Origin of the sequence: Rhodococcus sp. IEGM 1330, from assembly GCF_033142445.1 — a bacterium.
Lineage (GTDB): Bacteria > Actinomycetota > Actinomycetes > Mycobacteriales > Mycobacteriaceae > Rhodococcoides.
This window is the reverse complement of the sequence record NZ_JAWLSB010000011.1, coordinates 1-57,671: the sequence shown is the minus strand read 5'-3', so window position 1 is coordinate 57,671 and position 57,671 is coordinate 1. Positions and strand designations below refer to the sequence as shown.

Here is a 57,671-nt window from a genome sequence, read left to right as displayed (position 1 = left end):
GCGGCCGCTACCCCGCGTGAGACCAGGCGTCGGGATTCACCGGATGTGGTGGCATCGAACCACCGAACATCGCGGCTGCATTGGTTGCACACAGCCGCGCCATCTCCGAACGCACCGACACCGTCGCGCTGCCCACGTGGGGCAGCAATACCGTGTTGGGCAGAGCCGCCAGGCCGGGCTCGAGGGCCGGCTCGCGCTCGTAGACGTCCAATCCTGCTGCGGCAACGGTCCCCTCGCGAAGCGCGGTCACCAGCGCGGCCTCGTCGATCACCGGTCCGCGCGCGGTGTTGATCACGATCGCCGACGGCTTCATCGCCCCGAGTACGGCGGCGTCGACCAGATGGTGCGTGGAGTCCGACAGCGGAACATGCAGGGAAAGGAAGTCGCTGGTCGTGACGATCTCGTCCCAGGATGCATGCTCGACGCGACCCGCGAACTCGCCGAGCTCGTGGTCGGAGACCTCGCGGTCGCCGGGCGGGCGGGGACAGAACTTGACCGTCATACCGAAACCCAGTGCCCGGCGCGCGGTGGCGCGGGCAATGCGTCCGAAGCCGGCCAGCCCCAGCACCCGGCCCGAGACATCGCTGCCGAGAAGCAGTTCGGGCTCCCATCCGGTGAACGAGCCGGAGCGGACGAACGCATCGGCCTCGACGGCTCGGCGGGCCGTGGACAGGATGAGCAGCATCGCGATGTCAGCGGTCGAATCCGTCAGCACCCCGGGCGTATTGGCGACCGTGATGCCGCGTTCGGTTGCGGCTCCGATGTCGATGTTGTCGAATCCGACGGCATAGTTGGATATCCCGACGAGTGATGCCGACGCCAGCAGGTCGGCGTCGAACCGGTCACGCAATTGGGATACGACGACCGAGTATTCCCCGGAGGAGCAGGCGTCGACCAGCTCCTCGTGATCGACCTCCCGCAGGTCCACTTCCCCCGCGGCGCGCAGAATGTCCATGCCCGGCGAGGGAATCTCGGTGGTGACGAGGATGCGGCTCATACGACCCACTCGAATACGTGGGCCTCGGACCGTGCACCCTGAACTGTTTTCGATCGCATGGGCTCGCCCAGTTCGGTCAGCAGCTCTTCGGACAGCTCCACCATGGTGGCAAGGGTTTTCGGCTCGAACCAGTCCGGCCGCGTGGCGAAGAGTATGTCCTCCGACGAGGTGTTGCCGCTGGCACCGGGGGCGAAAGGGCACCCGCCCAGTCCGCCGAGCGAACCGTCGACCATCGTTGCTCCGGCAGAGATCGCGGCCAGAGTGTTCGCGACGCCCAGGCCCCAGGTGTCATGACCGTGGAACACCACTCTGCGGTCGGGGGTTTCCGCGCGGACCCGCGAGATCAGCGACGAGACCTGCACCGGAACCGCCTGCCCGAGGGTGTCGCAGATGACGATATCTGTTGCGCCGGTTGCTCGTTCGTCGTTGGCGATCTCGATGACCCGATCCGGCGGCACCTGCCCCTCGAACGGGCAGGTGAAGGAGGTCGCGATACACAGCTCGATCTCACCGTCCACCGATCGAGTGATGTCGACGGCGTCGGGCATCGCAGCCAGGGACACCTCGGTGGTCCGACCGATGTTGGCCTGATTGTGCGAGTCCGATGCGGAGAAGCAGTACTGGAAATTGCGGGCCCCGGCGGCAGCTGCCTTCTCGACGTGACGTGGAGTGGCGACCCACACCCAACAACGCGCGAGTTCCTCGGCGGTCAACTCACCGATGACCTCGAGCGTGTTGGCCATCGGCGGGACCTTGTCGCCCCGCGCCATGGACCCGATTTCGAGCGACGGCACGCCGAGTTCGATGAGGGCTCTGATGATCTCGAGCTTGCGTTCGGTGGACAGCATCTTGCCGGTGAGCTGCAGGCCGTCGCGCATCGTGACGTCGCGCAGTTCCGCAGCGGGGGTGAATCGGTACATCTACAGGCCTATCTCTTCGTCGGTGCGGCCGAGCAGGGTAGACAGTACTTCTCGGGTGTGTTCGCCCAGATCCGGTCCGACCGAACGGATCGGCAGAGACGCGTCACCGATCACCGGGACGACGCCGACGAATCCGACGTCGGTTGGCTCGTCGCCTCCGGTGTCGACCGGGAAGTGCTGAATCATGTTGCGGGCGGCGTACTGCTCGTCGGCGACGATGTCCGCCGCGGTGTAGATCGGACCCGACGGCACCCCGGCGGCGTCGAGAATCTTCAGAGCCTGCTCGCGCGAATGCAATCCGGTCCAGGCCGAGATAGCGGCGTCCAACTCGTCGCGTCGACGCCACCGGCCGGCGTTGGACGCGAGGTCCGGATCGGCTCCCAGATCGGGACGATCGATGGTCTCCATGTATCGCTGGAAGATCGCATCGCCGTTCCCGGCGATGATGATCGAATGACCGTCGTTGCACGGGTATGCGTTCGAGGGTGCGATGCCCTCCATCCGGCCGCCCGTTCGTTCGCGTTCGACACCGTAGGCGAGGTAGTCCGGAATCAGCGATTCCATCATCGACAGAATCGATTCGTTCAGCGCCACATCGATGGAACGCTGTGCCAGCGACAGCGGGGACTGCTCGTCCGGTGCCTGCGCCGCGCGCTGGGTCTGCCGTTGGAACAGGGCCATGACGCATCCGAACGCCGCGTACAGCCCGGCGATGGAGTCCCCGATCGACACCCCTACCCGAACGGGCGGCCGATCCGGATCACCCACGAGATTGCGGAAGCCGCCGTATGCCTCTGCGACAGCGGCGAATCCGGGTCGCTGCGACATAGGGCCCGTCTGGCCGAAGGCCGAGATACGCGTGATGATCAATTCGGGATTGGCGGCCGAGAGCACCTCCGGCGAGATACCCCATTTCTCCAGCGTGCCGGGCCGAAAGTTCTCGAGCACGATGTCGCATTTCGCTGCGAGATCGACGACGTCCTTGCGCCCCTGCTCGGTGCGCAGATCGAGCACGATCGACTTCTTGTTGCGGTTGATCGTGCGGTAGAGCATCGACGTGGTGCCGGAGTAGAGCCGCCAGTTGCGAAGCTCGTCGCCGGTTCCCGGCCGCTCGACCTTGATGACCTCGGCACCGAAGTCGGCGAGCATGCGCGCCGCAGTAGGGGCGGCTATGTAGTTGCCGAGCTCGAGAACTCGAACTCCGCTGAGCGGCAGTGCCATCGTGTTCCTTTCGGTACTCACAGAATCAGGACTCACAGAATCCAGCTCATCGGCACGATCAACGCGATGGCGATGACCGATGCCACCGAGACGCCCACCGAGCATGTCTTGAGTGTGCCCCGGGTCGACTGGCCCATCAAGGACTGCAGCAGCCAGAAGGTGTTGCTGGTGACGTGTACGGCGAACAGTGATCCGGCACCCGCAGCAAGCGCGATGAACACCGGGTCGAGACCGATCAGCGGAGCGACCGGGGCGAGAATGCCGGCCGAGGTGATGGCGGAGATCGTCACCGATCCGACGGCGATGTGCAACGCGGCAGCGATCACCCACACCATCAACAGCGGCGCTGCGGTACTCGCCGTGAAGTACTGGCCGAGGATGCCGCCGAGACCCGCTTCGTTGATGACGGCCGCGAGCGATCCACCGACACCGGTGAGGATCAGGATCTGACCGCTCTCGGCGAAGCCACGGGCGAGAGCTTTCTCCACCCGAGCCTGACCGACGTGGTAGCGACCGATGAGGCACGTCCCCACCAAGCCGATGAGCAGCGCGATGACCGGGCTGGCAATGAATTCGACTACGGGAACCGATATTTCGGCGACTTCGAGAACGGCTCCGATCGCGATGAGGACGAGCGCGAGCAGCAGCGGCGAGAGCAACACCAGCAACTTCGTCTGCTTCTCGGTGCGCACCTTCTGGGCTACGCCACCTCCGGTGTCGAGGGGTTCGCCCTCGGAATCGGCAGGCTCCGGGACCACGATGATCTGCTGCTCGTCCTTCTCCTCGTTCCACCAACCGTGCCGGAAGACGAACGACATGATGGCCACCGACAGCACGACGACGGGAACGATCAGGATCAATCCGTAGATCATCATCTTGCCCAGCGGCACCCCGAGCAGTCCGGCCAGTGCGAGCGTCGCGACACCGGGGACCATGAACACGATGCCGCATTCGAGCGCGATCGCCAGCGCCGTGGCCATCCGCGCTGTGCCGTACTTGCCGATCTTGGGCGCGAGGTTGCGTGCGAGCGGAGCGGAGATCACCAACAACACGTCGAGGAAGATGGACTGCAGCAGAGTCGCGATGGTCAGAGACAGCGCGTACGGCAGCCGCTTGGGACCGAATGTTCGCAGCAGCGTCCCGACGAGTCGTTGGATCGCGCTCATCTCCTGCAGCACCGAACCCATCAGGACTCCGAACGCGATGAGCAGCCCCACCTCGGCCATGATCTCGCCGAATCCGCCGGTGATGGTGTCGACGGTGGTCCCGACTCCGAGCTTGGTCGCCAGTCCCAGGTATGCAGCCCCGAGCACCAGCGAGATCACCGGGTTGAAGTGAAAGCGAACGATGAAGACCACCACGGCCAGCACGGCGACGACGGTATTGATCACGATCCACAGGTCGGACATCGGCACTTCTTTCCGATCTAGAGTGACCGACGCCATCGCGTGCGGCTCGGTGTGATCCGTCACACCAATACCCACATTATGGGCACAGATTTACTTCGTGAGCAAGGGTGTAGACAGAGCGACACCACGACATCCGGGGGAAGGCCAGGTCAGATCGGCTGAGCACGCCTGACGGACAGCGCGGCTCGCGAGGCATCGAGTTCGACGGGCGAGCGAACCAGCAGTTCCCCTACCCGCAGGATCCCGTCCGACAGCGGTTCGACCCGCAGCCCGCCGCGACCGATCAGTGCCTTGCGTGCGCCGTCCACCACCATGCGGTCCATCCACGCGCACGGATGGGCCGGTCGGCCACCACGGAACGCGATCCAGCCGTCACCGGAATCGAGCTCGAATTCCAGACCTCGCAGTGGGTCGAGCTCGAGACCGCGCACGACGACATTGCGCCTGGCCACCGAGGGATCGGGCACCTCGACGCCGAGCACATCCCCCACGGCCTCCCATGCCTCGAGCGACAGAAAGCTCACCGCCGCCTCGGTATGCGCTTTCACGCCGAAGAATCGATCGCCGCGGATGCCCTTGTGGGCCACGATCTCGACACTGACGGGCAGTTCGGTCGGTACATCGGCCGGGCCGTCCTTGGATCTCCCGAAGTACGCGTGCGAGGGTGCCCGCAGCAGCTCCACTATCTCGGCTCGATACTCGAAAGGCATGCCCTCGAGTCTGCCCGGTACCGATCCTCGCCGGTTCTTACCCGCGGGTAAGGACGGATCAGTACACTCGCGACATGGCTGTGACGACACGCGTGACCACCTCCGACGGCATCATCGAGGGCAAGCCGGTGGGTGACCTCACCACCTGGCGCGGCATCCCCTACGCCGCCCCGCCCGTCGGCCCGCTGCGGTTCCGAGCGCCGCAACCGACCGAACCGTGGTCGGGCGTGCGCGACGCCACCGAGTGGGGCAACGCCTCCATTCAGCACAAGCGCGGCACGATGCTCGCGGTCGGCAAATACCAGCCGTCGAGCGAGGACTGCCTGACGCTCAACGTGTTGGCCCCGAGCGCACCGAGCGCGAACCCGCGACCGGTCATGGTGTTCATCCACGGTGGTGCCTACACGCTCGGCACATCGGCGACCCCGCTGTACGGCGGCGGCTCTCTGGTGCGCCGCTCGCTGAAGGACGGCGACGGCATCATCTACGTGTCGGTCAACTATCGACTCGGCGCTCTCGGCTACCTCGACATGTCCCAGTTCTCCACTCCCGAGCGGCCGTTCGACTCCAACCTGGGCTTGCGGGATCAGGTCGCGGCTCTGGAATGGGTGCAGCGCAACATCGCGAACTTCGGCGGCGATCCGAACAACGTCACCATCTTCGGCGAGTCCGCCGGCGGCAATGCCGTCACCACTCTCATGACGGTTCCCGCCGCGAAAGGCCTGTTTGCACAGGCCATTTCCGAAAGCTCCGCCCCGGGCATGACGGCCACCAAGGAGCGCGCCGATCAATGGGCGCGCGAGTACGTGGGCTACCTCGGCGGCACGGTCGAGACCGCCACCGAGACCCTGGAGAACGCCGAGGTGCTCCGGCTCGGTCGGGCGGGCACCAAGCTCGGCCTCACCACCCTGCACCGCACTCCCGGCCTGCTCCCGTTCGGCCCGGTGATCGACGGCGACTTCCTGCCGGTCAGCCCGGTCGAGGCCTACGCGAACGGCACCGCGCACCGCGTCCCGCTGATCATCGGCACCAATGCCCGTGAGGGAACACTGTTTCCGAAGTTCCTCGACGCACTGCCCACCAACCCCGAGCGCATCACCAAGCTGTTCTCCCTCACCGACCCCGACGCCGAAGCTGTCGTCACCGAGGCGTACCGCGGCTACCCCAACGAGCGCGCAGCCATCGACTTCGGCGGCGACTTCACCTTCTGGAAGCCGTCTCTCGAAGTGGCCGAAGGACATTCGCGTCACGCACCCACGTACTTCTATCGCTTCGACTTCGCCCCGCGGTCGATGAAGGTGCTCGGCCTCGACGCCACCCACGGCTTCGAACTGTTCGCCGTGTTCGGCATCAACGCGACCCTCTTCGGCAAGGCGCTCACACTGACCGGCGGACGGAAGGCATTCGCCGAGGTCACCGAACAGGTGCAGTCGAACTGGATTGCGTTCGCCACCAACGGAAAACCGTTGGACACGTGGCCGGCCTACGACGAGGATTCGCGTCGGACATTGATCTTCGACACCCGCACCCGGGTACAGAAGGACCCGCGGAGCGACCGGCGCAAGGCGTGGGAAGGCTACCGAGGCTACGACAGCCAGAGGCTCGAACCCGTCACTTGAGCAGTCGCGACATGCGACGGTCGGCGAGAATCTTGCCGGCCGTCTGGCACGTAGCGCAGTACTGAAAAGAGCGATCGACGTAGGCGACTTCACGGACCGGGTCGCCGCACACCGGGCACGGAAGTCCGGTTCTGGCGTGCACGCGCATCCCCGATCGCTTCTCCCCCTTCAGACGCGCCGCATCCTGCCCGGCCGAGCGGGCCACCGCGTCGGACAGGACCGAGCGCATCGCCGCGTAGAGCGCGCCGACGGATTCGGGATCGAGCTTGCTCGACGACGCGAAGGGCGAGAGCTTCGCGACGTGCAGTATCTCGTCCGAGTAGGCATTGCCGATGCCCGCCAACAGCGACTGATCCACCAACGAGGTCTTCAGTCTCGCGGTGGTGCCGGCGAGGATCTCGGCGAATTCGAGCTCGGTGACCGTCAGCGCGTCGGGTCCGAGCCGGGCGATACTCGCGACCTGTTGCGGGTCGCGTACCACCCACACCGCCAGCCGCTTCTTGGTGCCCGCTTCCGTGAGATCGATGGCGGGCGTCGATCCCTCGGGGGTGAAGAAGTGGATCCGCAGCGCCAGGGGCCCTTTGCCCGGCTTCGGCGGTGCGACGCTGGGGTTGTCCACCCACCGCAGCCATCCTCCGCGCGAGAGATGCGTGATCAGCCACAGGTCACCGGCTCGCAGCGCCAGATGTTTCCCGAACCGGGCGGCATCGGTGACGTCCTTGCCTTGCAGCTCGGTGATCGGCGGATCGAAGGTCTTGAGCACGCTCAGCGCAGCGATGTCGATGCGCCCGATCACGGCACCGACGGCATGCTCACGCAGAAAGCCGGCAAGGGCTTCCACCTCGGGTAATTCCGGCATGAGTCCAGTATGCAGCTACGATGACCGTCGTGATGGTTCCGACTCCGTACGAAGATCTGCTACGCCGCATCCTCGATACCGGGACGGCGAAATCCGACCGCACGGGGACCGGCACGACCAGTGTGTTCGGACATCAGCTGCGCTTCGATCTGGCAGCGGGCTTCCCGTTGATCACCACCAAGAAGGTCCACCTCAAGTCCATCGTCTACGAGTTGCTGTGGTTCTTGCGCGGAGACTCGAACGCCACGTGGCTGCAGGAGCACGGCGTGAGCATCTGGGACGAGTGGGCAGCTCCGGACGGTGAGCTGGGCCCCGTCTACGGCGTGCAGTGGCGGTCGTGGCCCACCCCGTCGGGCGAGCACATCGACCAGATCAGCCAGGTCATCGAGACCCTGAGGACCGATCCGGATTCGCGACGGATGATCGTCTCGGCCTGGAACGTCGGTGAGATCCCACGCATGGCGTTGCCGCCGTGCCACGCGTTCTTCCAGTTCTACGTGGCCGACGGCAAGCTCTCGTGCCAGCTCTACCAGCGCAGTGCAGACATGTTTCTCGGTGTGCCGTTCAACATCGCCAGCTATGCACTGCTCACGCACATGGTGGCGGCGCAGACCGGCCTCGAGGTCGGCGAGTTCGTCTGGACCGGCGGCGACTGCCACATCTACGACAACCACCGCGATCAGGTCACCGAGCAGCTCTCGCGCGAGGCATATCCGTACCCCACTCTCGAACTGGCGCAACGGGATTCGATCTTCGACTACACCTACGAGGACATCGAGATCGTGGGCTACCAGCATCACCCGGCGATCAAGGCCCCGGTAGCGGTGTGAGTGCGGCGTTCGTCGGCTCGATCTGGGCGCAGAGCACAACGGGAACCATCGGCGACGGGGGCGGTATCCCCTGGCACATTCCCGAGGACATGGCACACTTTCGCGCCGTGACGGGCGGCCACACCGTCGTCATGGGCCGCAAGACCTGGGATTCTCTTCCTCCGAAATTCCGGCCGCTGCCCAGGCGTCGGAACATCGTCGTCACGCGCAATCTCTCGTGGTCGGCCGTGGGCGCGGAGGTGGCACACAGCGTCGCCGACGCCATCGCGCTGGCCGACGCCGACCCGGTGTGGATCATGGGGGGCGGCGAAATCTATCGCAGTGCAATGGATATCGCGACCCGCCTGGAGGTCACCGAGGTCGATCTCGACGTCGAGGGCGATACGAGGGCTCCCGAGATTCCCGACGGCTGGGTCGCGACGGCAGGCGAGTGGCAGAGCAGCCGGGTCGACGGAACCCGATTCCGCTGGGTCGAGTACGGAAAGCCTACCCAACCTTCTTGAGCGCGTTCAGGATTCCCCCGTCGCGACTGCGAGCGGTGCGTCATACTGACGATCATGGACAAGAAGTCACTCACCGCCCTTGCCCGCCAACAGCTCAAGCTTGCAGTCGGCGCGTCGAGTGGCCGCAGTTCGCAGACTGTGTACGGCGGTCACCAACGCCATCTGCGGCAGACGGTGGTGGCCCTGGCCGCCGGTAACAAGCTTGCCGAACACGACCTCTCCGGCGAGTCGACCGTCCTGGTGCTCAGCGGCAAGCTCGAACTGATCTCCGGTGAGCGCTCCTGGAAGGGCTCGACCGGCGACCTTCTCGTCATCCCCGACGCCCGCCACAGCGTCGAGGCCCTCGAAGACGTGAGCTTTCTGCTGACCGTCGCTATGTGAGCGCTTTCCGCACGACCAGCACCGGGCAGTCCGCGGTGTTGACGAGCGCGAAACTCGTGGAGCCCAACAGCATTCCACCGAATCCGCCGCGCCCCCGGTTGCCCACCACGATCAACGCTCCGGTTTCGGACAATCCGCTCAGCACCCTCACCGGACGGTCCTGAGCGACGACGCGCTGTACTTCGACGTCGGGGAACCTCTCCTGCCACCCGGCGAGGCTCTCTGCCAGCAGAGCCTCCTCACCGTCTGCGATGGCCTGCCAGTCCTTGGGCGCACGGCCGAACGATTGGGTCAGATCGACATCGGACCACACGTGCACTGCGATCAGCAGTGCGTCCCGGGCCGATGCTTCGGCGAACGCCCACTCGACCGCAGCCTGGTTGACGTCCGAGCCGTCGATACCGACGACGACCGGCCCCTCGGCGACCGGGCGACCGTCGATGTCACGGCCTCGCACCACCGCGACCGGAGAGACGCTGTGCGCGGCCAACGAGAGTGTGACAGCGCCGGTTTCGCTGGCTCCGATCACCAGGAGCTCGGCCTGCGCCGAGACGCCGATGAGAACGTCCATCACACCGCCCTCGACGGCACTCGAGGTCACCTCGAAGGCGGGATCGTCGACGACCAGTGCCGCCAGCGTTTCTGCCGCCACCAATCTGGATTTGGCCGTGGCCACGAATTCGGTTGCTTCGCCGGCGAATTCGCTCAGGTCGACCACCCCTGGCATGTCGACTGCAGTCACGATGTGCAACCGCCGATTGCGTCGATGCGCACAGAGGGCCGCCCAGATCACGGCCTTGTCCGCAGCGGCGGATCCGTCGATGCCGACGATGATCGGTCGAGAGCCTGTCACGTTTCGGGCCTCCGGTCGTTGCGCGAGAACCAGGCCTCGGGCGTATGACGAATAGGAGTTCAGGCTAGTCGATGGGTCCCGCCCAAGCGCCTCTTCGATTCGAATCGAACCGAAGAGGCGCCGGTCCCACGGACCCCCCGGGGTTTGTGGCGTCAGCTGGCGCGCAATGCGTTTGCGTGCTCCTGACTTCGCGTGCGGCTGAGCTCGGTAGCAGTGTCCTGGGCGTCGAGATGATCGAGATAATCGGCCAGTTGGTCGCGGCTGCGGGCTCCGGCACCGAGATCGGTGCGCTCGAAGATGCGCCACTGCGCCAACGAGGGACGCAGAACCTCGTCGAGATGTCGGCGTAGATCGTAGATCCCGTCACGCGAGATGAGCATCGCGCTGCGCGCGAAGCCCGGCAGGTTGCTGCCCGGCAGCTGGAAGTTCATGACGACTTCGGTGATTGCCGTGACAGTGAGCGACGGTGCAACCTCGAGCGCCGCGGAGACCAGGTCGGAAAAGAAGCGGACGTGCAGGTTCTGATCGGCGACGATGCGTCCGAGCAGGCGATCGGCGACCGGATCGTGGCACTGAGCGGCGGTGTTGCGATGGCAGATGCTCGAGACCGACTCGTCGAGGGCGACCTGGGCCAGCGACCGGAGCAGGTGCGCTCCGTTCATCGGGGCGTCGAAACCCACCGTCATGCACTGCGCTCGGGCGCGACCGAGGGCGATCGGATCGACGCTGCGGGTGGCGACCAGATAGTCGGTGACAGCCACCGCGTGCCGAGTTCGTTCGTCGCTCCACTCGGTGAGCCACGACGGCCAGACCCCGACCTCGGAGGCGGCGGTGTCCCGCCGGTACAGCGGAATGTTCTGTTCGACAAGCAGAGTGGTCACCAGTGCCGCTTTGGCGGCTTCGGTCAGGGTCGAGGGACGCGAACCCCAGTACATCTCGGCCCGAACGAAGTCGGCCGGTTCCCACTGCGCGGCTTCGGCGCGATGACGAACGAGATTCGCCTCGATGGTCGGCAACAGTTCTCGCAGTACCGCGAACTGCCCGATATCTGTGCGCATGCCCGCCCCTTCGCCGCCCGCCAACCCACTCCGACCGAAACGACCGTAGATCCGCCGTCCTCCCGTCGTGGACCGCTTGACGATTGTTTAGGGCAAGTCGCAAGCGCTCGGGGCACGCGCTCGAGATAGGTCACAACGAGTTTTGCCGAAATGGTGGATAACGCGTTGATAACAACCTATGATCGACCCTGTTAGAGGCCAGGAAACAAACTTGAAGTACGAAAACGCCGCGGTTTCGTCGAGGATTGCATACATTGAGCCGTGGATGCGCATCAATACGCGCAAGTAAGTTTGCTCTCCGAAGACCTGAAGAACCCAACACGAAGGGTTGATCTGTGACCGTTCACAACTCGACTAGCCTCGGAATCATGGTCGCGGGTCAGCCTGCGTCGGCTCCTCTTCGCGACTTCCGCGCAGTGGCTCGGCTCCTCGTGGGGCACTTCGCCGCCAACACCCCCTGCGGGTCGTTGCCGGGCGAACAGCTCCATGGCGACGTCACCGAATTCACCGTCAAGTGCATCAGTATCGCCGTGCAGATGCTCGACGAACGGCGCGCTCCGGCCGAGTCCGACCTGGCCGAACTCCGCGCCAAGGCCAGCCAGTGGGCCCGCGAGGGTGTGCCACTCGAATCCGTGCTCAGCGTCTACCACGAGGGCATTCAGATCGGCTGGAATCTCGTGTCCAAGAGGGCAGGCGAGGGTGACGCCGCTCAACTGATCGAGGCCGCGCGGATGTTCGTGCTGCTGTCGGAGAAGGTGTCCATCGCCGCAAGCAAGAGCTACGTCGAGGAGCTCCAAGCGGTGGCCAGTGAGCACCACACGGCAGCACACACCCTGGTGACCTCGCTGCTCAGCGGCCACAACGCGGTGTCGATGGCCCGTCAGTCCGGCATCGAACTCGCCGACAGTTACCTCGTGCTCGCCATTTCGGTGCCGCCGCACCCCGACGAGAACGACCCCAACATCCAGAAGACCGTCGCCGCCCGCAGGAAGCTGCGCCGCGTCCAGGCCGAGCTGGCCACGATCTGCGGTCGGACGCCCCTGTCGCTGCTCAGCACCGAGGGTGGCACAGTGCTCATTCCCGGCATCCACGACGACGAGTGGGTCGAGGCCCTGGTGCATCGCATCGGGACCGCCGCCGAGGTTCCCGTCACCGTCACCGCCGAGCAGGCCGCTACTTCCGATATCCCCACCGCAGCCGATCAGGTACACGAACTGCTGGCGTTGGCGCACCAGTTGCACCGCCCATCCGGCCTGTACCGCATGGACGACCTGGTGCTCGAGTACCAGCTCACGCGTCCTGGCCCCGGCCGTCGCCACCTGACCCAGATCCTCGAGCCACTCGACTCGTCACCGGAGCTGCTCGAGACCCTCGAGATCCACATCTCGCACGATCTGAACCGTCAGCGGTCCGCACGCCAGCTCCATCTGCACACCAACACCGTCGATTACCGCCTCAAGCGGATCGCCCAGCTCACCGGGTTCGACCCCACCCGTCCCTCGGGAATCCGACACCTGCAGGCCGCACTGGTGGCCCGACGGCTCGAATCCTCGCGCGGCGCAGCGTGATCTGAGAACTCCGACCGGTTTCTCGACCCGACGGCAGGTAGCGTCGGAAGTATTCGAGGAGCAGGGGATTGTGCATGACGAAGTTGAAGCTCGAGCTGTCCGGCGTGGTCAAGGAGTACCCCACCGGCGAGCAACCGGTACGCGCGTTGGACGGTATCGATCTGACGATCGAGGGTGGCCAGTTCGTCTCGCTGGTTGCGCCGTCCGGTGCGGGTAAGTCGACACTGCTGCACATGCTCGGTGCACTCGACACGCCGACGTCCGGTTCCATCCGGTTCGACGACGTCGAGGTCACCACCCTCGACGACAACGCCCAATCCGATTTTCGACGCCACCAGGTGGGGTTCGTCTTCCAGTTCTTCAACCTGCTGCCCACCATGTCGGCGTGGGAGAACGTCGCCGTTCCCAAGCTGCTCGACGGCACCCCCATCAAGAAGGCCCGAGCGGATGCGATGCGGCTGCTGGAGATGGTCGGGCTGTCGAACCGATCCGAGCACCGTCCGGCACAGTTGTCCGGCGGTCAGATCCAGCGCATCGCGATCGCCCGGGCGTTGATGATGGACCCGGCGCTGCTGATCGCCGACGAACCGACCGGCAATCTCGACTCGAAGACCTCCCACAACGTCCTCGAGATCCTCGCCGACGTAGCGCACGCCAGCGACGGGCGTCGAGCAGTGGTGATGGCGACCCACGACCTCGAGGCGGCACGGTCGACCGATCGCATCGTCAGCATGATCGACGGTCGCGTCGAGACCGACACCCCGACCGCGAGCCTCGATCGGTGATAGGGACCGCGCTCAGCAGATTTCGAGTCATCAGCCTTCGCGATCTCCGCATGCACTGGGTGCGTTCGCTGGTCTCGGCCGGCGTCGTCGCCGTCGCGGCCGGGTTGCTCATCGCCGTCCTCGGCACGTACGGATCATTGACCGGATCTGTCGAGCGTCTCGCGGTGTCGAGCGCAGGTAACGCCGACTACGAGGTCGTCGGTGTCACCGACTCGGGCTTCGATCAGAGCGAACTCGACGCCGTTCGTGCTGTCCCCGGCGTCGAGACAGCGGTTCCACTGCTGCGCAGCACCGTTCGGTCCGACGTCGGAGACCTGACGATTCTCGGTGTCGACGCGTCCATCACGGCATTGCAATCCGACCTGGAAGGCGCAGTCGGCAACGCGGCAGGGTTGCTCACCGATCCCGCCGGTGTATTGGTCGGAGCCGCAACGGGTCTGACGCAGGGCGACACCGTCACCATCGACGATGTTCCGACGGCGGTGGTCGGCGTGGTCGACGGCCCGGGGACACAGAGGATCGGCGGGGGCATGTTCGCCATCGCGCTCATCCCGACGGCTCAGACGCTCACCGACCGTCCCGATCAGCTCGATTCGATCTTCGTCCTCGGCAGCGGCGACACTCTGCGCGCCGACCTCGACGCCGCATTGGCGGGCCGGGTGTCGGTGATGAATCCGGACTTCCGGGCCGACCGCGCGAACCAGGCCATGAGCCTGACTCGCAATGCGACACTCATGGTCTCGCTCATCGCGTTCGTCGTCGCGGCGTTCCTCGTCTTCAACGTCATGAACATGGCCATCGCCAAGCGTCGACCCACCATCTCTCTGCTCCGGGCAGTCGGTGGCCGACGCGGCGATATCGTCCGCGACCTGCTGTTCGAATCCGTTCTGGTCGGTCTCGTCGGCGGTGCCGTCGGAGTCCCGCTGGGAATCGCGATGGGCCGCATCGCGATCGAAAGTCTGCCGCCGTTCCTCTCGCAGGCGTTCGATGCGCGGATCGAATACGTGCTGCCCGGCTTCGCGATTCCGGTGGCGATCGTCGCGTGCGTGCTGGCCTGCGTGGGGGCCTCGGCCGTCGCTGCGGTTCAGGTGTACCGCATCTCGCCGATCGAGGCGCTCGCGGTCGGCGGCGGAGAGACCTCGGGTGGCCCTGGTCTGCGATTCACCGTGGCCGCGACCGTGTTCGGCGTGCTCGCCATCGCCGGATCCTTCCTGTTCGCCGTCAACGTCGACGGGCAGTTGACCCTCGGGGCCGGTGCCCTGTTCATGTTCGGCGTCGTCGCGCTGTGCGTCGGCGCTACCGGTCCGATCGTGTCGATCACCGCAGCGGTCCCCCGCCGCTGGGGTGGTGCCGGACGCCTCGCGACCGCCACCATCGAACGCGCCCCGCGGCGTATCTGGGCAACCGTGATGACGATCGTGATCGCGGTGGGAGTCAGTGTGGGAGTGTCGGGTTCGCTGACCAACATGACCGACTCCGCGGCCGCATCGTTGTCGTCGTTGGCCGATACCGACCTGTACGTGTCGATGACCTCGCCCGATGCCATACCGTCGGGCCCGATCGTTCCCGCCGAGGTGGAAGACGCCGTCGCATCGACGCCCGGTGTGTCTCGCATCGTCGGGGGGCAGTGGGCATACGCCACGATCGACGGCGAGTTGGTCTCCATCCAGGGCGTCGCCGACGGCAGCAATGCGGTGACGCTGGCCTCGCTCTCCGAGGACGTGCGTTCTCAGGTGCTCGCCGGCGACGGAGTGGTGCTCTCGAAGGCGCTCGGCACCACCTTGGGCGTCTCCGCCGGTGACTCCATCGATCTGCCGACGCCGACCGGTGTGCAGACCGTGCGGGTGTTGGATCTGGTCGACTACATCAATGCCGCCGGCGGCACGATGGCGATCTCGTTGACTTCGATGCAGCGGTGGTACGACCGGCCCGGGGCGACCTATCTGGAGATCGGCGTCGACGGAGACGTTGCCGCCGTGCAGGATTCACTGCGCGCGGCGCTGCCACCCGAGGCCTTCGTCTACACCGGCGCTGCCGCTCTCGAGGGCACCAGTGCCGCAATCCGACAATCCGGTGCACTGGCCATCGCATTGCAGTGGATCGTCGCGCTCGTCGCTGCCGTCGCGTTGCTCAACACGTTGACTCTGTCGGTACTCGAGCGTCGCCGCGAACTGGGGGTACTGCGTGCCATGGGCGGCGGCCGAGGAACCCTGGCGCGAATGGTGCTCGCCGAGGCGCTGTCGGTCGGCATCGTCGGCGGTGTCCTCGGCCTGATCATCGGCGCAGGTTTGCAATACCTGAGCACCCTGATCCTGGGAGCCAGCATCGGAATTCCGGTTGCCTACACCGCGAGCTGGTCGGTGCTGCTGTACGGACTCGTTGCACTCGGCCTGTCGCTGTTGGGTTCGGCTCCGCCTGCCGTGCACGCCTCTCGACTGAACATCGTGGATGCCATTGCGGCGGATTAGTTGCTGGGCGGCCTCCGGATCCGCAAACGCGCGCGCGTTCGTCAGGTGCGTGCGGAATAGACAGTGGCTGGATAGCAAGACTGCGCGCGCCTAGCGAATGCGCGCGCGTTTGTACGAGGATGACCGATGTGGCCACATTCAGCGTCGAAGTCGAGGAGTACGCGGTCGAGAGTCTGCGGGACTGTGAGGGTGGTCCCGAGTGGGAGGTGCAGCTACAACGCCTTCTATGCCACCGATCTGGAGGTCGAACTGCGCCGACGCGGCCGTCACCAGCTCATCATCGTGGGAGTGTTCGCCTCGGCGGGAATTCTCGCGACGACGTTCGACGCTTTCGCCCGCGATATTCAGTGCTTCGTCGGGATCGAATCGACAGCCGACTACACCGCTCACCAGCACCGCACTGCCCTGAACCTGATCACGTCACTGACCGGCGCGGTGATGAGCAGCGGCAACCTGCTTCACGATCGGCACGGTGGGCCGCTAGACTAGCGAGCGCGATGTGGACCAGCTGTGCACCGTGGCAACGAACCCATCCGCAACCGATTGTTCGATGAACCGAAAGCCGTTGCTGGACAATGGCTTAGGATCAGAAGAACGATCACCAGCCTTCGTAGCTCAGGGGATAGAGCAACCCTCTCCTAAAGGGTAGGTCGCAGGTTCGAATCCTGCCGAGGGCACCACGAACGGCCAGGCTAGGGGATCTGAACCATCAACGGGTGAGACGGTAGAGACGGTAGAGACCAGTAACCCGGCACCACCCCGGCTTGATGATTGTGAAACATAGGACACGCCGAACGGTCACACCTACCGAGCGGTCCGGTTTTGAGCGATAAGATTTCCAAGCTGACATAAGCGCGAGGAAAGCCGACGGAACTCAAATGGATGCAAGCGAAGCTCTCAAGAAGGCATGGGAAGCCGTTGAGGCGGCAGGCGTGCCTGACTCTCTCCATGAAGTTGCGTTCTCGCGTGCGCTCGATCTGATCCTCGGTCCGCCGATCACTGGTGCAAAGCCCGAAGTCCCGCATACCGTTCCCCATGCGCAACCCGTGTCGCCTGCACAAGAGAACAAACCTCCATCGTCCGCCAGTGGTGAACTTTCCGAAGACGCTTTTTACGTAAAGATGAGTGAAGGCACGGGCGTTGGCAAAGAGATCCTCGAGCGCCTTGTCCACATCGACAAGGGCGCACCACATCTGCTCATTAAGGGCCCGCAGCTACCAAAGAACGTCGCGCAAGCGCAAAAGTTGATCACACTGGTGATAATTGTTTCTTATCATTATTTCACCGGCGAGGTCGAAATTGCATTTTCACATGCACGTAAAGAATGTGAAGAATACAACGTTATGGACAATAACTACAACCGGAACGTGGACCGGATAGAGAATTTCATCTCGACTGGCACCGGCCAGAACAAGAAGGTAAAGATCAGAAGAGCATTGCTGGATTCGTTCAGCGCCGGACTGAAAGAATTCGGAAACATTAGCGAATGACCACGCCCATAGAGGCTGGTTTCTCTGCAGCGGGAGTTCCTCACGAGCTATCGAAGGAGTTGCTTGCGGCTTACTTAACCGCAAAGCGAAAGTACCATCTCCGCGACATGCGTCCTAGTGAGGTCGAAGGTGGGCGTTTTTCCGAAGCGGCACTCCGCATTCTTGAGTGGCAAACAACCCAGCAGTACACACCGATAGGCACTACTCTTACAGGCGTTCCAACCCTCGTAAACCGCCTTAGCAATTGCACCGCGGCGAGCGATTCAGTTAGATTTCACATCCCCCGTACGCTGCAGGCCGTTTACGACATTCGCAACAAGCGCGACGTGGCCCATCTCGGACCCATCGACGCCAATCTGCAAGATGCGTCGCTGGTAATCCACATACTTGAATGGGTCTTAGCCGAGTTCGTTCGGATGTATCACAACGTTGCCGACGAAGCAGCACAGCAACTAATTGCCGACATCGTAAAAAAAGAAGTACCCGTAATTCAGGTGATAGACGATTTCCCGGTCATCCTGAAGCAGGTTCCACTAATAGATCGCGTTCTCATCCTTCTTTACTGGCAGGGCGATGGGGGAACATCGAAGCGCCAGCTTTTCTCATGGCTGACTACCAACCAGCGAAGCAACCTCTCAGCCGCAACCAAAAAGCTGGTCGAAAGCATCCGGATACATATCAGCGATGATGTTTATCATCTTACCGACCTCGGTATCAGCGACGTTCAAAACCGTGAACTGGTGGCACCAATCTCCTTAGACTGACCGCGTTGCCGAAACAGCTCGATTACGTTCGACACCTCCTGCCGCGCCACGGTTGACGATGTGGCCAATACACCCGGGCGGTGAGCGAAGCTTGCTTGCCGACCTCGTTCTCGGCGATCTAGTCGGCGTAGACGGTCAAGGTGATTAAGTAAGACGCGTGCCCGAGCCACCCTTTGAGACGGCCATGTAGTGCTCCCCCTCGCCCAGCTCATCACCGCGAACGCATGCTGGAGGTCGTGCCAGCGGCTGTGCGGCAGCCTGAGCGCGGCCAGGGCGGGTTGTAGGCAGCCCCGGTACACATTGGCGCACGTAAGCGGTGCGTCCACCGGTTTAGCGCGGCCGAGTCGTGTACGTCGATGCCTGCGGCCACCGCGCTGGCGCGGGTGTGTCGCCCTGGAAACAGCGGCGCATCTGGGTCGTAGTCCGCGGACAGCTGGTCGGCGAGCGGGTGCACCTCCCTCAGATAAATCCGCAAGTCGTCAGCCAGCCACACGTCCACCGGCACGGCGCGGCGCGACTTCCTAGATTTGGATGTGCCGGTCTCCCAGCTCCCGCGGACAGGGCGACGAGTGCGAGCCACTCGCACGCTACCGTTTTGCCCGTTCATCGCCGGTAGTGCAAGGCCGCCCACGTTCAGACCTTGAAGCTCGCCCGCCCGCAATCCCGTGAACGCCGCAAACGTCACCGCCAGGGCGTTAATCGGCCGACGGAGTTCGGTGCGGATATGTTCGGCCACCGCGCCGTGATTGAGGCGCAAACGTCCGTTTTCGCCATACGCCCCACCTGGCCAATTGCACATCCCTTGACTGAAGTTGACCCCTTGCGGACTCTCCAAAACGCCTGTAAAATCGAACATGCATTCGAGTACTGGGGAGGAACTCGTGGTCACAGCTGTACAAGATTCACCACTCACGTCCGACGAAGTGTTGCGTTTCGTCGCGCGTCTTCAGGCGTCCGATGTCCATGTCGACGCAGGAGCCGGCATCGATTTGATCTCCGCTCTCGAGACCGTCAAGTGCGCCAGCGTGGCAACCCAAGCCGTGGTGACCGACGCCGTCGCAACGGCCATCAGCAACGAACGCAAAGAGCGCGGCAAACCGAAAGCACAGTGGCGCAATGGTATTGCGTCACAAATCGGCCTGGCCCGGCGCGAATCACCGAACCGAGGCGGCACCCACCTCGGTCTCGCTCGCGCGCTCGTGCACGAAATGCCGCACACCCTCGCGCGCCTGAAAGCCGGGGAACTCAACGAGTGGCGCGCCATGATCCTCGCTCGCGAAACCGCATGCCTCACCGTCGACGACCGCCGCACCATCGACGAACGACTGTGCGCAGACCCCGCCACTCTGGCCGGTGCAGGCGACCGCACCATCGAAGGCCGCGCCCGCGCACTCGCCAACGAACTCGACGCCGCCTCCCAGGTGAAACGACGCGCCAAGGCCTACGCCGCCCGCCGCACCAGCACCCGTCCCGCACCCGAATCGATGGGCTTTTTCACGGCTTTGACGTCGATGGAGAAGACCGTCTGCATGTGGGCCACGCTGCGACGAGATGCCGACACCATCATCAATGCAGGCGGCGACACACGCACCCGCGACCAGATCATGGCCGACCTAGTATTCGAGCGCGTCACCGGCGCATCAGCTGCTCAAGGCACGCCGGTGACCATCGACATCGTCATCTCGGACTCGAGCCTCCTCGCCGGTGGTTCCACGTCCGCATATCTGCACGGCTACGGCGACATTCCGTCCGACGTCGCACGGCAACTCATCCGAGACACACTCGACAGTGAGACGCACGTCGCATTGCGCCGCCTCTACGCGCACCCGAAGTCCGGCGCATTGACGGCGGTGGAGTCCACATCGCGCGCCTTTCCCACTGCGTTGGGACGACTCATCGATCTTCGAGATCGCACCTGCCGCACTCCGTGGTGCGACGCACCGATCCGTCACCACGATCACATCAGGCCCAACTCCGCAGGTGGCAGAACCACTGCCGAGAATGGCGCAGGCCTCTGTGCCGCATGCAATTACGCGAAAGAAGGCGACGGCTGGACGGCCGAAGCGAGACGTGACAAACACAACGCACGACACCGCTACACACTCATCTCACCCACCGGGCACACCTACGACTCGAGTGCGCCGCCGATGCCGGTGGTGGAGCTGTACAACTCGACGATCGAGAACGTGATGATCACCGGTCTCTTCGACGACGATGCCGCATGACAGGTCGCCGCGGGAAGAGACCGAGCATCAACTCGGTTACACTCGACAACGACGCGCGTAGCTGCACGTCAGACGTCGTGGAATGCTTTTACTTCCGCCCGGCTCCGGCCGCGCAGTCCATGTGCACCCTGCACAGGCTTCTCTTACGGCGATCGAAACTGCCCACCGGCAGTCTCGCCACCTTGCATCTCGGCCCGAAGGCCCGCAGGTGCAACACCCTGCCCGAAAGGCACTTTTCATCACTATGACGACCCCACAGACTTTTGCTGCACTCGGCGTACCCCAGGCCATCGCGGATGTACTCGCGAGCCAGGGCAAGACCGAGGCATTCCCCATCCAGGCCGACACCCTTCCCGACACACTGCAGGGACGCGACGTGCTCGGACGCGGAAAGACCGGCAGCGGCAAGACACTCGCGTTCTCCATCCCGATGGTCGCTCGTCTCGCCGGCCAGCTCGCCGGTAACCGCAAGCCCGGCCGCCCTCGCGGCCTGATCCTCGCGCCGACGCGTGAGCTCGCCACCCAGATCGCCGTCGCAATCGAACCCCTCGCGTCCGCATACTCGCTGAAGGTCACCACGATCTTCGGTGGCGTCTCGCAGGTTCGCCAGGTGTCCGCGCTCAAGGGCGGAGTCGACATCGTCGTCGCCTGCCCCGGTCGCCTCGAAGACCTGATGAAGCAGCGTCACCTCACCCTCGACGGCGTTCAGATCACCGTCCTCGACGAGGCAGACCACATGGCCGACCTCGGGTTCCTGCCCGTCGTCACCCGCATCCTCGCCGCCACCCCGGACAAGGGCCAGCGGATGCTGTTCTCCGCGACCCTGGACAACGGCGTCGACAAACTGGTCAAGCGCTTCCTGCACAACCAGATCACACACTCTGTCGACGAGGCCACGTCACACGTCGAGGCCATGACGCACAGCGTGTTCGAGGTCGACGGCGTCGAAGCCAAGAAGAAGCTCGTCCACCAGCTCGCCTCCGGCACCGGACGCCGCATCCTGTTCATGCGCACCAAGCACCAGGCCCGCAAGCTCGCCAAGCAGCTCACCGACGCCGGAATCCCGTCCGTCGACCTGCACGGCAACCTCTCGCAGGCCGCACGTGACCGCAACCTCGCCGCGTTCTCTTCCGGCCAGGCTCGCGTTCTCGTCGCCACCGATGTCGCAGCCCGAGGCGTCCACGTCGACGACGTCCAGCTCGTCGTCCACGTCGACCCCCCGGCCGAGCACAAGGCGTACCTGCACCGTTCCGGCCGCACCGCACGCGCGGGAAGCGCCGGAGACGTCGTGACCGTCGTCCTGCCCGAGCAGCGCAAGGACACCGCAGTTCTGCTGCGCAAGGCCGACATCAAGGTCACCCCCATCCGCGTCACCGCCGACTCGCCCGCAGTGGCGAACCTCGTCGGCGAGCAGGCCCGCTACGTCCAGCCCGCGCCGAAGGCCGAGCCGGCACCGGCTCGCACCGCGAATCCTCGCAACAGCAACAACGCGCGACGCGGCGGCCCGGCTCGCTCCGGCGGTCAGCCCCGCAGTGGCGGTCAGCCGCGCAGCGGTGGTGGCGGCCACAGCCGTCGCGCAGCAGGACCTGCCACGAGCCAGCGCAGCCGCTGATCTCGGGCTGGCACACTGGAGCGGTGACCGTCAGCTCTTCGCCCACGCCCAAGTCAGGGCCCCTCGGTCCGCAGGAAATGGCGACCGCTGCCGTCATGAGCAGCTTCACCGTCGCGTTGACGGTGATCGGTGTGCTGGTACCGATGGCGGCGATCCTTCAGGTCGTCGCCGCGATTCCCATGTCGGTGGTCGCACTCCGGCATCGGACTCGCGCACTGGTCACCTCCGCGGTCGCCGGCACCCTCGTGGGATTCGTCGCGGCCGGAACCCAGACGGCCATCACCGTCGCCAGCGCCGCCCTACTGGGCGGCCTGGTCGGGCGGGCGAAGCGCAAGAAGCAAGGACTGTTCGGCGTTCTCGTCACCTCGATGGTCGTCGGGCCGGTGCTCGGAGCCCTGACAGTGCTGATGCTGCTCGTTCTCGTTCCGTTGCGCGAGCTGTTTCTCGAAACTCTCCGCAACACCTTCGAGGGAATTTCTCGACTGCTCGAGCGCACATCGGCACTGCAGGGCGTTGCCGACGTGATCCGCACCAGCTCCACGACCGTGCTCGACAACTGGTGGTGGTGGGTAGGCGGATCGATCGCCTTCGGCATCGTCACCGGAACGCTGTTCGCCTGGCTCATCCTCACCGCGATCCTCGACCGCCTCTCCACCATCCCCACCCCCGAACCTCTGGTCTCGAGCGCCGACGACGAAATCGGGCCGCTGCCGGTCACGCTCACCGCGGTCGGATTCCGCTACCCGGGAAGCACGGCATCCGCGTTGGCCGGCGTCGACCTCCGCATCGACACCGGTGAATTCGTGGCGATCGTCGGCCACAACGGTTCCGGCAAATCGACGCTGACGCGGATCCTCGCCGGCCTCGAACCGTCGGAGGGAACCGTGGACAGGCCCGGCTCGACCGGTCTCGGACGGTACGGCGGCACCGCGGTGGTGCTGCAGCGCCCCGAAAGTCAGATACTCGGCACCCGCGTCGCCGACGACGTGGTGTGGGGACTGCCTCCCGGCGATTCACGCCCCGACGTGGAGGCCCTGCTCGACGAGGTCGGTCTCGGCGGCATGGGTGAGCGCGACACTGCCTCCCTGTCCGGCGGCGAAATGCAGCGACTCGCCGTCGCCGCAGCACTTGCTCGCCGTCCGGCACTTCTGATCGCCGACGAGGCAACCGCGATGATCGACGCCTCCGGGCGCGAACATCTGGTCTCGCTCCTCGCCGAACTACCCCGCAGGCACGCGATGTCGGTCGTGCTCGTCACCCACCATGTCTCGGAGACCGTCGCCGCAGATCGCGTCGTACATCTGCACGAGGGCTATCAGGTGCAGCACAACTCGACGTGGATGCACGCTCGAACGGATAATCCCGCTGCGCTGCACGATAATTCGAGTGAACGCCTCCTCGAACTGAGCGGTGTCGAGCACACGTACAACCGCCGCACACCGTGGGCGCAGGCAGCACTGAACGGCGTCGACATCACAGTCAAACGCGGTGAGGGTGTGCTGGTTCTCGGTGGAAACGGTTCGGGCAAATCCACTCTTGCCTGGATCATGGCCGGCCTCACCGGCCCGACCAGTGGCACCGCCCAGCTCGGAGGCAAGGCGATGACCTCACGTGTCGGCGATGTCGGGCTTGCCTTTCAGCACTCACGCCTGCAGTTGCAGCGGCGCACGGTCTCCGAGGACATCGCTGCCGCTGCCGGCCCCGAAACAGGTTCTGCCACAGTATCGGCCGCGATGGATGCCGTCGGCCTGGACAGGTCGCTTGCCGCTCGCGACATCGATTCGCTCAGTGGTGGTCAGATGCGACGCGTGGTGCTGGCCGGGCTGATTGCGCGTCGGCCTCGCATGCTGGTTCTCGACGAACCCCTGGCCGGGCTCGACCCTCCCGGACGCGACGACATCATCGGCGTTCTCGCCGGACTGCGCGATCGCGGCGTCGCCATCGTCGTCATCTCGCACGACGTGGACGGCATGGACACCGTCTGCAGCCGCACCATCACGATGGCCGACGGCCACATCGTCTCCGATTCGATCCTGGGGAGCGTGCACTCGTGACCACCGTCGTACTGCGTCAGGTCCCGCGATTCTCACCGATCCACCGCCTGTGGGCCGGCACCAAACTCGTCGCCGTGCTGCTGCTGAGCATCACTCTCGTCGTGGCACCGAACTGGCCCGCCCTCGGAATCGTGTTCGCGCTGTTGGTCAGCGCCGCGATAATCGCGCACGTCCCGATCACCGCAGTGCCGCGTCCACCGTGGTGGATCTGGGCATTGTTCGGCGTCGGTGCCCTGATCAACCTGCCGATCGGCGGCGCGGCAGTGCTGGTGTACCTGCGCGCGACGCTCTTCATCTTCGTCCTGCTCGGCGCATCGATGATGATCGGCTGGACCACGTCGATGAGCGACATCGCCCCTGCGGTCTCCAAACTGGGCACGCCGCTGAAGAAGCTGAAGTTGCCGGTCGACGAGTGGGCGATCGCCGTGGCCCTGAGCCTGCGGTCGCTTCCGCTGCTGATCGAAGAGATGCGCACCCTCAACGCGGCCCGACGCCTGCGCCCCAAGCCCGTCGTCAACAGCGCGTCGGACAATTCTCTGGTCGACATCGTCACGACGGTGATGTCGGTTGCCATCAGACGGGCCGACGAAATGGGTGGGGCCATCACCGCCCGCGGAGGCACCGGAATGATCACCGCCACCGAAGCGCGCTTCAAGGCCTCCGATGCGGTGACGCTGACCGTGGTGACGCTCGCGTGCGCCGCAGCGATCGCGATCAGCTTCCTGTGGAGCTGATCTACTCGCCCGCGAGACGTTCGGTGCGCGAGTTCAAGGCCTTGACGAACACGTCCTGGATGTCTCGCGGATCCTCGGCGACATAACTCGTTCCGCCGGTCACAGCCGAGATCTGTTGCAGTGCAACCGGATCTGCATCACCGGTGACGCCGACGGTGATGATGACGATGGGGCGCACCGGATCCTGTTCCTTCTGCAGCGACGCCAGCAGCTGGTCGAGGGAGACACTGCCCTCGTCTTCGTTGGCTCCGTCGGTCAGGATGATGACGCTGTTCACGTAATCAGGGTCGTACCCCTCTTTGACCCGACGGAACGCAGCCAACGTGGTGTCGTAGAGCCCTGTTCCGCCTCCGACGAGAGCGGGAAGGCCTCGGATCGAATCGAGAATGGCATCTCTCTGCGATTTACCGTCGAACGTCCCGTCGGCCTTACCCATCGGCACGAGCTCGCGGTAGTCCTGTTGTCCTCCGCCGAGACCGATCGAGAACGCCCACAGCCCCATCTGTGTCTGATCGCTGAAGAGGGAGTTCGCACCCACCGACGCGTCGACGGTCAGCGCGATACGCGTGGAGTCACCCGATTTCGCGGCCATCGAACCCGACACGTCCTCGACGACGAGGGTCCGCAGCGGTAGCGCGAGCACGGCCCAATCCCGCAGCGTCGTCTCGATGGACAACGGGTTCTTGATCTCGAGCGACGCGACGGACCCGACGCCTCGGCCGTCGGGAAGTGGTGTGCCACTCGACGTTCGGAAGCCGGCTGCGACCAGGGTGTCGGCGGCCGACGCGGTGGCGAGAACCGAACCCAATGCCGCTCCGGCCTGCTTGACGCGGTCGTACTCGGGCCCGGCAGGCGCGGTCACCGCCAGCGGGTAGTTGAGGAAATAGCTGCCGGTGGGCGGAACCGACTCGGTGAGCTCCACGCCCGGGTTGTCCGCCTCGTACGCAAACAACGCCTGTTCGGTGGCCACACTGATGCCACCGTCTGCGGCTACCTGCGCCACCAGATCCGGGGTGTCGTGTGGGCTGTCGGCGATCCGTCCGAAGTCCTGCGCCATCGGGACCAGTGCCGCCGATACGGCCTTGGCGTCGGAGATCGCCACCTCGGATTCGGCCAGCGCACCGAGTATCGCGGCATTCGACGCACTGCTGGTCAACGGATCACCGATTCGTTGACCAGGAAGTTGCAACGCGCTGAGCCACGTATCGGTCACCGGCACTGCATCGGACTTCGATACCAGTACCGGCAGCGTGTTCGCGACGGACGTCTTGGCCAGCTCGGGCAGCGCACCGGTCGAGCGAAGCGTCTTGAGCAGCCACAGCGTCGAATCCGGTATCCACAGGTCCGGGCGATTCTCGGTTCCCGCGATCTCGGTGGCGGTGTCGGCGGGACGTTCGGGGCGAACCTCGAAGTTCACGCAACCGAGGTCGAACTCGCCTGCCTGCGCCAGAATCTGCTGCACTGGTTCGGCGATGGAGTTGTCCACCGCGAGCGACACCGTGTCGAGGGAATCGCAGGAATCCACACCGGACGCGCGCACCGCCTGCACTCCGAACCAGCCACCGACCACGACGACGACGGCTACCAGTGCGAACACCGACCAGATACTGGCCGAACCGAACCGCCGCGCACTACCGCTGTGACGTCCCGACATCGATTCAACCCCCTGCTCGGCCCCCCTGTTGCACTCACAGGACGAGTGCAACCGCACGCACACTCGTCAAGTGACGCGACGCACAGCATAGTAGCCTTCTCAGCGACCGGAGCGGCTTCTCAGCGCATTGACGAAGACATTCGGGATTTCGGCCGGATTTCGCGCAACGAAGCTCGTACCGCCCGTCGCGGCCGATATCTGTTGCAGCACACCGGCATCTGCATCATCGGTGATGCCGATGGTCACGATCACGACCGGCTTGGACGGGTCCTGCTCCGCTCGCAGGGTGGACAGCAGCTCGTCGAGCGAGATGCTGGCGGGGTCCTCGTTGGTGCCGTCGGTGAGGATGATGACGCTGTTCACGGCGTCGGGGTCGTAGCCCTTCTGCACGGTGCGGAACGCGGCCAACGTGGTGTCGTACAACCCGGTACCGCCCCCGACCAGGGACGGAAGGCTGCGGATTTGCTGCAGCAGAACCTCGCGCTGAGTGGTGTCGCCGACCTGTTCGTCCATTTGTCGGATCGAAGCCAGCTCGCGGTAGTCCTGATCGCCGCCGCCGAGTCCGATCGAGAACGCCCACAACCCCATCGACGCGTTGTCGGGGAACAGCCGACTTCCGGTCTCACTGGCCTGCACCGTCATGGCGATGCGTGAATTCGCACCGGCGCTGTAGTTCATCGATCCGGAGACATCCTCCATCACGAGAGTCCGCGAGGGCAGCGCCAACACCTGATACTGCTTCAGCGTCGACTCGGCGGCCTGCTGATCGGCAATCGTCAGGGGCGTGACATCCCCGACCCCGCGTTCGGCGTCCAGTGGTTCGGTGTTCGCGGAACGGAACCCAGCATCGGACAGAGACTGCTGCCCCTGTTCGGATTCGATGGCGGTAGCCAGTGCCGTCCCGACGGACTTCGCCGTCTCGTGTCGATCGCCTGCAGGTTCGGTCACCGCCAGCGGAAAGTTCAGAAAGATGGTGCCAGTCGGCGGCACCGTCGCACCCAGTTCGACGTTCTTCTCTTGCTGGTAGGCCAGGAAGGCCTGCTCGGAGACCACTGCGACACCGCCGTCGGCGACCAGATCGTCGAGCCGCACTGTCGGATCGGCCTCACCGCGAGTGGCGGCCTGAGCCTGAGCAATGGGGACGAGCGCCGCACCGACCGAGTCGAGGGCAGTCTCGTCCGATCCTGCCTCGGCCACGGCGCCCAGAATGGCCGCGTCGGACGTGGTGTTGGCCAACGGGTTACCGATGCGCAGACCTTCGAGCTTCAATGCGGTGAGCCAGGTGTCGAAGAACGGCACCTCGTCCTCGCGGGCCGCGAGCACTGCCGGGGTGCCGGCCACCGATTGACTCGCCAGGTCGATCAACGCTGCGGTAGATCGCACGGTCTTGCCGATCCACAGCGACGAATCCGGAACCCAGAGCGAGGGAACATCATCGCCTTTGGCCACCGCGGCCGAGACCTGACCCGACTCGGTGGCGGTGACCTCGACACCGGCACAACCCAAGTCCTCGGCGGAGGTGTTGTCGACGATCTGCTGCAGCACCGGCGCGATCGCCGGATCCGCAGCCAGCGAGTAGGACTGCGTATCGCTGCATGCGGAACCGAAGGCCTTCAGCGCGAAAAACGCTCCGCCGCCGACGACCAGCAACAGAACAACGGCTACGACGCCGTATGTGGCCATACCCCTACTGCTCGAGGTGGACGACGGGGCACTGTGTCTACCGGGCATGGCGCGCTCCTACTTCATCGGTCGTTCCACAGGCTCCACTCCTGCTTCATTGGTCGTTCCACAGGCTCCACTCCTGCTTCATCGGTCGTTCCACAGGCTCCACTCCTGCCCTGTCAGGCGTAGATCTTGACGAACGTCTTCAGCGAGTTCTCGATGTCGCCCTTGAGCGCGCGGGCGACGCCGGAGCCGATCGGACCGAACAGCGGCGCGCCGCCGAGGTTGATGTCGATGGTGATCTCGGAACCGTCGCCCTTCGATTTCACGGACATGTTCAGGCCGATCTTGACGCCGCCCTTACCGTTGCCCTTGAGCTCGAGCTTCTTGGGCGGATCGTAGGACTCGATCTTCCAGGACACCCGGTTGCGCATGCCCTTCACGCTGGCGATGGAGTCGAGGGTGGTGCCGACGGCAAGCTGCTCGGGCAGCTCACCGCGCCACGCTTCGTGGATGGAGAGCCACTGCTCGTATCCCGACAGATCGGACGCGTGAGTCCACGTCTGTTCGGGGGTCAGCGGGACGTCGAGGGAAACCTTCAGCTTGGCCACAGCAGGGATGGTAACCGCTGAACGAAAAATGTCCGTGTGAGGCCTTACTCACACGGACATTTTCGGTGGAACCTGCGTACGACTAGTGAGCGCTGGCCTTCTCCGCACCGATACCGGTGAGGGAGCGAACCTCCATCTCGGCCTGCTTGTCGGTGCTCTCGGTGTCCTTCGAGATCAGTGTTCCGACGATGCCGAGGATGAACGCCAACGGGATCGACACGATGCCGGGGTTGGAGAGCGGGAACCAGGCGAAGTCCGAGCCGGGGACCATCGACGTCGGCGATCCGGAGACGGCCGGGGAGAAGACGATCAGCACGATCGTCGAGATCAGGCCGCCGTACATGCTGAACAGTGCGCCGGTGGTGGTGAAGCGACGCCAGAACAGCGAGTACAGGATGGTCGGCAGGTTCGCGGCTGCGGCGACGGCGAAGGCGAGTGCAACCAGGAAGGCGATGTTCTGACCGTTGGCGAGAATGCCGAGCCCGATGGCCAGCACACCGATGACGACGGCCGTGATGCGCGAGACCTGCACCTGCTTCTTGTCGTCGACCTTGCCCTTCTTGATGACGCTCGCATAGATGTCGTGAGCGAACGACGCCGAGGCGGTGATCGTCAATCCGGCGACCACGGCCAGGATGGTCGCGAAGGCGACCGCCGAGATGACACCGAGCAGAATGACGCCGCCGAGCTCGAACGCCAACAGCGGGGCCGCGGAGTTCTGACCGCCGGCCGAGGCCAGGATGCGGTCCGGTCCGACGATCGCTGCGGCACCGTAGCCGAGCACCAGGGTGAACAGGTAGAACGCACCGATGAGCGCGATGGCCCACACGACGCTGCGACGAGCTTCCTTGGCGGTGGGCACCGTGTAGAAGCGCATCAGCACGTGCGGCAGACCGGCCGTGCCGAGGACGAGTGCGAGACCGAGTGAGAGGAAGTTGATCTTCGAGGTCGCACTGCCGCCGTACTGAGCGCCGGGCTCGATGACGTCACGCGCCGCCACGGCCTCGTTGGCCGATCCGGCCACCATGGCCTGTGCACTGCCGAGCAGCTCGGAGAAGTTCAGGCCGAACTTGGCGAGAACCAGAACGGTCATGAACGCCGCACCTGCGATGAGCAGAACAGCCTTGATGATCTGCACCCAGGTGGTGCCCTTCATACCGCCGATGAGCACGTACGCGATCATCAGCACACCGACGATGGCGATGACGATGGACTGCCCGGTGCGGTCGGAGATGTCGAGCAGCAGCGCGACGAGTCCGCCTGCGCCTGCCATCTGGGCGAGCAGGTAGAACAGTGACACCGTCAGCGTGGACAGTGCGGCCGCGGTCCGAACCGGGCCCTGCTTGAGCCGGAAGCTCAGTACGTCCGCCATCGTGAATTTTCCGGTGTTCCTGAGCAATTCGGCGACGAGGAGCAGCGCGACGAGCCAGGCGACGAGGAAGCCGATGGAGTACAGGAAGCCGTCGTAGCCGTAGACGGCGATGGCACCGGCGATGCCGAGAAAGCTTGCCGCCGAAAGGTAGTCACCGGCGATGGCAACGCCGTTCTGCGGCCCGGAGAATCCGCCACCCGCGGTGAAGAACTCCGCGGAGGTCGCGTTCTTCTTCGATGCGCGAATGACGACGGCCATCGTGATGATGACGAACGCGCCGAAGATCGCGATGTTGACGAGTGGCTCGCCGACGGTGGTGCTTGCTGCTTGCGCGAGATTCATCGGAGTGGAGCCTGCGAAATGACTGATCATGAGCGCTTCGCTCCCTGGGAGGCTTCCATCTCGGCGCGCAGGGCTGCGGCGCGAGGATCGAGTTCACGGTTGGCGAACTTCACGTAGATGCCGGTGATGGCGAACGTGGTGACGAACTGGCCGAGGCCGAGCAGCAGACCGACGTTGATGTTGCCCCACACCTTGGTGGACATGAAGTCCACGGCGTAGGTGCTCAGCAGCACGTAGATGACGTACCAGACCAGGAAGAACCCGGCCATCGGGAACACGAAGCTACGCAGGCGACGTCGGAGTTCCTGGAACTCGGGACTGGCCTGCATGTCGACGAACGCCTGCGCGTCCGGTGGCGAATTGGTTTCCGGTGCGGTCACCTTGGACTCCTGAAGTAGATGTGAGCTGTAGCTGACTCGGAACAGTAATGAGAGTCAGGTCACAAATCAGGAGGTGGTGTCGATCACACGATGGGCTGCGGGAGTGTGCGACGAGCGGTCGAGAATGGCAGTTGAGCGGCGGCGGCAGGAGTGGAGCCTGCGGAATGACCAACGAGTGGAGTGGAGCCTGCGGAATGACCAACGAGTGGAGTGGAGCCTGCGGAATGACCAACGAGTGGAGTGAAGCCTGCGGAATGACCCAGTGATCTCAGAGCTCGCGCTCTCGGTCTTTCCCCATGTCGAGGCCCTCGGGGAGGTGCAGTCGCGCAAAGATGCGAGAGATGTCCGACGGCACGGTGCGCCGAGTGGCGAGGCTGACCGCGATCATCGACGCGAATGCCACGGGAACGCTGACGGCGGCGGGGTAGCCGAGTATCGCTGCCGGCCATCCGCCGAGCACGCCGTCGGAGATGGGGGTGACCACGGAGATCGACGCGGCGACGAGTGAGAGGCCGCCGCCGAGGAGCAGTCCGGTTGCCGCTCCGGCTGCGGTGAGCCCGCGCCACCAGATGCCCAGCACCAGCAGGGGGCACAGGGTGGATGCGGCGACGGCGAAGACGAGCCCGACGGTGCGCGAGAGGTCGAGTGAGACAACGCCGATCGACAGCGCCAGCGGCACGGCCCCGGCGAGGATCGCAGCGACGCGGAAGTCACGGACCTTGCCCGAGAGGACGTCGGTACTGAGCACACCGGCGATGCTGACCAGCAGGCCCGACGAGGTGGACAGGAAGGCGGCGATTGCTCCGGCGGCCACCAGTGCGGCTAGCAGTTGGCCCGGTATTCCGGACAGCACCGAGCCGGGCAGCAGCAGTACCGCTGCGTCGGATGCTCCGGTGATCAGCAGTTGCGGCACGTACAGCCGGGCGAAGACGCCGAGCACCGTCGGGAACAGGTAGAACATGCCGAGCAACGCCAGGACGGTGAGCGAGGTCAGTCGCGCCGCTCGGCCGTCCGGGTTGGTGTAGAACCGCACCAGGACGTGCGGCAGTCCGAGGGTTCCGAGGAACGTGGCCAGGATCAGCGAGTACACCTGATACAGCGGATGGGCCCCGCCCAGTCCCCCGCCGGGCATCGCCCACGCCCGGTCGGTGGTCGGCGCTCCCGCGACGACGGGAACGGGCGACCCGGCGTCCAGTGTCAGCAACGTACCCGAGCCGAGTCGGTGTTCGCCTGCGTCCAGCAGGACTCGCCCGTCGACGCTCTCGTCGTCGAGGGTTCCCGTCACGGCGACGACGATCGGCGAATCCACCTGTACGAGAACATCGGTGGTGATGTCGACGACGGTCTGTTCGGTCACGGTCGGTGGGGCCGGGCTGCCGACACTGCGCTCGTCGGCGAAGAAATACACGGCGAGGACCAACGCGGGGATGGCAATCGCAGTCAGTTTGAGCCAGTACTGGAATGCCTGCACGAAGGTGATGGAGCGCATGCCACCGCCGACGACGTTCGCAATGACGATCAGCCCGACCGCCAGGGCGCCGACCCAGCCGGGCACTCCGAGCAGAATGTTCAGGGTCAGGCCTGCGCCCTGGAATTGCGGCACCAGATACAGCGCGCAGATGACCACAACCACCAGCATCGCCACGGTTCGCAACCATGGTGCGCCGAGCCGGAATTCGACGAAATCGGGCACCGTGTACGCGCCGCTCCGGCGCAGCGGTGCGGCGACGAACAGCAGCAGACCCAGGTAGCCCGCGGTGAAGCCGACGGGATACCACAGCGCGTCGGCTCCGTATTTCGCGATCAGCCCGGCGACACCGAGAAACGATGCAGCAGAGAGATATTCACCGCTGATAGCGGCGGCATTCCAGCGTGGACCGACGGAGCGCGATGCCACCAGAAAGTCCGAGGTGGTGCGCGCCAACCGAACTCCGTAGATGCCGATACCGACGGTGGCCACGGCTGCGAAGAGCAGCGCGATCACCGTCGCGATCGGAATGGATCCGTTCACGTGCGCCTAGTCCTCGACCAGGCCGACGAACTCGGCCTCGTTGCGCTCGGCTCGGCGCACGTACGCCCAGCCGACACCGAACAGCAACGGATAGATCGCCACCCCCAGCACCAGCCACGGGAACCCGATACCGAACAGTGTCACGTCGGTGAAACGTGCAAGCAGCATGCCCAGCAACGGAATTGCGAAAAGTACAGACAGCGTCATCATCGCGAGCCGCACCGAGAGCAGCAGCTGAGCCCGGACGAGGCTGCGCACCAGGGCGTCACCGACCTCGGTTTGCTCCTGCACTTCGACGCGGGTCCGCACCATCCGTGCGCCGCGACGTTGCGAGAGCACCACCCGCTGCCGGTGCGGCTGGCTCACTGCGGATTCCTCGTCACCGAGACGACCACGATTGCAGCGGACCCCGGACCAGTCTGTCCTTGAGTTCTCTGGCGTGCCGTCGGCTCACCGGCAGTTCGCAGGCCGCGAGGTTTCCGCTGGCCCGCAGACACACCACCAGACCCGAACCGACGCTACGGATCCCCGTGACCAACCGCAGCGAGACCAGGTAGGAGCGGTGCACGCGGAGGAATCCGGCATCGGCCCAGCGACTTTCGAGGGCCGAGATCGGTATGCGCACGAGATGAGAGCCGGTACCGGTATGCAATCTCGCGTAGTCGCCGTCGGCCTCCACCCACGCGACCGACGACCGGTGCACCAAGGTGGTGGTTCCGCCGAGTTCGACGGGGATGACCTCGTCGGCCGAGGTGTCCGCGGACTGCGCGGGTCGACGCCGCGCGAGCAGCACCCGGCGCAGTGCCTCGGTGAGCCGATCCTCTCGCAACGGCTTGAGCAGGTAGTCGACGGCACCGAGATCGAAGGCGGCCAGTGCCCGGTCGTCGTGGGCGGTGACGAACACGACGGCGGGTGGCCGCGCGAATGCCGACAGGATGCCTGCCAGTTCGAGACCGTCGAGCCCGGGCATGTTGATGTCGAGGAATACTGCGTCCACCACTGGCTGCGCGGAGGTCTGTTGAAGCTGCCGTAGTGCGGTGGTGGCGTCCTGCGCTGTGAACACCTCGGCGACGGTGTCCTGCTGGCGCAGCAGAAAGGCGAGTTCGTCCAGTGCCGGGCGCTCGTCGTCGACGGCGAGGACGATCAATCCACGGCCGGGGGCGGCGTTGGCAGCCTGCGTCATGCCCGCACACCCGGCCTGAATTTGGGCACCCGCATGCTCACTTTGGTGCCTGCGCCCGGTGCGGTGTCCACTACGAGACCGTAGTCGTTTCCGAAGGCTGCCCGCAGCCGATCGTCCACGTTCGCCAATCCGACATGGGCTGCGTCCTCGGTGTGCAGACTTCCCGAGCGCAACACATCGGGATCCATCCCCACCCCGTCGTCCTCGATACTGATCACTGCATCGGTTCCCTCGTCGGCGGCGATGATCGTCACGCGGCCGCCGTCGGCCTTACCGGACAGGCCGTGCCGGACGGCGTTCTCCACTAGCGGTTGCAGCGCGAGAAACGGCAGCGCGACGCCCAACACCTCGGGCGCGACCTGCAACGTGACCTGCAGGGAATCACCGAAGCGGGCGCGTTCGAGCGTCAGGTACCGATCGATGTTGCGTAGCTCGTCCGCGAGCACCGTGAACTCACCCGCGTTGCGGAACGAGTATCGGGTGAAGTCGGCGAACTCGAGCACCAGCTCCCGCGCCCGATCCGGGTCGGTGCGCACGAACGAGGCGATCGTGCCGAGTGCGTTGTAGATGAAGTGCGGGCTGATCTGTGCGCGCAGGGCCCGCACCTCGGCGCGGTCCAACCGCGCCCGGGAGGCATCGAGTTCGGCGAGCTCGATCTGACCGCAGGCGTAGCGCGCGACCTCCGCGATGGCCCCGAGCATGCCCGGACCGGGCTCGGCGACGACAGCGGCCCCCAACACCCCGACCACCGGAGACTCGTCGACGACCAACGGCTGCACCACCAACGCTCTGACCTCGTGGATCGAACCGAGCGGCAGACGCACCAGGACGCGCCGCTGCCCGTCCACCGCCCGCCTCGCCGCCTCGACGAAGGCAGGCGTCAGCTCGTCCCACGGGCCGTCCCAGGCCAGCAGCGAACCGTCGGGATCGCAGATGCCCAGTGCGTCCGCACCCGTCAGTACCCGCAGATGCGGCGCGGCCGCGGCGGCCGAACGAGTGTCGAGACCGTCGCGCAACGGCTTGGCCGCCAGCGAGGCGGTATGCAGGGTGGCGTGGACCGCCCGCTCGGCAGGTGTGGTCAGATCCCGTCGACCGCGCAGACTGATCACGGCGATCACCGAGACGATCACGGCCACGATCACCGCCATCGTTGCCAGTGCCGCGGTCATCGCGCGCACGTGGTCGAGGTGGGCACGTTCAGGAAGCGTTCGACGAGCCAGTCGACTCCGATGCCGTTGGCGGCCAGTTCGGCATGACCCTGCTCCGGTTCGGAGCGAAGCTCGACGTCGTCGCCCAGTGCGCAGGCCTCGGCTACCGCGTCGCGGGTCCACCGGGGATCGATGAGGTCGTCACGTTCGCCGACCAGAACCATCAGCGGTACTCCGGTGCGGGAAGTCGGTACCGCCACCGATGCGAGCCACTGCATCATCCGATCCGACGCCTCCTCGGTGTCCGGGAGAGCATCGGCCGGATCGAGGACGGCTCCGGCGTCGGCCTTGGAGAAGCCGAGCAGGTCACTGCAGGCGGTCAATGCGGTCACGTTGTCGGCGAACGTGCCGCGTATGTAGTCCGAGCGTTCGGCACTCGGATCCACGGCGTGCAGACCCTCGTAGAGATACGGCACCAGCAGTTGACGCGGCACTGTCTGCTCGGTCTCGGGCGCGAAGTATCGCGTCAGATCGGCCACGGGCGACAGCGCCGCGGCACCGACCAGTTGCAAACCGTCGCCGTAGTCGCCACTGAGCTCGGCTGCCGCCCAGACCGCTTGTCCGCCTTGGGAGGTGCCCACTGCGCCCCACCTGGTGCCGACGTCGGGAACCACGTTGCGGGCCGCGCGCACCGCGTCGATTACGTCGTACGCTGCGGCGTCCCGGTCGAGGTAGGCGGGATCTCCCGGCGTCCCGAGGCCCTGGTAGTCCGTCACCACGACCACTGTGCCGCGTTCCAGGAACGGCGTCACCAGGCCGATGGTGCCCAACAGGTTCGGGTACAGCGAGGGCGCACACTCGTCGGTGACGCCGGTGGTTCCGTGCCCGACGGAGACGATCGGCCAGCCTCCCGGCGGCGCAGACCCCTTGGGCACGAACACCGTTCCCGAGGTTTCCGTGCCGCTCCCGGTGACCCCGTCGGTGGTGCGGTAGACGATTTTGGTGGCGGTCCCGCCGAGGTAGGCGACACCGATGTCGACCTGTCCGAGCAGCATCGACGACACGATCTCACCCCGTTCGAGGCCTTCGGGTGCCGCGACTCCAGAGGGGGCGGGGCCGACGGGTTCGGCGGTGGGAGTGCTGCACGCGGCAAGGGCGAACACCAGTGCCGCGGCGGCCACCGGTCCGGTCGACCTCACTGTCTCTGCGCTCCTACGGTGTACGTCGTGCGATGCGAGCCTCCGCCGCAATTTCTTCCACGTCCAAGCCATTCAACACTGCTCGCAGCGCTTCGTCTTCCAACTCCCCCGAGTCGCGGGCCGCGATGAGCGCCGCCCGCTGCGCGACCAGCACGTTGTGCCGCAGCGAATCGAACAGCGCCCCTGCAGCCGCGATCCGCTTCTCGCGATCCTCGGTCTCGTCGGCGTCCAACCGAGCGCGCACCGAGCGTCGGACGCGCTCGATCACCTCCTCGACGCGCTCGCTGTCCACTCCGGCAATCCCGTCCTTCGCCGCGCGCTGGAGGTAGTCCTCGGCCGCTGTGCGGGCAATGGCCTGCGAGAGCAGCCGCTGATTGTCGTTGCGCTGCTGCTCGAGTGGATCTGCGACGTCGAGGCGACGGATCAACAGCGGAAGCGTCAGACCCTGCAGCAGCAACGTACCGACGGCGACGACGAAGGCCACGGCCTGAATCACGGCGCGCCCGGGGAATTCGTCACCGAGCACCGTGGTCAGCGGCACACCGGCCGCTGCAGCGAGCGTGACCACCCCACGCATGCCCGCCCACGAGAGCACCAAGTTCTGCTGCCACGTCAGACCGGCTTCGCCTCGCGACGATCGCCGGAACAGCCTGCGAAGCACTATGTTTCGACCGGAATTGACGAAGATCCACGCTGGGCGGACGGCCATGACCACCACGAGCACCAGCAGCGCATAGGCGAACACGTGGTGGACCGGCAACCCCTCACGCTGGACTTCTTCGATGACGAACTTCAGCTGTAAACCCATGTAGGCGAACACGAATGCTTCGAGCAGAAGATCCAGCGTCGGCCACACCTGCCGTTCCTGAACCCGGGTGGAGACCGACACGTCGGCGGTGACGCGGCCCAACACGAAACCTGCGGTGACGACGGCAAGCACACCGGAGGCATGCAACTCCTCGGCCGCCAGATACGCCGTGAACGGCAGCACCAGACCGAGCACCGTCTCCAGCGCCGAGTCCGCGATGCGATTGCGGACGAACCGCACGATGCGAGCCAGGACCAGCCCCACGAGAACGCCGCCCGCGATCTCGTACAGGAAGAACAGCACCGGTGAACCCAGTTCGATCCGACTTCCCGTCACCGACGCCACGGCCAGGGTGAACAGAGTCAACGCGGCCGCGTCGTTCACCAGAGACTCGCCGGTGAGGATGGCCATCATCCGAGCAGGCAGGCCGAGCTTGCGGCCGACAGAGACCGCGGACACGGCGTCGGGCGGGGCAACGACGGCACCGAGGACCAGCGCCGCACCCAGGGTCAGTTCCGGGATCAAGAGATTCGCGAACCAGCCGACCACGAACGTCGTCACGATCACCATGACCAATCCGAGCCGGAGTATCTGGCCGAGGTTGCGCCGGAACGTCACGAACGAGAAATCCAACGCGGCGGAGTACAGCAGCGGCGGAAGCACCACGCCGAGGATCAGCTCGGGCGAGAGACTGACGTGCGGCACTCCGGGAACGAACGAGGCAATGGATCCGACGGTGACCAGCACGAGCGGGACCTGCAGATCGATGCGCCTGGCGAAACCGGCGACCGCGATCGCGAAGATGACTACGAGAAGAAGAATCGGTCCGTCCACCCCGACGATTGTGCCGTCAGCCGCACCCGGGGGTACGACCGACGGCCACGATCACCGATGCGGGAGACCGAAAGGTCCTACTTGTCCGGAATCGCCTTCTTGACTGCGTCCTGAACCTTGTCGACCTTGTCTGCGTACTTGCCGCCGGTCTTGTTGTCGATGAAGTCCCCCGCCTTCTCCACAACGTCGTCGATCTTGTCCGAGTTCTCGGCCGCAAGGTCCTTGCCCTTGTCGACGATGCCCTTCAAATTGTCTGCGAAGCCCATGAAACTCTCCTGCCGGTCGGGTGCAACGGAACACCCGAAAGCCTACGTTTTGTTCTGCCGATTGCGTAGAGCAGTGCCGATCCTGTTCGACACCTCGACGAGCGCGATGCCGATACCGCCGATGATCAATGCACTGGTGGTGGCTCCGACATTGGACGGGTCGAGCTTGAAGAAGGTGCGGCAGAACGGGATTGCGAACAGCAGCAGGTAGCCACCGACCGACCCACCGAGCAGCAGGATCTTCCACCAGTTGTAGGGCCGCGCGACGACGGCCAACACCCACAGCGCGATCATGATCAGGGTGATCAGCGCGGTGGTACTGGCCTGCGTCACCTGGGTCTCGGTGGCGTTCGGGCCGGCGTAGACCAGCAGGTAAGAGACGAACGTACACGAGCCGACGATCAAACCGGACGGGACGGCCAGCCGCATCACCCGCGAGACGAATCCACTGCGCGCCCGCTCGTTGTTGGGCGCGAGCGAGAGGACGAACGCGGGGATTCCGATGGTGAACCACGCCGCGATCGTCACGTGCCGTGGCAGGAACGGATACGGAATGGGCTCGAAGTGGAAGATCTGAGAGAGCACCCCCGAGAGCCCGATGAGGAACGCCAGCAGTACCGAGTACACCGTCTTGGTGAGGAACAGATTGGAGACGCGTTCGATGTTGCCGATGACGCGCCGCCCCTCCCCCACTACGTAGGGCAACGTGGCGAACTTGTTGTCCAACAACACGATCTGCGCGACGGCACGCGTTGCCGCACTCCCCGAACCCATCGAGACCCCGATATCGGCGTCCTTGAGAGCGAGCACATCGTTGACACCGTCACCGGTCATCGCAACGGTGTGACCACGAGATTGCAACGCGCCCACCATCGCCCGCTTCTGATCCGGCCGGACGCGCCCGAACGTGGAGGAGTTCGCCACGGCGTCGGCCAGTTCCTCGGAATCCTCGGGTAGCTCGCGCGCATCTATCGGGGCATCGCCACCCGGCAGGCCGAGTGAACCCGCGACCGCCCCGACCGAGACGGCATTGTCGCCGGAGATGACCTTGACCTCGACGTGCTGGCTTGCGAAGTACTCCAGCGTGTCTCGGGCATCCTCGCGCACCTTCTGCTCGAGAATCACCAGTGCACGCGGTGTCACCACGCCGGGTGCCTCGTCGTCGTCGACCGATCGGTCCGAGCTGGCGAGCAACAACACCCGGAGGCCACGCGAGCCCGTCTCTTCGGCGCGACGAGCGATGTCGGAGGAGGCGTCGAGCAGCACATCCGGGGCACCGAGCAGCCAGTGCCCGTGCTCACCGTAGGACAGTCCGCTCCACTTCTTGGCCGAGGAGAACGGTGCAACCGCCGTCTGCGTCCACCCGGGCGCGTCCGGATACGCCTCACCGACGGCCTGCACACTCGCGTTCGGCCGCGGATCGTCGTGGGCCAGGGACGCGAGAGCCTGTGTGGCGGAATCGGAATCGTGCTCGTCGATCAGCACCAACTCGGACAGCCGCATGCCGTTCTCGGTGAGGGTGCCGGTCTTGTCCGCACACACCACGTCGACGCGGGCGAGGCCTTCGATCGCAGGCAGCTCCTGCACCAGACACTGCCGTTGACCGAGCCGGACCACGCCCACCGCGAACGCGATCGACGTCATCAGCACCAGACCTTCGGGGACCATCGGGACGAGCGCAGCGACCATGCCGTTGAGCGCAGGACCCAAAGCCTGCCCGCTGGAGAACAATTGGTTGTAGATGATCAGCGCACCGGCGGGAATCATCAGGTACGTGATGAATTTCAGGATCTTGTCGATACCGCTGCGCAGTTCGGACTTGACCAGCGTGAACTTGCTGGCCTCCTCGGCGAGCTTGGCTGCATAGGCGTCGCGCCCCACCTTCGTCGCGCGATATGCACCGCTGCCCGAGACGACGAAACTTCCCGAAAGCACCTGCGCTGCCTGAAGTTTGTGCACCGTGTCGGCCTCACCGGTGAGCAACGACTCGTCGATCTCGAGGCTTGCGGTCTCGATCACCTCACCGTCGACGACGATCTGATCCCCTGGTCCTAGTTCGACGACGTCACCGAGCACGACCTCGTCGGGCGGGATCTGCTTCGAGGTGCCGTCGCGTCGCACCTGGGGCTTGTTCTGTCCGACGATGGCCAGCCGATCCAATGTGCGCTTCGCGCGGATCTCCTGGACGATGCCGATGCCACTGTTCGCGACGATCAGCAGCCCGAACATGCCGTCGATCACCGAGCCGGTCGAGAGCACGATGATCAACAGCACACCGAGAATCGCGTTGATTCGAGTGAACACGTTGCCGCGGACGATGTCGCGAACAGACCGAGAAGCGCGGGCCGGAACGTCGTTCGATTTTCCCTCGGCCCTGAGCGTGGCCACTTCCGCCTCGGTCAGCCCGGTGTCACGCTGCGCATCGGCGTCGATAGACATGCGTGCAGCCTATTGGGTCGTTCCTGCAGGCTCCACTCCTGCCTAAACCCGGTTCGATCAGCCCAGCCGGGCCCACCAACGATCGTCGTGCAGCGTTCGTGTGCCGTCTATTCGTTGCCCCGGCATCGGCACCGCCACCTGAACTCCGACGTCCTTGGCGGCGGCGTGCAGTCGCACTATCGGCTCCGACCAGGGGTGGAAGGCGAGGTTGAACGTGGCCCAGTGAATCGGGACGAAGATGCCCGACACCGTCAGATCGATGTGCGCCGTGACTGCTTCCTCGGGGTTCATGTGGATGTCCGGCCACCGAACGTCGTAGGCCCCGACGGGCAGCAGGGTCAGGTCGAAGGGGCCGTAGTTGCTGCCGATCTCGGCGAACTTCGGTGTGTAGCCGGTGTCGCCGCCGAAGAAGACGCGTCGAACCGGACCGGCGAACGCCCAGGATGCCCACTGCGTCGAGTCCCGGGTCAGGCCGCGGCCGGAGAAGTGCCGAGCCTCGGTGCACGTGACGGTGAGACCACCGAGGGCCGTCTGCTCGTCCCAGTCCAGCTCGATGATGCGATCTTCGGGCACCCGCCACTTACGCAGGTGAGCGCCGATGCCGAGCGGCACGACGAACGGGGCCGACTGCGTGCTCGCCAGCTTCTGCACCGTCGCCTTGTCCAGGTGGTCGTAATGGTCGTGGGAGATGACGATGGCGTCGACCTGCGGCAGATCGGTCAGACCGACCGGTGTCGGATGCAGGCGCGCCGGCCCCACCACCGAGGACGGCGAGACCCGATTGCTCCACACCGGATCGGCGAGGACGCGATAGCCGTCGACCTCCACGAGCACACTCGAGTGTCCGTACCAGGTGACCGCGAGCTCGCCCGCGTCCACGGGAGCGATCGGCGGTGCCATCGGAATCGGGCGTTGCGGCCGGCCCTTCGTGCGTTCGGTGAAGAGCGAGACGAGGATGTTCTTCTGCCCCTTCTCACCGCGGCCCGGTACGAAACTCGAACTCGGGTCGGAGTTGTGGAATCGGCGATCACGATAGCGCGGCGACCCGGCCGCGTAGGGACTGATGTGTACGCGTCTGGCACCGATCGCCGACGGCAGCCCCCACGTCGCGCGCGCCAACCATGCACCGCTCAACGCTGCGGCGGCTCCCAGTACGAACTTCGTCTTCGTCACGGGCCCCAGAGTAGGCGGCGCCGACGTCTTCGCAGCTCACCCGTAGCCTTGCCGTAGAATATTCGCGTCGGTTTTGCTGCTAGAAGGGGAGACATTGAGTACCGAACAGCTCGAATTCCAGGCGGAGACGCGTCAGCTCCTGGATCTGATGGTGCATTCCATCTACTCCAACAAGGACAGCTTTCTCCGTGAACTGATCTCCAACTCCTCGGACGCGCTGGACAAGCTGCGCCTGGAGTCGTACCGCAACAAGGACCTGGACGTCGACGTCTCGGATCTGCACATCGAGATCGACATCGACGCCGCAGCCCGCACGCTGACCATCCGCGACAACGGCATCGGCATGTCGCGCGCCGAGGTCATCGACCTGATCGGCACGCTGGCCAAGTCCGGCACCGCGGAGGTTCGCAAGAAGCTCAAGGAAGCCAAGGATGCTGCGGCCTCCGAGGAGCTGATCGGCCAGTTCGGCATCGGCTTCTACTCCACGTTCATGGTGGCCGAGAAGGTCACGCTGCTCACCCGTAAGGCCGGGGAGAGCACGGCCACCCGCTGGGAGTCCACCGGCGAAGGAACCTACGAGATCACCGACGTCGACGACGCCCCACAGGGCTCGTCGGTGACGCTGGCGCTCAAGCCCGCCGACGAGGAGGACCACCTCCACGACTACGCGTCCGAACGCAAGATCAAGGAACTGGTCAAGAAGTACTCCGACTTCATCGCCTGGCCCATTCGCATCGACGTCGAGAAGCGCGTCAAGAGTGAAGAGGAAGGCGACGAGGACACCGTCACGATCGAGACGGAGACGATCAACTCGCAGAAGGCGCTGTGGACTCGCTCCAAGGACGATGTGTCCGAGGAGGAATACAAGGAGTTCTACAAGCACGTCAGCCACGCCTGGGACGAGCCGCTCGAGGTCATCCCGTTCAAGGCCGAGGGCACGTTCGAATACCAAGCGCTGCTGTTCATTCCGTCGCAGGCACCGTTCGACCTGTTCATGCGCGAGAGCAAGGCGGGCGTGCACCTGTACGTCAAGCGCGTGTTCATCATGGACGACTCGCAGGAACTGCTGCCCGAGTACCTGCGGTTCGTCAAGGGTGTCGTCGACGCAGCGGACCTCTCGCTCAACGTCTCTCGCGAAATCCTGCAGCAGGACCGACAGATCCGTGCGATCCGTCGACGCCTCACCAAGAAGGTGCTCTCCACGGTCAAGGAACTGCAGAGCGAGCAGCCCGACAAGTACAAGACGCTGTGGTCGCAGTTCGGCACGGTCCTCAAGGAGGGCCTGATCTCCGACGGCGACAACCGCGAAACCCTGTTGGGCATCGCGTCGTTCGCGTCCACCAATTCCGAGGAGGGCGTGACCACCCTCGCCGAGTACGTGGACCGGATGAAAGACGGCCAGCAGCAGATCTACTACATGACGGGCGAATCCCGCCAGCAGATCGAGAGCTCGCCGCACATGGAGGCATTCAAGGCTCGCGGGCTCGAGGTGCTGCTGCTCACCGATTCGGTCGACGAGGTGTGGGTCGGCAACGTGACCGACTTCGACGGAAAGTCGTTCCAGTCCATCGCCAAGGGCGAGGTGGACCTCGACACCGAAGAGGAGAAGAAGGAGTCCGAGGCCAAGCGCGAAGAGCAGGACAAGGAGTTCGCCGACCTGCTCACGTGGCTGACCGAGACACTCGGCGAGGACGTCAAGGAGGTGCGCCTGTCGACGCGCCTGACGACGTCACCGGCCTGCGTGGTGGGCGACGAGTTCAGCTTCTCCCCGCAGCTCGAGAAGATGTACAAGGCCTCGGGACAATTCGTGCCGACCTCCAAGCGGATCCTCGAACTCAACCCCACCCATGATCTGGTGACGGGATTGAAGAAGGCCCGCGAGGATCGCAGCGACGACCCGCACCTCGCCGAGACTGCTGAATTGCTCTATGCGACGGCACTTCTCGCCGAGGGAACCGAGCTCAAGGACCCGGCGAAGTTCTCCAAGCTCCTCGCCGATCGGTTGACGCGCACCATCTGAGCGGCTTCGCCGCATGTGAGTGGAACTTCGTAGTGGGCTACGAAGTTCCACTCACATCCGCACTCACTGCGGAGGCAGGATGTGCTCACCCGTCTTGTCGGTACTCAGCGACAGTGAACTGATGTACTGCTTCTCACCGTTGGGCCCGGGCACGTTCGACGCGATCATGTCGGGTCGCTCGAATTCCATGCCGCTGACGTGGCACAGCAGGGTGACGTCGGTCGGATTCCCGTGCTCGTCGAACATCGGAATATCGATGCCGTCATCGGTGCGTCGCAGGTAGTACTTGCCCTTGGTCGCCACCGCCAGGATGGGCGGAAGAACGAGTGCGAGAACGAGAGCCACGATCGGCGAGTACGGCTTGATCGCAGATCCGAATGCGCCGAAGAACACCAGGATCGACAGGATCGCCGACGCCGCCATCGACCCGAAGCCGACGGGATTGATGTTGTAGAGCATGCCGCGTCGGAACTCGGGCACCTTGGGCGAGAGCTTGAGGATGTACTTGTTGAAGACGATGTCCGAGGCCACCACAGCGATCCACGCGATGCCGCAGTTGGCGTAGAAGCCGAGGATGCTGTTGAGGAAGCTGAACATGTTGGCTTCCATCAGGACCAGCGCGATCGCGAGATTGAACAGCACGAACACCATGCGACCCGGGTAGGTCTTGGTGATGCGGGTGTAGGAGTTGGTCCATGCCAGCGACCCGGAGTACGCGTTGGTGACATTGATCTTGATCTGGCTGATGACGACCAGGATCACCGCGAGCGTCATGGCGAGCCAGCCGGGCATGAAGTTCTCGTAGATCTCGAGGAACTGGTGCACCGGCTCGTTGGCAATCGTGGATCCGTCGACGACGTTGGCGATGAGGTACACGGCGAGGAACAGGCCGACGACCTGCTTGAGGGCACCGAAGATGACCCAGCCCGGTCCGGCGAGAATGACTGCGGTCCACCAGCGCCGCTTGTTCTCCGGCGTCTTGGGCGGCATGAACCGGAGGTAGTCGATCTGTTCGGCGATCTGGGCGATGAGCGAGAGACAGACGCCTGCAGCCAACATCACCGAGCCGAGGTTGACGCCCTTACCTGCTTCGCCATCGGCTCCGCCGTAGGCCATGAACTGCCCGACCGAGTCGGGATTGCTGACCACCAGATAGACGAAGGGCAGCACCATCAGCACCAGCCACAGCGGGGTGGTCCAGACCTGAAGCTTGGCAAGGGCTTTCATTCCGTAGATGACCAGCGGAATCACCATGATCGTGGACACCGCGTACCCGATGGGCAACGGGATGCCCAAGCCGAGTTCGAGTCCCTGCGCCATGATCGAACCCTCGAGCGCGAAGAAGATGAACGTGAACGTCGCGAAGATGACGTTGGTGACCACCGACCCGTAGTACCCGAAGCCGCTTCCGCGCGTGATCAAGTCGAGATCGATGTTGTAGCGAGCAGCGTAGTAGGCGAGCGGAAGTCCGGTCAGGAAGATCACCACGGCGAACACCAGGATGCCCCAGAGTGCGTTGCCTGTTCCGTAGGAGATTCCTATGTTGGCACCGATGGCGAAGTCCGCGAGATACGCGATACCGCCGAGCGCGGACGTCGCGACAACACCGGTTCCCCATTTACGGTAGCTACGCGGCGCGAAGCGCAGCGTGTAATCCTCGAGCGTCTCTTTGAGCGCGGTGTCTGTCGGCGCTGGCTGTACGGCGGTCATGGGTCAACAACCTAGAACCGCCACGTTGCAACGATGTCTTGGAAAGATGTAGCTGGTGTTACTTCACTCCGACGATTCGGACATCCGGCGCGGAATCGAGCGGGGAGCGCCGCCACACGCGTCGGTCACCAGCGCGATGACGCTCGCCAGCACCGGAGCCCGCATCACCCAACCCACCAGGGCCCAGCCCAGACCCAGGTGCTCGAGCGCGCACCCGACGGCGCGGGTGCCGTCGGCGACAACGCGACCGTCGGCGCTCTCGTATCGAATGCGGCGCAGCTCGTCGGGATGATTCTCTGCGGCCGCCACGACCAGTTCGGTCGACGTCCTTCGCTCGAACCACGGCCCGACGGCACTGCACGGATCGCAGGTGACCGATGCGTACAGCGTGCCCGACGCTCGATCCGCGGTCGGGTGCCATCGCGGGAACCAGTCGTGCACGGTGGATCGATAGTCGATCCACGGCTGTCCGAATCGTGACTGCAGGTGGCCCTTTTCGTTCCACGCCGCGATTCCGCTGCTGAAGGCGACGCCCGTCAGCGCGGCCAGGAGCAGAACGAGTTCGCCGGTCAGCAGAGCCGCCAGTGCCAGGATCAGTACGGCGCACAGCTGCATCGGATTGGCCAGGTACGCATAGGGACCCGAGACGACGAGCCTGCCGGGCGGGTCCCACGGAAACGGGGTACCGCCGCCGATGGCGGCGAAATCCCACACAGCTCGTAATGCGACGATGCCGACCAACACGATCAGCTGCATCGTCACCGAATCCAACGGGCCCCCGCTACCGTTCGACACTTCGGCCCACGACCTTCCGGTCGCCTCGAACGCGACGGAGGGGATCACAAAGAGCAGCAACGACGCGAACAGCACCATCTGCAGTACCACTCGCACGCGCAGCGCTCGCCGAGACACCGTCAGCATGCCCAGAGCCGTTGCAGGAACAAGACATACGAGAACCGCGAGCAGTTCGCCCCACCACCACGACGGCGTCAGGACCACCAGAGGCTCGAGACTACCCATCACCAGAACGTCGGCCGCGACCAGAACCGCGACGATCGGCAGCGGATTCACCCAGCGAGACAACAGGATCGGTACGGCTCCCCACAGCAGCGCCCACCCGAGGATCACGTCGACCGGGACGTCGGACCACGCCAGGCCCTCGGTTCCGAAACTCCACCAGTCGAGCCGAACCGCAAGCGCATTGATCGGCAGCAGGCTCACCGCACTCCACAGCAACCCCAGCACCGCGGCACCGCGCACCCGAACATCCGCCCCTTCGGTCCACAGCTCAGCGATCCAGAGCACGGCGACCGAGACCAGCGGCACCATCAGCACCGCCGAGCGCAGCACGGCGATGTCGAGACCGGTCTGCATCGTTGCGTTCACGCCTGCAGGTCGAGTGAATCCAGTAGATAGCCGGCGGCCCGCTCGGCCACCACGCTCTCGATGGGACCGAAGTACCAGGCGGGTGCGAGCTCGCGATCGAAGTTCAGCGTCCACGTCACCGCGGTACGGCCGTCACCCTGCTCGGCCCAGTCGATGTCGACCGTCTTCCAGGTCAGCCACGACGCCAGCGGGGTCGTATCGGAGACCACGCGCAGCCGAACCGACGTCGCGTCCTGCTCGACCACCTCGAGCGTCAGCTCCGACGACTGCTCGCCCCAGTGATGCGTCGACAGCAACGCAGGGCGGTGGTGCGCGCCCGCGAATTCGATGACGCGCCTGTCCCCGACACGCGAGCCCTCGACCTCGTCGTGCATCGGTTCGGGAAATCCCCAGGACAGGATGCCCGACGGCTCGACGTCGTGAAACCGCAACGGCGAGCCGACGGCCCGAGCCACGTCCGCGGACGAGGCGTCGAACACGCGGGTGGAGGACACCGTCGAATCCGACGGAAGGGTGGTTGCGGGCAGCACGCCCTCGGAGGCCATGACCAACAGCAGTACCGGGAGAACCGCCACCTGCAGCGTGCCACCACCGGCCTGCCTACGCACGTACGCGACAACGGCCGCGACGAGAATGGCCACCGAGTAGAACAGGGGTGCCGCGAAGATGACGCAGATGAAGCCTTCACCGAGCACGATCATCGACAGCAACAGGCACACCGTCACCACCTTGACCGTCGTACCGATCACATTCCCCCACGGAGCGGAGAGCACGACGACGATGGCGAGTACGGCGGGAATTCCGACGTAGAACGCGGCGGTCTGGTCCTGGCCGGTTTCCTGCAGAATTTTCCGAACGATCACGGCCGCGGCGAAGGCGACCACGATGGCGGCCAACACCCACTGCTGACGGTTGGGCCGATGAGGTTGCAGCGGAACGAAATCTGGATCGGATCCCCCGGTGCCGGTCATCCTGACAGTTCAGCACACTCCCGACGCCCGAGTGCAGGGAACGTCAGGCGACTGCGCGCGCCGCCAGCAGCGAGAAGTTCGACAGCTCGGCGCGAAGCATGTTCATCGCGCGATGCTGGGCCACTCGCACGGCCCCGGCCGTCATTCCGAGCGCTTCGCCGGTTTGCGGTGCCGTCATGCCCCACACGACTCGCATCAGGATGATCTTGCGGTATTTCGTCGGCAGGGTGTCCATCAATGCCTGGGTGTGGCTGCGCAATTCGTCGCCGAGCGCGAGCTGCTCCGGCCCGGCATCGGTGGATTCTTCCTCGGGCATCTCGTCTATCGAGAACGACTGTCGCAGAACAGATTTACGACCGGCGTCGGCAAGCTTGTGAGCAGCGATCCCGTACACGAAAGCCATGAAGGGCTTGCCCATGTCGCGGTATTTGGGAACGGCGGTGACCAGTGCGAGGCAGACCTCCTGCACCACATCGTCCGCGGCGACGTCGAGATTTCCGATCCGGGCGGCGCAGTAGCGGCGAACCGGTGGCTGGATCAGCACCAGCACCTGTTCGAGGGCGAGTCGATCTCCCGCTACGGCGCGGGGAACAACATCCTCGAGCCTGTCCATGCCGAAACTCATGGCTGATCTCCTCACTGGCAACGCGCGTCCTCTCCTGAACGCTCACCAGTACTTCGGTGCCGGTTCCCACCCGGCTTGGTCCGAGCGGGTACCACACCGCCAGAAAATTGTGATTCAGGTAACACGGTGTGTCGAGGAAGCGAAGTACCGGACAACACCGTCGTCGCAGCACGTGACACTCACACCCGCGGAGCGCCGCCCATGAATACCAACGAGATCACCAGCGAGCAGACCCATCAGGTCGGTCGCCGCAGCACCGTAGCTGCCGGCGACGGCACCGCGCTGGCGGTTCGGGAGTTCGGGCATCCGAATGCGCCGCTGACCGCGGTGTTCGTGCACGGACACTGCCTGCGGATGCAGTCGTGGACCGACCTTCGTAGACAGGTGGAGCACACCTGGGGAGACGACGTGCGGATAGTGATGTACGACCACCGCGGGCACGGGGAGTCGAGTGCGGCCGCGCCGGAGAGCTGCACCATCGAACGACTCGGCGAGGACCTGGCCGACGTCATCCGCGCGGTGGTCCCGTCGGGACCGTTCGTCGTCGTCGGCCATTCGATGGGGGGAATGACGGCGCTGTCCTACGCCCGTCAGAACCCGGAGGCCATCGGCACGCGCCTGATCGGAGTCGGTCTGATCGCGACGTCGGCGGGTGGGATCACCGACGACGGGCTCGGCAGTTGCCTCGCGCATCCCGCGGTGTCGGTATTCCAGGCCGCTGTTCGACGGGCCCCTCGACTGATGTCGGGTGCCAAGAGACTCAGTCGCGGCGTGTGTACACCCATCGTCAGGACTGCGGGATGCGGATCCCGAAGAGTCAGCCCTAGGGTGGTGACGCTGGCGACGGCGATGCTGGGTGAGACGTCCATCGTGACGATGGCCGGCTTCCTCGGGGCGTTTCGAGGACTCGACGAGGTGGCAGGCCTGGCCGCGCTCGCCTCGATTCCCACCCTCGTACTCTGCGGCTCCGACGACATGATGACTCCGATGCGACACTCGGAAACCCTGCCGCACATCTGCCCGAAGCTCGCCTGGTACGAGTCGCTCAGGCCGGGCACATGGTGATTCTGGAACGAGCCCACGAGGTGGCCGAGGCCATCGTCGAACTCGTGACGGCAGCCCGGCGGGCTCACGTGGGGGATCTCGCCCTGGCACGCTAGACCTTTCGACGACTGTGGCCCGCACCGGATATCCGATGCGGGCCACAGCTCTACTGTCGAGAATTACTTCTTGACGGCGGGGGGAGCGTTGAGGAGCTGGACGAACGGTGCAGCGTTGCTGGCGATGGCGGACAGGCCACCCACAGCGGTGCCGGCGAGCGACGCGGTCGAGCCGAGAAGCAACGCGCCACCGATGCAGCCTGCAATGGTTCCCGGTCCGAACAGCACAACCGTCGGAGCCGAAACTACGCCCATCGCAAGTGCTCCGAGGACGCAGCCGCCCACGAGACCGGTTGCAGCGCCGAGGAATCCGCCGACCGAAGCAGACAGTGCGAGGTTGTCCTTGACGCCCGCGACAGCGGCGGGCAGATCGACCTGCTGCAGGCCGGGAAGGGAGGTCGAGACCGGGGTTGCCGCGGCAGGCGAGACATCGGCGGTCAGGGTGGCGTGGTTACCGTCGATCACGGCGGCGACGGGGTGCGAGAATCCGTCGGCGGCAATGGCCAGCGGAACCGAATCGACCAGTGCGCCATTGGCGTCACGGACCACGAGGTGGTTGTCTTCGTTGCTCAGGGTGCCGGCCGTCGTGTCGACGAGGACCTGGTTGCCGGCCTGAGTGACGTTCCACCCGACGGCAGCGGCGGGAGCCGGTGCCGGATCCGCATAGGCGGTGCCCATGGCGGTCGTCATCGCTGCAATGACCAATGCGGACGTTGCCGCGAATCGAGTCAGCTTCATGTTCCTCAGTCTTTCGTCGTGTCCATCACTCGATGCCGAGCAGCGAAAAACTATGGCAGCGACAAGCGGGTGAAGCGAACCGAAGATGAACGAACAGGGTCGATCCGAACAACGATCGATCGCATCAACCCGAAAGGGACAGAACGACTTTCAACGACCGATCGGTTTCCAAAGGGCGCGTACGGGTTGTCCCTACTTACCGAAAAGACCAGGCTTGTTGCTGCCTCCGTGGCCCACTCCGAAGTCGTAGGCGGACTCGGCATGCTCGTGCTCGTCGAGGCCGTCGGCTTCGTGCTGCGCATCGGCGCGCACTCCCATGACCGCCTTGATCGCGAACGCGATGCCGGTGGTGACCACGCCGCAGTAGGCGAACACCGCCACCACCGCGATCGCCTGCACCCACAGCTGATGCAGCCCACCTCCGTAGAACAGACCGTCCACGCCTGCCGGCATCTGCGAACTGGCCACGAGCCCGATCATCAGCGTGCCGACGATGCCGCCGACGAGGTGCACACCCACGACGTCGAGCGAATCGTCGTATCCGAAGCGGTATTTGAGGCCGATGGCCAGGGCGCACAACGCACCCGACACGATGCCGATCGCCGCGGCACCTATCGGGGTGACCGCCGCACACGAGGGAGTGATGGCCACCAGCCCGGCCACGACGCCCGAGGCCGCGCCGAACGACGTCGCATGACCGTCCCGCCACTTCTCGACGACGAGCCACGCGGCCATGGACATGGCACCGGCACCCATCGTATTCACCAGGGCCACGGCGGCGACGCCGTCCGCGGCCAACGACGATCCCGCGTTGAAACCGAACCAGCCGAACCACAGCAATCCGGCACCGAGCATCACGGCCGGAAGGTTGTGTGGGCGCATGGGATCCCGCGGCCAACCTCGACGCTTACCGACCACCAGCGCGAGCACGAGGCCGGCAACTCCGGCATTGATCTCCACCGCGGTGCCGCCGGCGAAGTCGACCGCGCCCAGCCGGTTGGTGATCCACCCACCGAATTCACTCGTGAGCCCGTCGAGCGAGAAAACCCAGTGCGCCACCGGGAAATAGACCAGTGTGGACCACAACGCCGCGAACAGTACCCAGGGCACGAAGCGCATTCGGTCTGCGACCGCGCCGGAGATCAACGCCACCGTCACCATGGCGAACCCGGCTTGGAATGCTGCGAACACCAGCGCCGGAACGGTTCCCACCAACGGAATCGACACCGCTCCCCCGGCCGAGGTGTACACCCCGCCCAGCAGACCCTCGAAACCGGCGTACTGCAGCGGGTTTCCGATCCACCCGCCGATCACGTTGTCGCCGAACACCATAGAGAATCCGAACGCCAACCACAGCAGCCACACCACTGCGATCGCCGACAAACTCATCATCATCATGTTCAGCACACTCTTCGAGCGCACCATCCCGCCGTAGAAGAATGCCAGGCCGGGCGTCATCAGCAACACCAGCGCAGTGCTGGTCAGCAACCACGCCGTATCGCCCGCATCGGGCGCGCCGTCGATCACCTGCCCACGAACTTCGGCGTGCGCTTCTCGGTACGTGCCCGGCGCGCTTCCTTCATGTCCTCGCTGCTCCACGCGGCCTCGAACGCTGCGGCCTGTTCCGGCGTCGGAACATCGTGTGCTCCATCATCGTTGAAGACGAGCTTGAGGTGACGCAACGCCAAGGGTGCGAGTTCGGTGATGGACTGTGCCCACTGCGTCGCGACGCCCCGGTCGCCGAGTCTGTTGGCCAGCCCGCACATGTGGGCCTGCTCGGCATGCACCCGTTCCCCGCCGATCAGAATCGTGCGCGCCACTCCCCCGCCCGCGAGCGCGGCCAACCGCTTGATGGTCCAGTTGCTCACCGCGATACCGAGGCGGGTCGACGGAATCTCGAAGAAGCTGCCCGGCGCAACGACCCGCAGATCGCAGGCGATGGCCAACTGCGTCCCCGCACCCACGGCCGGGCCGTTGATCGCAGCCACGACCGGAATCGAGACACGTTCGATTGCCGTCAGCATCTCCTCGAGGATCTGCCCGAAATGCTCGGGAAACGCATCACCGGTCAGATCCGCGCCCGCGCAGAAGCTGGTTCCCTGGCCTGTGATGACCACGACCCGAGCGCCGTCACGCTCGACTTGTTCGACTGCGCGATGCACCGCGAGGCACAACTCGGAGTTCAACGCGTTCCGTCGATCCGGGCGCTGCAGTTCGATGGTGACGACGTCGCCGTCACGAGAGAGTCCGATCACGAGAGCAGAGGTTACCCACCAGTACAGAAATTGACAGTGCGGGGCCTGATCTACTGGTCTCCATGATCGACACTCGGGTCGCCGTCATCGGTGCAGGCCAAGCCGGACTCTCGGCCGGCTATCACCTGCATCGCGCGGGCCTGACCGCCGGTGAGGGGTTCGTGATGGTGGACCGATCGCCCGGCCCGGGTGGCGCGTGGCAGTTCCGCTGGCCCTCGCTGACGCTGAGCACCGTCAACGGCGTACACGACCTGCCCGGAATGGCGTTCACCGACACCCTCGGTGACGAGCCTGCCGAGACCATCGCGGCCGCAGACGCCGTCCCCCGCTACTACCGCGCCTACGAGGACCGCTTCGAACTGCATGTTCGACGCCCCGTCACGGTGACCGTCGTGTGCGATCGAGAACCCCGATTCCGGGTCGAAGCCGGCGAGACCGTCGTCATGGCGGAGGGGCTGATCAATGCGACCGGGACGTGGGAGAAGCCGTTCGTTCCGCACTACGACGGAGCCGAGACGTTTGCAGGCAGGCAACTGCACACCAAGGACTACCGGACGGCCGACGAGTTCGCAGGCAAGCACGTCGTCGTGGTGGGCGGCGGCATCTCGGCCGTCCAACTGCTCGACGAAATCTCGCAGGTCACGACCACGACCTGGGTGACGCGTCGACCACCGGTGTTTCGGGACAGCGAATTCGATCACGATGCCGGACGCAAGGCCGTCGCGATGGTCGAAGAACGTGTGCGGGCCGGCCTGCCACCCGGCTCGGTCGTCTCGGTGACGGGGCTGCTGCTGACGCCGTCGTTGGCTGCCGCCCAGAAACGCGGCGCGCTCGAACGGAAGCCGATGTTCTCGTCCATCACGGAAAATTCCGTGGTCTGGGAGGACGGGTCGAGTCAGCACGCCGATGTGATTCTGTGGGCCACCGGTTTTCGGAGCGCCCTCGACCACCTCGCGCCGCTGCGCCTGCGCGGGCACGGCGGCGGAATCGTCATGGACGGCCGACTCACCACCCGCGTGGCCGCGAACCACTGCGTCCATCTGCTCGGCTACGGGCCGTCCGCCAGCACGATCGGGGCGAACCGAGCCGGACGAGCCGCGGTTGCCGAACTGCTCGAGACTCTGAATTAACCGAGCTGCTCGGCCACGAACTTCGCCAGCGCGCCCAGTCGCGCCCGGCTCGGCATCGAGGTCGGAACACCCAACGCATCCAACGGCGCCGACGTCACCGGCCCGACGCAGATCGCGGCCACAGGGCCTCGAAGTGCGTCGAGGAAAGCGTCGAGCAAGCCGTTGTCCTTCGCGGTCGAGAGCAAGGACGCCACCGCGGGGGCGCTGGTGAACGTCACCGCGTCGACCCGACGGTCGATGATCTGCCCCAACAAATCGATGAGCGGAGCCTGATCCACCGGGCGGATCCACCGGTACACCGGAACCGGTCGAACCTGTGCGCCGAGTTCGCTCAGTGCATCGCTGAGATGGATCGTCGGCTCCCACTCGGTGATCACCCCGTGCAGCTGAACCGCGATGTCCACGCCGTCAACACCCTCGGCATCGAGATGATCGGAGACTTCCTGCGAGGCCTCGGTGGCCGGGGACCACTCGTCCCGTAGCCCGGCACCACGAATGGCACCGCGCGCCTTGGGCCCTCGGGCGATGATCCGCGAACGACCAAGCGCAGCAACGAGATCCTCGCGGATGCCCCAGTCGGCGGCTGCGTCGAGCCAGCCCCGAAAACCGATGCCGGTACTGATCACCACGATCTGCGGAGGGCGCTCGACGATGCCCTCGGTGGTCGACTTCAGCTCGGAGTCGTCGATCAGGGGCAGAACGTGAATCGCCGCGGCGTGAACTATGTTCGCGCCGCGGCGTTCGAGCATGGTGGCCAATTCGTCTGCACGTCGCTCGGCGGTGAGGGCAACGGTCTTGCCGTCGAGCGAATCGGACATGGGTACAGACTAGGCCCCCCATGTGCGTGGAACTTCGTAGTGGGCTACGAAGTTCCGCTCACATCAGCTGCTGAACTTGTCCGGGTCCGGGCCGGTGCGGCCGTCTGCGGAGTCCAGCGCATTGATCTGCTGAATTTCGTCGTTGCTGAGCTCGAAGCCGAACACGTCGAAGTTGCTGGCGATGCGCTTCGGGGTCACCGACTTGGGGATCACCACGTTGCCGAGCTGGATGTGCCAGCGCAGGATGACCTGGGCCGGAGTGACACCGTGAGCGTCGCCGATGGTCGCGAAGACCGGCTCGTCGAGGATGGTGCCCGAGCCGAGCGGGCTCCAGGCCTCGGTGGCGATGCCCTTCGAGGTGTGGAACGCGCGCAGTTCCTCCTGGATCAGCCGCGGATGCAGCTCGATCTGGTTGACCGACGGCACCTCGCCGACGGCGTCGATCAGCTTCTCCAGGGTGGGAATGGTGAAGTTGGAGACGCCGATGGATCCGATACGGCCGTCCGCCTTGAGCTTCTGGAACGCCTTGAAGGTGTCGATGTACTTGTCGCGGTCGAGCTGCTGCCAGTGAATGAGGTACAGGTCGAGGTACTCGAGTCCGAGGCGATCCATGCTGGCGTCGAACGCCTTCAACGTGGAGTCGTAGCCCTGGTCGTCGTTCCACAGCTTGGTGGTCACGAACAGCTCGTCACGGGCGATGCCGGAGTCTGCGATGGCCCGGCCGGTGCCGGTTTCGTTCTCGTACACCTTGGCGGTGTCGATGCTGCGGTAGCCGACCTTCAATGCCTCGGTCACTGCGGCCTGGGCACCGTCGTCGGGCACCTGCCACACACCGAACCCCAGCTGGGGAATGGACGTGCCGTCGTTGAGCACGATGGTCGGGACAGTACTGGTCTCGGCTGAATACGTCATACGAATGGCAACGGACGGTGGGGGGAATCTGTTCCCGTCCCCGGGGATACTGGTCCGGTGACCGCAACGCTTCGTATCGATGATCTCGCCGCTTTTCACGGCGATCGAACCCTGTTCTCCGGCCTGGATCTGACGGTGGCCGAGGGTGATGTGATCGGGCTCGTCGGGGCCAACGGTGCAGGCAAATCGACTCTGTTGACGCTGCTCGCGGGTGTGGGGACGGCCGATCACGAGGGTGAGATCTACACCAGCCCGCCCGACGCGACCGTCGGCTATCTGGCGCAGGAGCCCGAGCGAATCGCCGGGGAGACCGTGCTGGATTTTCTGGGTCGACGTACCGGGGTCACGTCGGCTGAGGCAGCGATGAACGCGGCTGCCGAGGCGTTGGGTTCGAGCGACGAAGACCTCTACACCCCGGCGCTGGAGAAGTGGCTGGCGCTCGGCGGCGCGGATCTGGCGGAGCGAACGGCGAAAGTGCTCGCGGATCTGGGCCTGGGCGTCGACGGCAGCGCATTCATGACGGATCTCTCGGGTGGGCAGGCGGCCCGAGCGGGGCTCGCCGCGATTCTGCTCGCTCGCTACGACATCCTGCTGCTCGACGAGCCGACCAACGACCTCGATCTGGCGGGCCTCGAGCAACTGGAGCAGTTCGTCGTGGCGACGCGTTCGGCGATCGTCGTCGTCAGTCACGATCGTGAGTTTCTGGCGCGAACGGTGACGGGCGTCGTCGAGCTCGATCGGGCGCAACGTCGCATCGATGTGTACGACGGCAACTACCAGTCGTATCTGGCGGAGCGAGAGATCGCGCGCCAACATGCTCGGGAGAAATACGACGAGTTCGCAGACACCAAGTCCGCGTTGGAGTCTCGGGCGCAGATGCAGCGGAACTGGATGGAGTCGGGGGTACGCAATGCGCGACGCAAGGCCACCGACAACGACAAGATCGCCCGCAAGACACGCGCCGAATCGACCGAGAAGCAGGCCGCGAAAGCCCGTCAGACGCAACGCCGTATCGAGCGGCTCGAGGTGGTGGAAGAACCGCGCAAGGAGTGGGAACTGCGGATGGAGATTGCCGCGGCTCCCCGTAGCGGGACCGTCGTCTCGGTGTTGGGTGGCGCTCTCGTGCGGCGATCCGGGTTCACGTTCGGACCGGTGACGACGCAGATCGACTGGGGCGATCGAATTCTGATCACCGGGCCCAACGGCTCCGGCAAGACGACGTTGCTGTCGGTTCTGCTGGGCAGGCTCAGCCCGGACGAAGGCACAGCCTCGCTTGGTTCCGGAGTCGCCGTCGGCGAAATCGACCAGGCACGAGCACATTTCGTCGGTGAGGGCACAGTGTCCGATGCCCTGAGTGCCGCGGTTCCCGAGTGGCCCGACGCCGAAGTCCGCACGCTGCTGGCCAAGTTCGGCCTACGCGGCGACGACGCACTGCGGCCGGCGTCCTCACTCTCGCCCGGTGAACGAACCCGCGCAGCACTCGCGTTGCTACAGGCCCGCGGAGTCAATCTGCTGGTGCTGGACGAGCCGACCAACCACCTCGACCTGCCTGCCATCGAACAACTCGAACGCGCAATGGAGAACTTCGAGGGAACGCTGTTGCTGGTGACGCACGACCGCAGAATGCTCGATACGGTCCGCAGCACGAGGCACTGGACGATGACCGCCGGGCAGCTGTCGGAACTGTAGTCACGGTGATCGGAATCGGGTGCAGCTGACCGCGGTGACCCTCTTTGCCAGGCTGCTTGTGAGTCGAGATCAAGTAGCGGAGGAGAGTCGTGATGACAGTCGATGTGGGGTT

49 protein-coding genes, 1 tRNA gene and 1 pseudogene (1 of these 51 running past the window's edge) are annotated in these 57,671 nt (G+C 65.0%); 20 read left to right on the top strand and 31 right to left on the bottom strand.

The annotated features are described in order from the left end of the window. Nucleotides 1-20, top strand: the final stretch of a protein-coding gene (locus R4P57_RS22350) for an IclR family transcriptional regulator (RefSeq protein WP_317805051.1). 757 nt of this gene lie to the left of the window's left edge; only the last 20 of its 777 coding nucleotides appear in the window; its start codon lies off the left edge, out of view; the stop codon is at nucleotides 18-20. On the opposite strand, the gene R4P57_RS22345 is transcribed toward R4P57_RS22350, so the two are convergent. The 5 genes from R4P57_RS22345 to R4P57_RS22325 all read right to left on the bottom strand — a co-directional run bounded on the left by R4P57_RS22345 (nucleotide 8) and on the right by R4P57_RS22325 (nucleotide 5,257). Continuing rightward, nucleotides 8-997: a D-glycerate dehydrogenase gene (locus R4P57_RS22345; RefSeq protein ID WP_317805049.1), complete on the bottom strand. Its 990-nt coding sequence runs from the start codon at nucleotides 995-997 to the stop codon at nucleotides 8-10. The genes R4P57_RS22350 and R4P57_RS22345 overlap by 13 nt on opposite strands. Next, complete coding sequence (locus R4P57_RS22340; protein ID WP_317805047.1) at nucleotides 994-1,917, bottom strand: hydroxymethylglutaryl-CoA lyase; 924 nt, start codon at nucleotides 1,915-1,917, stop codon at nucleotides 994-996. The genes R4P57_RS22345 and R4P57_RS22340 overlap by 4 nt, the downstream gene beginning before the upstream one ends. Further along, nucleotides 1,918-3,138: a CoA transferase gene (locus R4P57_RS22335; RefSeq protein ID WP_317805045.1), complete on the bottom strand. Its 1,221-nt coding sequence runs from the start codon at nucleotides 3,136-3,138 to the stop codon at nucleotides 1,918-1,920. A 32-nt stretch (nucleotides 3,139-3,170) separates the two neighbouring features. Further along, a complete protein-coding gene (locus tag R4P57_RS22330) occupies nucleotides 3,171-4,547 on the bottom strand; it encodes a GntP family permease (RefSeq protein ID WP_317805044.1) in 1,377 nt (458 codons plus the stop codon). Between the two features lie 149 nt (nucleotides 4,548-4,696). Further along, complete coding sequence (locus R4P57_RS22325) at nucleotides 4,697-5,257, bottom strand: molybdenum cofactor biosysynthesis protein (RefSeq protein ID WP_317805043.1); 561 nt, start codon at nucleotides 5,255-5,257, stop codon at nucleotides 4,697-4,699. Nucleotides 5,258-5,331: 74 nt separating this feature from the next. On the opposite strand from R4P57_RS22325, the gene R4P57_RS22320 reads away from it, so the two are divergent. Next, nucleotides 5,332-6,876 (top strand): carboxylesterase/lipase family protein, encoded by a 1,545-nt coding sequence (locus R4P57_RS22320; protein WP_317805042.1) that lies wholly within the window; start codon nucleotides 5,332-5,334, stop codon nucleotides 6,874-6,876. Here R4P57_RS22320 and R4P57_RS22315 read toward each other — a convergent pair. Further along, nucleotides 6,869-7,735 (bottom strand): Fpg/Nei family DNA glycosylase, encoded by an 867-nt coding sequence (locus R4P57_RS22315; protein ID WP_317805041.1) that lies wholly within the window; start codon nucleotides 7,733-7,735, stop codon nucleotides 6,869-6,871. The two genes, R4P57_RS22320 and R4P57_RS22315, sit on opposite strands and share 8 nt — an antisense overlap. A gap of 29 nt (nucleotides 7,736-7,764) precedes the next feature. Between R4P57_RS22315 and R4P57_RS22310 the strand changes: the two genes are divergently transcribed. From R4P57_RS22310 to R4P57_RS22300, 3 genes are read left to right on the top strand one after another with little or no spacing between them, the layout of a single operon-like run. Next, the gene (locus R4P57_RS22310; protein WP_317805181.1) at nucleotides 7,765-8,565 is read left to right on the top strand and encodes a thymidylate synthase; all 801 of its coding nucleotides are present in this window, start codon (nucleotides 7,765-7,767) and stop codon (nucleotides 8,563-8,565) included. Further along, nucleotides 8,562-9,068: a dihydrofolate reductase gene (locus tag R4P57_RS22305; protein WP_317805040.1), complete on the top strand. Its 507-nt coding sequence runs from the start codon at nucleotides 8,562-8,564 to the stop codon at nucleotides 9,066-9,068. The genes R4P57_RS22310 and R4P57_RS22305 overlap by 4 nt, the downstream gene beginning before the upstream one ends. A gap of 54 nt (nucleotides 9,069-9,122) precedes the next feature. Next, complete coding sequence (locus tag R4P57_RS22300; protein ID WP_068050089.1) at nucleotides 9,123-9,449, top strand: cupin domain-containing protein; 327 nt, start codon at nucleotides 9,123-9,125, stop codon at nucleotides 9,447-9,449. Here the strand turns inward: R4P57_RS22300 and R4P57_RS22295 are convergent. Then, nucleotides 9,442-10,302, bottom strand: coding sequence for a universal stress protein (locus R4P57_RS22295; RefSeq protein WP_317805039.1), 861 nt, complete (start codon nucleotides 10,300-10,302; stop codon nucleotides 9,442-9,444). The two genes, R4P57_RS22300 and R4P57_RS22295, sit on opposite strands and share 8 nt — an antisense overlap. 152 nt (nucleotides 10,303-10,454) lie before the next feature. Further along, on the bottom strand, nucleotides 10,455-11,360 hold the full coding sequence (locus tag R4P57_RS22290) for an acyl-ACP desaturase (RefSeq protein WP_317805038.1): 906 nt from the start codon (nucleotides 11,358-11,360) through the stop codon (nucleotides 10,455-10,457). 368 nt (nucleotides 11,361-11,728) lie between these two features. Between R4P57_RS22290 and R4P57_RS22285 the strand changes: the two genes are divergently transcribed. The 11 genes from R4P57_RS22285 to R4P57_RS22235 all read left to right on the top strand — a co-directional run bounded on the left by R4P57_RS22285 (nucleotide 11,729) and on the right by R4P57_RS22235 (nucleotide 25,060). Beyond that, nucleotides 11,729-12,928, top strand: a complete 1,200-nt coding sequence (locus tag R4P57_RS22285; RefSeq protein ID WP_317805037.1) for a helix-turn-helix domain-containing protein — start codon at nucleotides 11,729-11,731, stop codon at nucleotides 12,926-12,928. A gap of 74 nt (nucleotides 12,929-13,002) precedes the next feature. Further along, a complete protein-coding gene (locus R4P57_RS22280; protein WP_411742416.1) occupies nucleotides 13,003-13,713 on the top strand; it encodes an ABC transporter ATP-binding protein in 711 nt (236 codons plus the stop codon). After that, on the top strand, nucleotides 13,710-16,181 hold the full coding sequence (locus tag R4P57_RS22275) for an ABC transporter permease (protein WP_317805036.1): 2,472 nt from the start codon (nucleotides 13,710-13,712) through the stop codon (nucleotides 16,179-16,181). The genes R4P57_RS22280 and R4P57_RS22275 overlap by 4 nt, the downstream gene beginning before the upstream one ends. 183 nt (nucleotides 16,182-16,364) lie before the next feature. Further along, nucleotides 16,365-16,670 (top strand): isochorismatase family protein, encoded by a 306-nt coding sequence (locus R4P57_RS22270; protein ID WP_317805035.1) that lies wholly within the window; start codon nucleotides 16,365-16,367, stop codon nucleotides 16,668-16,670. 115 nt (nucleotides 16,671-16,785) lie between these two features. Continuing rightward, nucleotides 16,786-16,861 (top strand) — tRNA-Arg (locus tag R4P57_RS22265). Between the two features lie 198 nt (nucleotides 16,862-17,059). Continuing rightward, entirely contained in the window at nucleotides 17,060-17,671 is a 612-nt protein-coding gene (locus R4P57_RS22260) for a hypothetical protein (protein WP_317805034.1), read from the top strand. After that, the gene (locus tag R4P57_RS22255; protein ID WP_317805033.1) at nucleotides 17,668-18,435 is read left to right on the top strand and encodes a hypothetical protein; all 768 of its coding nucleotides are present in this window, start codon (nucleotides 17,668-17,670) and stop codon (nucleotides 18,433-18,435) included. Before R4P57_RS22260 ends, R4P57_RS22255 begins: the two co-directional genes overlap by 4 nt. 881 nt (nucleotides 18,436-19,316) lie before the next feature. Next, nucleotides 19,317-20,660: an HNH endonuclease signature motif containing protein gene (locus tag R4P57_RS22250; protein ID WP_317805032.1), complete on the top strand. Its 1,344-nt coding sequence runs from the start codon at nucleotides 19,317-19,319 to the stop codon at nucleotides 20,658-20,660. 244 nt (nucleotides 20,661-20,904) lie between these two features. Then, nucleotides 20,905-22,272 carry a DEAD/DEAH box helicase gene (locus R4P57_RS22245; RefSeq protein ID WP_317805031.1) on the top strand — a complete coding sequence of 456 codons (1,368 nt, stop codon included), beginning with the start codon at nucleotides 20,905-20,907 and terminating at the stop codon, nucleotides 22,270-22,272. A 23-nt stretch (nucleotides 22,273-22,295) separates the two neighbouring features. Then, complete coding sequence (locus tag R4P57_RS22240; RefSeq protein WP_317805030.1) at nucleotides 22,296-24,326, top strand: DUF2232 domain-containing protein; 2,031 nt, start codon at nucleotides 22,296-22,298, stop codon at nucleotides 24,324-24,326. Then, nucleotides 24,323-25,060, top strand: a complete 738-nt coding sequence (locus R4P57_RS22235) for an energy-coupling factor transporter transmembrane protein EcfT (RefSeq protein ID WP_317805029.1) — start codon at nucleotides 24,323-24,325, stop codon at nucleotides 25,058-25,060. The genes R4P57_RS22240 and R4P57_RS22235 overlap by 4 nt, the downstream gene beginning before the upstream one ends. Nucleotide 25,061: 1 nt before the next feature. On the opposite strand, the gene R4P57_RS22230 is transcribed toward R4P57_RS22235, so the two are convergent. The 14 genes from R4P57_RS22230 to R4P57_RS22165 all read right to left on the bottom strand — a co-directional run bounded on the left by R4P57_RS22230 (nucleotide 25,062) and on the right by R4P57_RS22165 (nucleotide 42,154). Beyond that, nucleotides 25,062-26,657 (bottom strand): VWA domain-containing protein, encoded by a 1,596-nt coding sequence (locus tag R4P57_RS22230; RefSeq protein ID WP_317805028.1) that lies wholly within the window; start codon nucleotides 26,655-26,657, stop codon nucleotides 25,062-25,064. Between the two features lie 156 nt (nucleotides 26,658-26,813). Further along, a complete protein-coding gene (locus tag R4P57_RS22225; protein WP_317805026.1) occupies nucleotides 26,814-28,445 on the bottom strand; it encodes a VWA domain-containing protein in 1,632 nt (543 codons plus the stop codon). A gap of 113 nt (nucleotides 28,446-28,558) precedes the next feature. Then, a complete protein-coding gene (locus R4P57_RS22220) occupies nucleotides 28,559-28,990 on the bottom strand; it encodes an SRPBCC family protein (protein ID WP_317805025.1) in 432 nt (143 codons plus the stop codon). Between the two features lie 82 nt (nucleotides 28,991-29,072). Further along, nucleotides 29,073-30,734, bottom strand: a complete 1,662-nt coding sequence (locus R4P57_RS22215) for a cation acetate symporter (RefSeq protein ID WP_411742415.1) — start codon at nucleotides 30,732-30,734, stop codon at nucleotides 29,073-29,075. Continuing rightward, complete coding sequence (locus R4P57_RS22210; RefSeq protein WP_317805178.1) at nucleotides 30,731-31,033, bottom strand: DUF485 domain-containing protein; 303 nt, start codon at nucleotides 31,031-31,033, stop codon at nucleotides 30,731-30,733. Before R4P57_RS22210 ends, R4P57_RS22215 begins: the two co-directional genes overlap by 4 nt. A 319-nt stretch (nucleotides 31,034-31,352) precedes the next feature. Beyond that, nucleotides 31,353-33,095: a cation acetate symporter gene (locus R4P57_RS22205; RefSeq protein ID WP_317805024.1), complete on the bottom strand. Its 1,743-nt coding sequence runs from the start codon at nucleotides 33,093-33,095 to the stop codon at nucleotides 31,353-31,355. A gap of 6 nt (nucleotides 33,096-33,101) precedes the next feature. Further along, nucleotides 33,102-33,407 carry a hypothetical protein gene (locus R4P57_RS22200; protein ID WP_411742419.1) on the bottom strand — a complete coding sequence of 102 codons (306 nt, stop codon included), beginning with the start codon at nucleotides 33,405-33,407 and terminating at the stop codon, nucleotides 33,102-33,104. A gap of 67 nt (nucleotides 33,408-33,474) precedes the next feature. Beyond that, entirely contained in the window at nucleotides 33,475-34,278 is an 804-nt protein-coding gene (locus tag R4P57_RS22195) for a LytTR family DNA-binding domain-containing protein (protein ID WP_317805022.1), read from the bottom strand. Then, the gene (locus R4P57_RS22190; RefSeq protein ID WP_317805021.1) at nucleotides 34,275-35,447 is read right to left on the bottom strand and encodes a sensor histidine kinase; all 1,173 of its coding nucleotides are present in this window, start codon (nucleotides 35,445-35,447) and stop codon (nucleotides 34,275-34,277) included. The genes R4P57_RS22195 and R4P57_RS22190 overlap by 4 nt, the downstream gene beginning before the upstream one ends. Then, nucleotides 35,444-36,625: an alpha/beta hydrolase gene (locus R4P57_RS22185; protein ID WP_317805020.1), complete on the bottom strand. Its 1,182-nt coding sequence runs from the start codon at nucleotides 36,623-36,625 to the stop codon at nucleotides 35,444-35,446. The genes R4P57_RS22190 and R4P57_RS22185 overlap by 4 nt, the downstream gene beginning before the upstream one ends. A gap of 13 nt (nucleotides 36,626-36,638) precedes the next feature. Continuing rightward, nucleotides 36,639-38,267, bottom strand: a complete 1,629-nt coding sequence (locus tag R4P57_RS22180; RefSeq protein ID WP_317805019.1) for a Na+/H+ antiporter — start codon at nucleotides 38,265-38,267, stop codon at nucleotides 36,639-36,641. A gap of 77 nt (nucleotides 38,268-38,344) precedes the next feature. Then, nucleotides 38,345-38,533 carry an antitoxin gene (locus R4P57_RS22175; protein ID WP_317805018.1) on the bottom strand — a complete coding sequence of 63 codons (189 nt, stop codon included), beginning with the start codon at nucleotides 38,531-38,533 and terminating at the stop codon, nucleotides 38,345-38,347. A gap of 42 nt (nucleotides 38,534-38,575) precedes the next feature. Then, the gene (locus R4P57_RS22170) at nucleotides 38,576-40,972 is read right to left on the bottom strand and encodes an HAD-IC family P-type ATPase (protein WP_317805017.1); all 2,397 of its coding nucleotides are present in this window, start codon (nucleotides 40,970-40,972) and stop codon (nucleotides 38,576-38,578) included. A gap of 57 nt (nucleotides 40,973-41,029) precedes the next feature. Continuing rightward, nucleotides 41,030-42,154 carry an MBL fold metallo-hydrolase gene (locus R4P57_RS22165; protein ID WP_411742418.1) on the bottom strand — a complete coding sequence of 375 codons (1,125 nt, stop codon included), beginning with the start codon at nucleotides 42,152-42,154 and terminating at the stop codon, nucleotides 41,030-41,032. A gap of 85 nt (nucleotides 42,155-42,239) precedes the next feature. On the opposite strand from R4P57_RS22165, the gene htpG reads away from it, so the two are divergent. Further along, nucleotides 42,240-44,165, top strand: coding sequence for a molecular chaperone HtpG (gene htpG, locus R4P57_RS22160; RefSeq protein WP_317805015.1), 1,926 nt, complete (start codon nucleotides 42,240-42,242; stop codon nucleotides 44,163-44,165). A gap of 63 nt (nucleotides 44,166-44,228) precedes the next feature. On the opposite strand, the gene R4P57_RS22155 is transcribed toward htpG, so the two are convergent. From R4P57_RS22155 to shbA, 4 genes are all read right to left on the bottom strand, one after another. Then, on the bottom strand, nucleotides 44,229-45,875 hold the full coding sequence (locus R4P57_RS22155) for a hypothetical protein (protein WP_317805014.1): 1,647 nt from the start codon (nucleotides 45,873-45,875) through the stop codon (nucleotides 44,229-44,231). A gap of 63 nt (nucleotides 45,876-45,938) precedes the next feature. Continuing rightward, nucleotides 45,939-47,261 (bottom strand): methyltransferase, encoded by a 1,323-nt coding sequence (locus R4P57_RS22150; RefSeq protein ID WP_317805013.1) that lies wholly within the window; start codon nucleotides 47,259-47,261, stop codon nucleotides 45,939-45,941. Beyond that, nucleotides 47,258-48,232 (bottom strand): hypothetical protein, encoded by a 975-nt coding sequence (locus tag R4P57_RS22145; protein ID WP_317805012.1) that lies wholly within the window; start codon nucleotides 48,230-48,232, stop codon nucleotides 47,258-47,260. The genes R4P57_RS22150 and R4P57_RS22145 overlap by 4 nt, the downstream gene beginning before the upstream one ends. A gap of 43 nt (nucleotides 48,233-48,275) precedes the next feature. Beyond that, nucleotides 48,276-48,857 (bottom strand): RNA polymerase sigma factor ShbA, encoded by a 582-nt coding sequence (shbA, locus tag R4P57_RS22140; protein WP_317805011.1) that lies wholly within the window; start codon nucleotides 48,855-48,857, stop codon nucleotides 48,276-48,278. Between the two features lie 201 nt (nucleotides 48,858-49,058). On the opposite strand from shbA, the pseudogene R4P57_RS22135 reads away from it, so the two are divergent. Then, a pseudogene (locus R4P57_RS22135) lies at nucleotides 49,059-50,017 on the top strand (alpha/beta fold hydrolase). Nucleotides 50,018-50,080: 63 nt separating this feature from the next. On the opposite strand, the gene R4P57_RS22130 reads toward R4P57_RS22135, so the two are convergent. The 3 genes from R4P57_RS22130 to R4P57_RS22120 all read right to left on the bottom strand — a co-directional run bounded on the left by R4P57_RS22130 (nucleotide 50,081) and on the right by R4P57_RS22120 (nucleotide 53,010). Beyond that, complete coding sequence (locus R4P57_RS22130) at nucleotides 50,081-50,755, bottom strand: hypothetical protein (protein ID WP_317805009.1); 675 nt, start codon at nucleotides 50,753-50,755, stop codon at nucleotides 50,081-50,083. 192 nt (nucleotides 50,756-50,947) lie between these two features. Beyond that, nucleotides 50,948-52,282 carry an ammonium transporter gene (locus R4P57_RS22125; RefSeq protein ID WP_317805177.1) on the bottom strand — a complete coding sequence of 445 codons (1,335 nt, stop codon included), beginning with the start codon at nucleotides 52,280-52,282 and terminating at the stop codon, nucleotides 50,948-50,950. Next, nucleotides 52,279-53,010 carry an enoyl-CoA hydratase gene (locus tag R4P57_RS22120; RefSeq protein ID WP_317805008.1) on the bottom strand — a complete coding sequence of 244 codons (732 nt, stop codon included), beginning with the start codon at nucleotides 53,008-53,010 and terminating at the stop codon, nucleotides 52,279-52,281. Before R4P57_RS22120 ends, R4P57_RS22125 begins: the two co-directional genes overlap by 4 nt. 62 nt (nucleotides 53,011-53,072) lie before the next feature. On the opposite strand from R4P57_RS22120, the gene R4P57_RS22115 reads away from it, so the two are divergent. Continuing rightward, the gene (locus R4P57_RS22115) at nucleotides 53,073-54,140 is read left to right on the top strand and encodes an NAD(P)-binding domain-containing protein (protein ID WP_317805007.1); all 1,068 of its coding nucleotides are present in this window, start codon (nucleotides 53,073-53,075) and stop codon (nucleotides 54,138-54,140) included. On the opposite strand, the gene R4P57_RS22110 is transcribed toward R4P57_RS22115, so the two are convergent. Both R4P57_RS22110 and R4P57_RS22105 read right to left on the bottom strand, forming a co-directional pair. After that, entirely contained in the window at nucleotides 54,137-54,958 is an 822-nt protein-coding gene (locus tag R4P57_RS22110; protein WP_317805006.1) for a uroporphyrinogen-III synthase, read from the bottom strand. The two genes, R4P57_RS22115 and R4P57_RS22110, sit on opposite strands and share 4 nt — an antisense overlap. A gap of 63 nt (nucleotides 54,959-55,021) precedes the next feature. Then, a complete protein-coding gene (locus R4P57_RS22105; RefSeq protein ID WP_317805005.1) occupies nucleotides 55,022-55,870 on the bottom strand; it encodes an aldo/keto reductase in 849 nt (282 codons plus the stop codon). Nucleotides 55,871-55,927: 57 nt separating this feature from the next. Between R4P57_RS22105 and R4P57_RS22100 the strand changes: the two genes are divergently transcribed. Further along, nucleotides 55,928-57,559 carry an ABC-F family ATP-binding cassette domain-containing protein gene (locus R4P57_RS22100; RefSeq protein ID WP_317805004.1) on the top strand — a complete coding sequence of 544 codons (1,632 nt, stop codon included), beginning with the start codon at nucleotides 55,928-55,930 and terminating at the stop codon, nucleotides 57,557-57,559. Nucleotides 57,560-57,671 lie beyond the last annotated feature (112 nt).

Coding starts and splice junctions, on each gene's coding strand:
- R4P57_RS22345 (WP_317805049.1), bottom strand. CDS start 997: ATGAGCCGCATCCTCGTCACCACCGAGATTCCCTCGCCGGGCATGGAC.
- R4P57_RS22340 (WP_317805047.1), bottom strand. CDS start 1,917: ATGTACCGATTCACCCCCGCTGCGGAACTGCGCGACGTCACGATGCGC.
- R4P57_RS22335 (WP_317805045.1), bottom strand. CDS start 3,138: ATGGCACTGCCGCTCAGCGGAGTTCGAGTTCTCGAGCTCGGCAACTAC.
- R4P57_RS22330 (WP_317805044.1), bottom strand. CDS start 4,547: ATGTCCGACCTGTGGATCGTGATCAATACCGTCGTCGCCGTGCTGGCC.
- R4P57_RS22325 (WP_317805043.1), bottom strand. CDS start 5,257: ATGCCTTTCGAGTATCGAGCCGAGATAGTGGAGCTGCTGCGGGCACCC.
- R4P57_RS22320 (WP_317805042.1), top strand. CDS start 5,332: ATGGCTGTGACGACACGCGTGACCACCTCCGACGGCATCATCGAGGGC.
- R4P57_RS22315 (WP_317805041.1), bottom strand. CDS start 7,735: ATGCCGGAATTACCCGAGGTGGAAGCCCTTGCCGGCTTTCTGCGTGAG.
- R4P57_RS22300 (WP_068050089.1), top strand. CDS start 9,123: ATGGACAAGAAGTCACTCACCGCCCTTGCCCGCCAACAGCTCAAGCTT.
- R4P57_RS22290 (WP_317805038.1), bottom strand. CDS start 11,360: ATGCGCACAGATATCGGGCAGTTCGCGGTACTGCGAGAACTGTTGCCG.
- R4P57_RS22285 (WP_317805037.1), top strand. CDS start 11,729: ATGGTCGCGGGTCAGCCTGCGTCGGCTCCTCTTCGCGACTTCCGCGCA.
- R4P57_RS22280 (WP_411742416.1), top strand. CDS start 13,003: ATGACGAAGTTGAAGCTCGAGCTGTCCGGCGTGGTCAAGGAGTACCCC.
- R4P57_RS22260 (WP_317805034.1), top strand. CDS start 17,060: ATGGATGCAAGCGAAGCTCTCAAGAAGGCATGGGAAGCCGTTGAGGCG.
- R4P57_RS22255 (WP_317805033.1), top strand. CDS start 17,668: ATGACCACGCCCATAGAGGCTGGTTTCTCTGCAGCGGGAGTTCCTCAC.
- R4P57_RS22245 (WP_317805031.1), top strand. CDS start 20,905: ATGACGACCCCACAGACTTTTGCTGCACTCGGCGTACCCCAGGCCATC.
- R4P57_RS22225 (WP_317805026.1), bottom strand. CDS start 28,445: ATGCCCGGTAGACACAGTGCCCCGTCGTCCACCTCGAGCAGTAGGGGT.
- R4P57_RS22215 (WP_411742415.1), bottom strand. CDS start 30,734: ATGATCAGTCATTTCGCAGGCTCCACTCCGATGAATCTCGCGCAAGCA.
- R4P57_RS22210 (WP_317805178.1), bottom strand. CDS start 31,033: ATGCAGGCCAGTCCCGAGTTCCAGGAACTCCGACGTCGCCTGCGTAGC.
- R4P57_RS22200 (WP_411742419.1), bottom strand. CDS start 33,407: ATGGTGCGGACCCGCGTCGAAGTGCAGGAGCAAACCGAGGTCGGTGAC.
- R4P57_RS22195 (WP_317805022.1), bottom strand. CDS start 34,278: ATGACGCAGGCTGCCAACGCCGCCCCCGGCCGTGGATTGATCGTCCTC.
- R4P57_RS22190 (WP_317805021.1), bottom strand. CDS start 35,447: ATGACCGCGGCACTGGCAACGATGGCGGTGATCGTGGCCGTGATCGTC.
- R4P57_RS22175 (WP_317805018.1), bottom strand. CDS start 38,533: ATGGGCTTCGCAGACAATTTGAAGGGCATCGTCGACAAGGGCAAGGAC.
- R4P57_RS22170 (WP_317805017.1), bottom strand. CDS start 40,972: ATGTCTATCGACGCCGATGCGCAGCGTGACACCGGGCTGACCGAGGCG.
- R4P57_RS22155 (WP_317805014.1), bottom strand. CDS start 45,875: ATGACCGCCGTACAGCCAGCGCCGACAGACACCGCGCTCAAAGAGACG.
- R4P57_RS22145 (WP_317805012.1), bottom strand. CDS start 48,232: ATGACCGGCACCGGGGGATCCGATCCAGATTTCGTTCCGCTGCAACCT.
- shbA (WP_317805011.1), bottom strand. CDS start 48,857: ATGAGTTTCGGCATGGACAGGCTCGAGGATGTTGTTCCCCGCGCCGTA.
- R4P57_RS22130 (WP_317805009.1), bottom strand. CDS start 50,755: ATGAAGCTGACTCGATTCGCGGCAACGTCCGCATTGGTCATTGCAGCG.
- R4P57_RS22115 (WP_317805007.1), top strand. CDS start 53,073: ATGATCGACACTCGGGTCGCCGTCATCGGTGCAGGCCAAGCCGGACTC.
- R4P57_RS22110 (WP_317805006.1), bottom strand. CDS start 54,958: ATGTCCGATTCGCTCGACGGCAAGACCGTTGCCCTCACCGCCGAGCGA.
- R4P57_RS22105 (WP_317805005.1), bottom strand. CDS start 55,870: ATGACGTATTCAGCCGAGACCAGTACTGTCCCGACCATCGTGCTCAAC.